The organism is Dokdonella sp. (assembly GCF_041395345.1).
Classification (GTDB): domain Bacteria; phylum Pseudomonadota; class Gammaproteobacteria; order Xanthomonadales; family Rhodanobacteraceae; genus Dokdonella.
In genome coordinates, this window is the sequence record NZ_JAWLAR010000015.1 from 57,672 (window position 1) to 111,195 (window position 53,524).

Consider the following 53,524-nt stretch of genomic DNA (forward strand, 5'->3'; position numbering starts at 1 on the left):
CAAGGCAACGCTGAACAAGTGGCGCAATCGTCACGACGTCTGTCTGCGTGCAGATCGCGGCGCGCTGACGCAGATGGACAGGCCGTCTCGGCAACTGCTCCTGCGTTGCGAAGCACAGGGATGTGCGAGTGTCGCGAGCGCAGGATGCGCTGGAGCGACCTCTACCTCCTGCATCCATGCAGTCGCTTCAAGGCAGCGCGACAAGGAGCTGCGCGCAGACAGGCGTCGTGACGGTTGCGCCACTTGTTCAGCGTTGCCTTGAGGCTCCAGTCATTGCTTCGTACTTCTCCAGGGCAGAACGCAGCCGTGCGCTCGCGTCGCGAACCCAGCCGAGATACAAGAGAACAACGACCAGCAATGTGACATACGCGACCAAGACGGCAGCGAAGTCCTGGTTCCAGACACCATAAGCCGCGAAGAGTACCGATGGCAGTACATAGGCGCCGTAAGCCAGGGCGCGCTCCCACCCGTCCGAGCGCGGCCGAAGAATTGACGCAACAGTGCGCTTCTCTGCTTCAGTCAGTTCGTTTGCCACGATCTCTCCAGAATTGATCCAGCACCAGAGTTGAGCCGCCACGTCGCCCCTGAACGAGCAGGAGAGCAGACGTCCCGCTGCACGGCCCCGTGGGCCATGTTGGGTGCCCTGCACAACTGTCGGCAGACGGGGAAGTCTCCGCGAATACTATAGCCATCGGCGTGGATCTGGCGAAGAACGTGCTCTCGTCGTGTTTCGAGAACGCTTCAGGGCGCGCACCGGACCGGCAAGACCTGCGACGCGGAATGCTGTCCGCCTGGCTTGTGCAGTTGGCAGGCGCTACGTTGGCGGCCATGGAAGCCTGCAGCGGCCCTCGCTGTTGCGGGCGCCACCGCCGGGAATCGACTTTGCAGCCGCGTCCGATGGTCGCCCGGCTCGTCACGCCATTTTGCAAGAGGATCCACAGCAGGGAATTCCCCTTTCGGGACGGATCCGATGCGCCATGCGATCAGTAGACGTCGCGGCGGTAGCGGCCGCTTGCAATCAGCTCGCGGACCAATGTACTGCCAAGGATGTGCGTCAACGTGTCGTCTACAGCAGGGGCCATGCCTTCGAGACTGCCGCAAACGAGGATTTCCGCTCCGTTCGCAATCCAGCCACCCAGCTCACTCGCCGCGGCCTCAAGGCGATGCTGGACGTAGACGCGTTCGGACTGGTCGCGAGAGAAGGCCAGGTCCATTCTTTCCAGAACGCCTTGCTCCGCCCAGGCCAGAATTTCCTCGCGGAAGTGGAAGTCGATGCTGGCGTTGCGCTCACCGAAAATCAGCCAGTTCCGGTGCCGCTTTTCCAGTGCGCGCTGCCTGAGCAGGGCGCGAAGGCTGGCCATCCCGGTGCCGTTTCCAATCAACAGCAATGGACGGTCGTCATTCGGCGCATGGAATCCGCTGTTGGCACGGATGCGAATGCCGATTTCAGTGCCCAGCTTCGCATGCTCGGTCAACCATCCGGTACCAAGACCAAGGCTGCCATCGCTGCGCCTCCATTGGCGTAGCAGCAGTTCGATGTGACCGTCCGCGGGAATCGACGCAATCGAATAGTCGCGATGCGGAAGTCGTTGCAGCGACTCGGCCACCTGCTGCGGATCGCTGCTCGTCGGTGCATCCAGCGATGAACGCGCAGCGACTTCGCGAAGGGATTCCTCCCGGCCGTTGACGAGAATGCGGGCTGCGCCGTCCAGCCGGTGCCGCACAAGCCATGATTCGACATCCGCCGATGCCTGCTGCGGTCCGATCTCGGCAATGTCACCCGCCTGCCAATGCGGCAGCTCCGCGCTGGCGGGCTCCAGCACGATATGGAAACAGGGCCCGCCTGCGCTACCGGGATTCAGGATGCGACGTTCAACCAGCAGCCAGGGTTCATAGTCCGGCACCTGCCAGTCGGGCAGATCGCTGCGACCTGCCAAATGACCAAGATGATACTGCCAGTGACGCAAGGCTCCCGGATCGCCATTGTCGACCAGGATCGGATCGAACAGGGCCTGCGCCCCCGCTTTGCGAAGCCAGCCATCCAGATTTCTCCCGAATGCGCAGAAGTTCGTGTATTCGCTGTCGCCCAGCGCAAGCACGCCGTAGCGGAGCGTTTCGAGTCTTGCTGCGGAGCCCATGACTGCGTCTGCGAATTCCGCGGCCATGTCAGGCGCGTCTCCCTCGCCGGTCGTGCTGATCACAAACAGGATGCGACCGGCAGCTTGCGTTCGTTGCAGATCGAGGTGCCGCAACGAGCACAACTCGACATCGACGCCACCACTGCGAAGGAATTCGGTTGTGCGTGTGGCCAGATGTTCCGCATGGCCCGTCTGGCTGGCGTAAGCCACGACCACGGTCTCCGTGTTCCCGATGTCCCTGCCATTCGGACTTGTTGTGATGTTCGCCGAATTGCGCCGATGGCGAGACCGCAGGAGCAGGGCACAAAGAAGGACGTAGACGGCAACCGCAGCCGCGGCCCAGAGAATTCTGCTCGCGTCCGGCGCCTGAGCTGCAATGGTGTCCGGCTGCCAATGGATCAATGCGGCTGCCAGGCCAGTCAGCGCACCCGTGGCCACGAGATTGCCAGAACGGCGCACCCTGCTCGTCGTCATCGTCGTGCCGCCTTGCCCATCATTGCAGCAGGGCCGCAAACGCCGGGGTCATGCGTTCCTCAAAGCCGTGATCGGTGCGCACGATGAACATGACAGCCAGACCACGCCGATTCGCAAACTCGAGACCCGCTTCCACGCCAAGCACGCTGAGTGCGGTGGCCAGCGGATCGGCGTCGATGCCGAGGGCGGACATTACCGTTACGGATGCTATGGCGTTGTCAACCGGATAGCCTGTGCGCGGATCGATACGGTGGGCGTAGCGACGCCCCTTGTCCTCGAAGAAATGCCGATAGTCGCCAGACGAACCCAACGACGCATCCACGAGATCCAACACGTGCTGCGCCTCGATACTGCCATCGACGCTGTCGTTGTCGACTGGCCGCTGGATCGCCACCCGCCATGCGTTGCCATCGGGTCTTGATCCGCGCCCGCGAAGCTCGCCACCTACTTCCACGAGGTAATCGACAATCCCCTGCGACTCCAGATATTCGCCGATCAGGTCCAGCGCAAAACCCGGCGCAATCGACGACAGGTCGATGTGGGTTCCGCCTTGCTGGTACGCAGAATGCTTGTCGGCGTCGATGCCGAGACGCTGCCAGCCGATGCGTTCGCGCACATTCCGGATGGCGGCTTGCGAGGGCGGCTCGCTTCGCTCGCCATCCGCCCCGAATCCCCACAGATCGACCAGTGGCCCGACCGTCGGATCGTAGGCACCGTCGGTTTCGGCAGCGAGCTTGAGTGCCGATTGAACGACAGTGAAGAGCTCTGGCGGAAGTTCGCACCAGGTGTCCGCTTGCGCGGAATTGAAGCGACTCAGATCCGAATCGGCTTTCCAGGTGCTCATCTGCCTGTCGACGAGATCGAGCCGTTGCTGGACTGCGCTGCGTACATCCTCGACCGAGTCTCGTGTTCCGACGTATCGAAGCGCCCAGATCGAACCCATCGATTCGCCGTCGAGGGATTGGACGCGCATGGCTGGTGAACACGCCGCCAGCATGCCGCCGACGATCAACCCGAGCGTCCAGCGCGCAGCGGATACAGCACCACGCAGCCTTCGTGTCGCGCGCATTACTGGGGCAACACCTCAAGCGTAGCGACGTAGCTGGCGCGACGCTGGCTGGCCTGGGGCAAGGTGGTCTTGTCATCCTGGATGCCCGCTTCCAACCAGTAGCGTCCCGCACCCGGCCATGTCACCGAGAACAGGCCGTCCTTGTCGCTGGTGGCCGACAATGCGTTCTGCTGGTCCCGATAGCGGATGCCGTCGGGAATGATCTCGATAGCCAGATCCGGCGCCGCCTTGCCATCGAGCAACAGCTTGAAGGTCGCCGATTCGCCAGCAAACAGATCGTTTGGATGCGTGACCGGCACCAATTCCAGACCGATTCCGCTGGGCTTCAATGCGGTGTCGTTCGGCCGCCCTGCGGTCACGAAAGTTTCGATGCGACTGGTCGATTGGCTGACCTTGAGATCCTTGGCGTCTTGCGGAACTTCGGTGGCGAAACTCTCCGGGCTTCCGCGCCAGCGCCTGGGCTTCCCGTCGGCATCCCAGCTCGCAAACAGGCCCGCATTGACGACGGCGATGCGATAGGTTCCCGGTTCGGCCAGATGCACATCGAACGTGCTGCGAAATTTCCCGGTCGCGCTGTTCTCCGGCTGGATCGACGTGCCACTCGGTCCAACAATGGCAAGAGCATCCAGTCGCAGTGGCACATGATTGAAATAGAACAGATCATTCGAAACGGCCGCATCCACCGTGATCCACGGGTCCACGCCCGAGAGCACGGTGTCGGAGGGCAACAGCCATGCCTTGTGGGCCTGCGCGGCGAGTGGCAGGGCGATGGCCCATGCGAGGGTCAGGAATGTAATGGCACGGTTCATGGGGCACTCCGGAATCAGGGATTGAGGTCCAGCTTGATCAGGCCGAGTTCGTGCTCGCCCCTGGCATCAAGATGCAGTGTTTCGGTGATGGGCCACTGGAACGGGATGCGCAGCAGTTCGCGGCCACCCACTTCGCGCGCGGCTTCGACGACGAGTCCGTACTTCCCGGGCTTCAGTTGCGACAAGGGTGGCTCGCCTGCATCAAAGCGCAGCTGATGCTGTCCCACCGGGCGCGTGGCGCCACTAACGCCATCGATCGGCATCGACTGGTCACGGCCGCTGCGACGCCACCACTGGCGCAGGTCGGCCAGCCACTTGGTGCCCGCACCTTCCGAGGTTTCCTTTTGCGCATACCAGACGACCAGGTTGGCGGCGACGCTGTTGTCCGGATTTTCTATCCAGACGGCCACATAGGGTCGGTGGTACTCGGACGCATCGATGCGCGGGATATCCACCGTGACATTGATGCCGGCCGCCATCGAATTCGAAGCGAGAAACAGAGCGAGAAGGAGTAGGACGAATCGCATGCGGAACTCCTCAGTGGATGAAAAGGATGGCGATCAACAGCATGACCATGAGGCCAAGCCCGACCATCGGCCAGGTCAGGGGTCGCTGACGGGAATGCAGTTGCAACAGGACAAATCCGGTCAGCGCAAACACGATGCAGGCGATGGCAAAAACGTCGATGAACCAGTTCCAGACTGCTCCGGTATTGCGACCCTTGTGCAAGTCATTGAGCCAGGCGATCCAGCCGCGATCGGTGCGCTCGTATTCAACCTCGCCACTTGCTCGATCAATGCTCATCCATGCATCGCCGCCCGCACGCGGCATCGAGATGTAGACTTCGCTTTCGGACCATTCTCCGGGACGGCTTCCGACACGGACGTCCATCGCTTCGGAAATCCAGTCGCTTACGACGCCGGGAAGAGCGGCCTCGGCCTCGCCGGGTTCAGGCTTGATCCGCGCGATCAGATCGGCCGGCAGAGTTGCTTTCAGCGTCACGACAACCGGTTTCGCCTCGATCTGCGAGGAATGATTGAGGGTAATCCCGGTGACGCTGAACAACAGGACGCCGATCAGGCAGAGTGCCGAACTGATCCAGTGCCACTCATGCATCGTCTTGAGCCAGTACGACCGGCGCTTCAGGTCCACTGGCTGGCTCATCGGAATGCAGTCTGCAAAAACAGGGCAGCGGCAATTAAATCACGAATGCGAATCACTCGCAATCAGTGCCGAGTGCCTGGCAGGGTTCGATCTTCTGTACGCAAGAAATGGCACGCGGGGCGCCTGCAAGACGAGAGGGGTCAGGTCGCTGGATCGCTTTCGCCATCCAGGTAGAACCAGCGGCCGTGCTCGCGGACGAAACGGCTGCGTTCGTGCAGGCGTTTCGCGCTCGCGCCACCTTGCCGGTAGCGTGCGACGAACTCCACTTCGGCGCTGTCGCTGCCGGTGGTGACATGCTCCTTGATCTTCAAGCCCAGCCAGATCGTCCGCGAGTTCGCAGGCGCGGCCAGTTCCAGCTGCGCGGGTCGCGTCGACGCATGCCAGGTCGCCAACACGTAGTCGGCAAGACCGAGGGCATAGGCGCTGTAGCGTGAGCGCATCAGCGATTCGGCCTCGGGCGCGGGTAACCCAGCGTGCCAGCGACCGCAGCACGCCACATAGTCCCGTGTCGGATCGCATGGGCAGACAGATGCGATTTGGCGGTTCATTGGATTCGATTTGGCAGGAAGCAAGTCGCCAGTTGCGGGATCAACATGGACCGCCGGCAGAGACGGGCATTTCGGGTCATCGCTGAATGAGTCTCTTCACGTCATCCCCGCGAGGTCCTGGATGGCGTCGTGTTCAGGGTTGCTGTGGGGCAACGCTCTACAAGTGGCGGTCCGGAATAACGATATCGAATTCTGGTTCTGGATGGTCGGGTCCTGATCACCTAGTGTTGTCGACCAGCTACCTCGACCGAACCCAGGATCAGGGGTGGAGGCACCAGGCCCGATGTCCCGAATTCTTGTCTTCCAGCATGTTGCCGCCGAGCCGCTCGGAACGCTCGACCCGCTGATCCGTCAGCGGGGTCACCGGATGCGTTTCGTCAATTTCGAGCGCCAGCCGGATGCCGTGCCGAACATGGACCGCTATCACGGCCTGATCGTGCTCGGCGGGCCCATGAACGTCGAAGATCAGGCGCGGCGGCCGCATCTGCGCACCGAGCTCGGCGTGATCGAACAGGCCTTGCACCAGGACAAGCCGGTGCTGGGCATCTGCCTTGGCGGGCAATTGCTGGCGCACGCGCTCGGCGCGGCGGTCGTGCGCCACAGTGAGCCCGAGATTGGCTGGTACGAACTCCAGGCCCATGCACGCGGCTTGGCAGACCCGGTGGTTTCGGGCCTGGGCCGCCGCTCAACCGTTTTTCAATGGCACAGCCGCAGCTTCGCTATCCCGCAGGGTGCCGCACACCTGGCGAGTACCGCGACCTGCCCGAACCAGGCTTTTCGCTATGGCCGCAATGCCTATGGATTCCAGTTCCATCTGGAAATGGACCTGGCCTTGATTGAGCGGTGGTTGGGATTGCCGCAGTACCACGCGGAACTGGCCGCCGCAGGATTGGGCCAGGATGCAGCATCCATTCTTGCCCGAACTCCCGTGGCAATGTCGTCGATGCGCAAATCCGCACTTGCCGTATTCAGTCGCTTCCTTGACCGGATCGGCCCTTCACGACGTTCTGCCATCGAGACAAGCGAAGCGATCGCGCTGGCATGAGTCAATTCCGGATGGCTCACGATGACAGGCGAAGTGCATTCGAACGCGTCTGCAATGCCACTGGCACTAGTTGCTCGCCCCTGCGTTCTGCAGTGCCGATTGAGCGAAAGCCAGGTTCGCCTTGACACGCTCGCGTTCCGAGCCAGGCAGAAATGGGCTGGCAAGCAGTTGTCGGCACAGACTACGAGCTCCTTGTGCCAGCGGCGATCGAGATGAGAGCCGACGCTGGCCAGCGCCTCGCCGCGCAGGCGCGTACAAATCCAGGTCACCAGCAGGACGAACGAGAAGCGCAGCGGTTCCAGCCAGGTGGCTGGAACACCGGCATGCTTGAGGCCCTGCGACAACGATGTGTAGAAGGCACGGCTGGGCAGGTACACGGCAGCAAACAGGGGATCCACCACCCATTGCGCAGGCGACGGTTTGAATCGAGAAAGAGGGTTTTCAAGGGGGCATCCGGGCGAGGGAAGGGAAAGCATCGCGCAGATCCGTTGGCGAATCTGCATGACGTCTCCCAGGTCATCTTGACCGCGAACGCCGGCTCGGCGATGTGCCATCAGTCGGTTCAACGCCGCAGCCGAAATCGGCATCGGGGTGGCAGGCGGAGCGGTAGGCGACGGCATTTGCTGGAAGATCGACGCTGCTGCGCAGCGGTTCGGCCCTCGCAATCCGATCGCCACGAGGATGCCCCTGCTGGGCAATCGGCGTATCCTCGGAACGCGCCGGCGGCCACCCCATCGCTGCTGCCTGTGAGTGGATCGACTGATTCGGCTCCGTCGGCGTCGCAATGCGGCAAGTGGGGACACACGGCAGGCACGGTGGGAACCGGCCCCGAGGGCTTCAACGGGGCTTGGGCGCGAGCGATCGGGACTTGCGCGCGCCGGCGGGGCGACCGTCGAACTGGCGGCCTCCTTCGACCTCAACTCTGCGGAGACCGATATGTGCAAAGCGGCAAGTTTCCTGTTTGGTGTGATGGTCGTCGCGGGCAGCGCGGCTGGCAACGAAGAAACGGTCTTTCTCGACGCAGAGTGCCCTCTGACCCCGCAAGTGGTTCTCGACCAGGGCACGTTCTGCAACACGAGCGCAATCAACGTTCCCGGGGCCGGCGTTGCCTCGCAGTACCCGAGCGCCATCACGGTGTCCGGCCTCACCGGCGTCATCAGCGACCTCAAGGTGCGCATGCTCGGCGTCACACATGCCAATACGAGCACGCTGCAGGCACTCGTGCAGCCGCCATCGGGGGCACCGATCGGCCTGACCGGCTCGAGCTTCCTCGTGTCGAGTCCGGAGGCCCCCAACCAGCGGCCGGTCCCGACGGCGTCATCGGCGCAGTGGACCTTCAGCGAGCAGGCCGACGACTATGCGCTGTTCAATCGCGATGGCGTTCCGCAGCTCACTTCAACGGCTCCGGTTTCCGGTTCATACCTGCCGCGGACCTTCGCTCTGTTGGGCCTGCCTGCTCCGGCGCCCAGCGCCGCCGAGTCGCAGCTGCTGGCAAGCCAGATCGGGCAGAATCCGAACGGCAGCTGGCAGCTCTTCGTCAATCAAGCGACGCTGAACACGGCCGCCAACCCCCAGCCGACCGGTACGATCGCCGGCGGATGGTGCGTGGACATCACGACGACGGCGAGCAATACCGGTTGCTACGCGAGCACCCTGCTGAGCGGCGCCATCACGACCAGCGACCTGCTGCAGACCGGACGTACCAATCGCAACGGAATCGTCAGCCTGTGCACATGGCCGAAGACGAATTCGCTGTTCGCCACGACCTCGCTCCACTACGACGCCTACGCCGTCGTCAATCCCGCCGCCCAGGAGACTTGCATTACCCTGACCTCGGATTTTACCGGTTGCGGCGGCAATACGACCCAACCCGTCGTCTACACGACCTACGACCCCGCCAATCCAGGCAACAACATCCTGGCCGACGCCGGCTACAGTTCGATCGGTCGGCTCCAGATGAGCTTCCGGCGCGGCGCGGGCCAACCGTTCACGATCGTCGTGCATGAGATCACCGCAAATGCGGGTTGTCCGGCTTACTCGCTGTTTCTCGAACAGAACCGCTGCCAGGCGTTGCCGATCGGCGACCTCATCTTCCGCAATGGCTTCGATTGACGCGCGGGCGTCTCCGGGCCACGCGCCGCAGCGCCCTGCCCCGACTCACCACTGTCATGCGGAGGACATTGACATGCTGCGCCGACGCACTCCCTCGAGGCGATTCCTTGCTGCGCTGCTGGCGACCGCGGCATGCCTTCCGGGCCCGACGATCGCGGCGGAGTCGTCGGTCAGCGGCGCCTCGGCGGACCTCTCGATCACAATCGGCAATGGCTCGGACGAGATCGAGACAGGCCAGTTGACGACCTACCAGATCGTCGCCGCCAGCAGCGGGCCCGAGCCGATGAGCGCCACGGTCGCGGTCGACTTTCCATTCGGACTCTCCAATTGCAACTGGACTTGCGCGGGCGATGGGGGAGCGAGCTGTGCCGCCGCCGGAAGCGGCGACATCGGGGAAGGCGTCTTCCTGCCCACGGCCCTGTCCCGTGCGAGCTTCAGCGCCACCTGCTTCGTGGCCACCTCCATCCCGATTCCGCCGCCACCCACGCTCGCGGTCACGGCCAGTGTGGTCGGCGTGGTGAGCGATCCCAATCCCCTGAACAACATCGCCACCGACACCGATGCACTGGTGCCCGTGGTCGACGTGAAAGTCAGCATCGACGACGGGCTTTCTACTATTTGGTATGGGCGCAGTCTGACCTACGTGATCAAGGTGAGTTCGCAGGGCTCCGATGCGATCGTGCGCCTGGTCAACAGCGTCCCATCCACCCTGACTGACTGCACCTGGTCTTGCCAGTCGTTTGTCGGGGAGTTCTGCCCGACCCCCGCCAGCGGCAATGGCAACATCGATGTACAACTGGTCTTGCCGGCCAATTCGGGGGGATTCACCGAATTCGCGCGCTTCAGCTCGACCTGCATGCTATCGGGCAGCGCCTTTCTCGACGTGGTCAACACGGCCGAGCTGTTGATCGCGCCGCCGTTCCGTGACCCGGTTCCGTCCAACAACCAGGCCACCGACACCGACCTGCTGCGCCGCAGCGTCGATCTGTCGGCGACGATCGACGACGGTGTCCAGTACGTGCGCATCGGCGACTTCCTCGATTACACGATCCGCATCGACAACGCCGGGCCGGACAGCGGCGAGTTCACCTACATCTTCGACGCGCTGCCGAACGGTCTCTCGAGCGGCGTCTGGTCCTGCACGGCCTCGCCCGGCGCAACCTGCCACGAGGGCGTCGGCAACACGCTCGACGACGTCGTCACGATTCCGGTCGGCGGCCATGTCACCTACCTGTTCAGCGCCATCGTGCAAGGACCGTCGTTCACGGCACCGATCGCGAACACGGTGTCGGCCTTTTCCGACCTCGAAACCTTCGATCCGACTCCGGGCAACAACGTCGTCACCGATCGCGACATCGTGGTCCTGTTCAGGGCCGACTTCGATTTTCCCTAGGCAGGGCCGGACCTCCCGCGCGCAGCGGGGAACCGACCGTCCAGGTACCACCAGCGGCCATTCTCGAGCACGAAACGGCTGCGTTCGTGCAGGCGTCGCGCGCTGCCGCCGCCCTCGCGGTAGCGGGCGACGAACTCGACTTCGGCCCGTTCGGGTCCAGGGCTGGCGTGGTCAAGAACCGTCAGGTCCAGCCAGCTCGGCTGCCCGACGGCAAGTTCAAGCCCTTGCGGTCGCGTCGAAGCATGCCAGGTCGCCAGCAGGTAGCCTTCGAGGCCGAGCACATAGGCGCTGTAGCGCGAACGCATCAGGGCTTCGGCGTCCTTGGCGACGGCACCGGCGTGCAGCGCTGCGCAACACTCGGCGTAGCGACGCGTTGGATCGCAGGGGCACGGTGTTTCGCGATCGGGACGGGTCTTCATCGGCGAACTCTATCAGCTGTCGGGACGGCCGGTCCTGTCGCCGGGCAGACGCGCCTTCGTCGGCGCCCGTTTTGGACGTCTAGACGTCGATACGCTAGTGTGCGGACATCGCCGTCGCCGGACCCAGGCAATCCATGTCGCGCATCCTCGTCTTCCAGCATGTTGCCGCCGAGCCGCTCGTAACGCTCGATCCGCTGATCCGTCAGCGGGGTCACCGGATGCGTTTCGTCAATTTCGAGCGCCAGCCGGATGCCGTGCCGAACATGGACCGCTATCACGGCCTGATCGTGCTCGGCGGGCCCATGAACGTCGAAGATCAGGCGCGGCGGCCGCATCTGCGCACCGAGCTCGGCGTGATCGAACAGGCCTTGCACCAGGACAAGCCGGTGCTGGGCATCTGCCTTGGCGGGCAATTGCTGGCGCACGCGCTCGGCGCGGCGGTCGTGCGCCACAGTGAGCCCGAGATTGGCTGGTACGAACTCCAGGCCCATGCACGCGGCTTGGCAGACCCGGTGGTTTCGGGCCTGGGCCGCCGCTCAACCGTTTTTCAATGGCACAGCCGCAGCTTCGCTATCCCGCAGGGTGCCGCACACCTGGCGAGTACCGCGACCTGCCCGAACCAGGCTTTTCGCTATGGCCGCAATGCCTATGGATTCCAGTTCCATCTGGAAATGGACCTGGCCTTGATTGAGCGGTGGTTGGGATTGCCGCAGTACCACGCGGAACTGGCCGCCGCAGGATTGGGCCAGGATGCAGCATCCATTCTTGCCCGAACTCCCGTGGCAATGTCGTCGATGCGCAAATCCGCACTTGCCGTATTCAGTCGCTTCCTTGACCGGATCGGCCCTTCACGACGTTCTGCCATCGAGACAAGCGAAGCGATCGCGCTGGCATGAGTCAATTCCGGATGGCTCACGATGACAGGCGAAGTGCATTCGAACGCGTCTGCAATGCCACTGGCACTAGTTGCTCGCCCCTGCGTTCTGCAGTGCCGATTGAGCGAAAGCCAGGTTCGCCTTGACACGCTCGCGTTCCGAGCAAGGCAGAAATGGACTGGCAAGCAGTTGTCGGCACAGTTCGGCGCTTTCGGAATAGTCACCACACCAATAGCTGGACACCGCCAGTTCATCGCGGGCACGCCAGGCCTGGATGCTGTGATCGACAAACAGGACATCCTCGGTCGGCGGCTTCGCGAGCGCAATCGCGGCAAAATCGCGGCCCAATGCAAAGCGCTTCTGCAAGCGGCAGTAGCGGGCCAACTCGCAGGGCGCTTCGGCGCGCGACGGGCGGAAATCGTAGGCAAGCAGATAGGCGGAGAGAATGTCCGCATCGGCACAACCACTGCGCTCGCTGAGCAAGCCCACTTGCAGCATGGCCTGGTAGACCTCTTCAGCCCAGCCACCCATGGCAATGCGCTTGCGATATACGATCAGTGCCTCCGCAAGCTGGCCAGAATCTCGCAGACTCTGGGCAAGATAGAAGGTGTAGCGTGCGTTGTCGGGCTCGTCGATCAACGCACGTCTCAGCACCTCGGCATCGGCCGCAAACTTCTCGGTCACCGGGCGCTGACTGCGCGCACCATCGGTGTGCACCTGGATGTGCAGGCCCGGCAGGAATCTGGTTTCGGCAGCATGCCTTGAGACCAGCGCCTCGTGCAGCACGCCTCGCCAGACCCAGTCGGCATCCAGTTTCGGCAGTGCAATGCGTCGGTAGCGTGTATTGCCGAAATGAAACTCGAGTGAGTAGCCGGGCGCATCCAGAGCCGGCCAGGCAAAGCCGGTGTCGGCAACAAGCACTTCATCCGCATCGATAACCAGCGCGTAGTCGCCGTGGCGGGCGGCGAGTTCCAGCGACTCGTTGCGATTGTGGGCGAAATCGACCCAGGGCCGCTCGATCAACTCACCGGGCAGGTCGGCCAGCGCGCGCCGCACCAGATCCTGGGTGCCGTCATTCGAACCGGTATCGGATATCGCCCAGCAATCAATGAACGGTAAAGCTGAACGCAGGCAGCGTTCGATCACGGCGGATTCGTTGCGGACTATCATGGACAGGCAGATGCGCATTGGTGAAATGTAGCGCATGCCGATCAGCAGCCGAAAGCCGATGCGATATGCGCGCCGGCCGCAGGGTTGATCCCCACGGCCGACTCGGCGTTTTCAGCTCGGCATCAACCGCTGTTACGGCTCCTGCTTGGTCGCCCCGGCCGGCTGGGGTGCTGCGTCGAAGCGGACGCTCTGGCCATCAAACCAGATCGGCCTGGCCGCTTTTGTCAGGTCTGCATCATTGAACATGACTTCGCGCATTTGGCTATCGAAGTTGCCGTTGGCCAATTCGGCAGGCAAGGGCTGGACCTTGTCCGCGTCGGAGCGGTTGCCGACCGCAATCCAGCTGAAACGGACATTGGCCGAACCCGATGCGACGGCGACCGTGAAGCCATTGCTTTCGATGCTCGCAATGTAGAGTTGGGCAGGCGACCCAACCGGCGACACGGTTACGTCAGGAACACCGCCCAGCATCCCCCGATACGCCGCTGTAAATGGCACGAATACCGATTCCCCATTCAGCTGCGCCGAACCATTGTCGTAAACCTTGAGGCCGGTTGAGGTATTCGCGAATGCAGCCACGCGCGGTGCACCGAGTTCGCTGCTGCTGACCACCAGATCAGCCGAGTAGCCACTGGTATAGACGTTGCCCAGGTTGTACGAGGCAAACATGGATCCACTGCTGACCGCGCCCATGACCTCACCGTGTGACCACGAGCCGATCATGCCACCGTAAAAGCCGCCGCCAACGCCTTCGTTCGCTCCACCCACCGGGCTTCCACCGCCCGAGGCATAGCCGGCCGAACCGTAGACGCCATAGGTCGCGTTGCCGCTGTTCTTGTAGCCGAGTGAACCCCAATACGTGCCGGCTTGTTGGGCACCCAGCACGCCGCCGGTGCGGGTGTAGTCGTTGTAGCTGTAGCCAGCCACGCCGAATGTGTAAAGGTCGCCCCAATAGTTGTAACCCATCACGGCGCTGTTGCCACCGCTCTGGTTGTAGCTGGTGCCATCGTTTTGCGAATCGCGCGTGCGGTAACCAAAGATGGTTGCTTGGCCGTCGCCAGTGGCTGTCAACTGTGTCCTGGAGACATAGTGTTGGTAGCTGGCGCTTGGCGCGACATTGACTCCGACGCCGGTGCCATCGTCACGAATCAGCGAATTGCCGAGCGTGCTTGGCCCGGTGAACTTGCTCACATAGTTGGTGGTACCCGCTGCCGATCCCGCGCCATCCGCGCCGGTTGCACCCGTTGCGCCGGTGGCTCCATCGGCTCCGGTCGGGCCGATCGGGCCGATCGGGCCGATTGGACCGATCGCTCCCATGGCACCATCGTTGCCAGTGGCGCCAGTCGGGCCAGGGGCTCCGGTCGGGCCGGGTGCGCCCGTAGCGCCGGTTTCACCGGTAACGCCAGTGGCTCCCATGGCTCCATCCGCGCCCGTCGGTCCGGAGGCACCGGTCGGGCCGGGTGCACCGGTTGCTCCCGTGTCCCCGGTTGCGCCTGTTGGCCCGGCAGCTCCGGTAGCGCCTGTGGCTCCGGTCGCACCGGTCGGCCCGGTCGGACCCACCAGGCCGACATTCGAGCAGGGACCGACCGCGCCGGTAGCCACTTCGAAACAGACCGGACTGGTGCGCAGTACTGCGCCGCCAAGGTTGGCAACGGTCAGATTGCCGAGGGCATCGATCGCGAACAGGGGCGACACACCATTGTCGACGACAAAGCCGCCGCCCGCAGGTGGCGTGACAGTTACATTCTGGGCCTGTACAGCGCCGACGCTCAGCGTCTGCAGGATGGCGAAGGCAAGTACGGTGCGTCGGATCATGGTGGTGTCCTATTCAAGACTCAGGATGAAACGAACTGGATCAGCGGCTCTGGGCTGCTCGCTGGCGCCTGGCCATCACAATCAGTAGCAAGCCGAGAATCGCAAGCCAGACCGGTGAAAGCGTGGGCAAGGGAATCCCCTCTACATAGCCGGTATTGCCGAACCAGCCGAGGTCGTTGCCGGTACCGCCCTGGTTGGATTCGTCGGGCGCCAAGGCTTGACCGATTGCGTGCACATCGGAGACACCGACATCGCTGATGTTCTGGCTGCCCGTTGGCAGCAAATCGATATAGGCCACCTGACCGGCTGTCGAACTGGCCATCTGAATCGCCAGGGCCGGTACGCCAAGTATGGTCAGCAAGCCATCGATGCTCTGCGTGGTGCCGACAGAAAAGATGTAGGTCTTGCCGGTTGCGCTGACAAAGCTGAGGTCGTGGAAAAGCGAATTGCCACTGACGCCGGATTGGGCCGGGGCGCCGTCGATGAACCGGACTACGCTGGTTCCAGCCAGAAAATTGCCGAAATTCGACCACGTTCCCGACAGTTCGATGGATCCGCTACCGGCGTCGATCGTGCCGCCAGGGTTGGTCGAGACGGCCTGCACCTGTTCGACCGAACCGGAACCCAGTGCCAATGTCCCGGAAACAAGGAGATCGGTGCCGCCAAGCCCGAGGATCCCGCCTGACAACTGGACATCGGCGCCGGCAGGAATCTGCCAGTCGGCGTGGGCCGCGCAGCCGAATACGGCGAGACATCCGCATAGCAGCCATCCGGAAACAGACGCGCACTGCAGCCGCACGCGCTCAACTCGAGACGGTAGGTTCATTCCAGCCCCCTGTGAATGAAGGCTTGATCCTACACGCGATGACCCGAGAAAAGATACGCTTCGTTTGCTCCTGGCGCAGCGGAAACCCGGAATCAACCGTCCTGGTTGCCTGCTGAAGCCGGCCCGATCAGCGACCTCATCGCCGGCAGGAAAGGCCGCTGCCATGTCCGGAAACGGGGTTCCACCGGATGCCCGGAGCGGAATTGAGCGAAAAGCCCGCAGTTCGTGTAAAATCCGCGCGCCGATTCAGGCTGGACCTGAACGCCCGCGCGAACCGCGGTTTGCGGCGAGGCTGAAGCCATCGGAGCAGTTTCCACGACATCCACCCGACAGCAGCGCGATTCGTCGCGCCGATGCTGCCGGGTTCGGTGTCGCGTTTTTCGTGGTCGGAAGGCTGAAGCGATCCCGTATCGCCGGTCCGCTCGGCCAACCTTTTCAACCTAGTATCAGAGAAAAATCATGGCCAGGCAGAAAGAGCTCAAGCTCTACCGCAACATCGGAATCATCGCCCACATCGACGCGGGCAAGACGACGACCACCGAGCGCGTGCTCTATTACACCGGTCGCAAGCACCAGATCATTGACGTCCATGACACCAAGGACGGCAAGGGATCGACCACGACCGACTACATGGAACAGGAACGCAAGCGCGGCATCACGATCCAGAGCGCGGCCGTTTCAACCGAGTGGAAGGGCTACCAGATCAACGTCATCGACACTCCCGGACACGTCGACTTCACCATCGAAGTGAATCGTTCGCTGCGCGTCCTCGACGGCGCGGTCGTCGTGTTCGACGGCGTTGCCGGCGTCGAGCCGCAGACCGAGACCAACTGGCGCCTGGCCGACCAGTACAACGTGCCGCGCCTGTGCTACATCAACAAGATGGACCGCATCGGTGCCAACTTCGCGCATTGCGTGAAGGGCATCCGCGAGCGCCTCGGTGCCAACGCCCTGCTCTGCCAGGTTCCGCTCGGCAGCAATGACGAGTTCTGCGGCATGGCCGACCTCGTCGCCGGCGTCGGCTACATCTGGCAGTCGCACGACAAGGACAGCACCTGGGAAACGATTCCGCTGGAAGACCTGCGCGCACGCCTCAACTTCGCCTCCACCGCCGACAACGACTGGGTCGACCAGTTGCCGAAGCTGCGCCAGGATCTGCTCGAGTCCGCGCTGGCCATGGACGACGACGCTTTCGAGCGACTGCTCGAGACCGGCGAGTTCGATCCCGACATGCTCAAGAAATGCATCCGCATCGGTTCGGTCAGCGGCAAGCTGGTGCCGGTGTTCTGTGGCTCCTCCTATCGCAACAAGGGCGTGCAGCAGCTGCTCGACGGCGTCATTGACTACCTCCCGTACCCGGGCGAAAACGGCGGCATCTCGATGGTCGATGTCGACGGCAAGGTGATCGGCGAGCAGGAAGTGCGCGACGACGCGCCGGCGCGTGCGCTGGCGTTCAAGGTCATCAACGACCAGTTCGGCACACTGACCTTCTGCCGCGTCTATTCGGGTGTCATCAAGAAGGGCGACACCCTGCTCAACGTGACCCGCGGCAAGAAAGAGCGCGTCGGCCGAATCGTCGAAGTGCAGGCCAATGCAACCAAGGACATCGAGGAAGTGCGTGCAGGCGATATCTGCGCGTTCGTCTCGATGAAGGACACCGAAACGGGCGACTCGCTGTCCGACCCGTCTTCGCCGGTCCTGCTCGAGCGCATGCGCTTCCCGGATCCGGTCATCAGTGTTTCGGTCGAGCCGAAGAACCGCAACGACATCGACAAGATGTCGACCGCTCTCTACAAGATGGCCAAGGCCGATCCATCGCTGCACATGGAAGTCGACAAGGAAACCGGACAGACCGTGCTCAAGGGCATGGGTGAGCTGCATCTGGAAATCACCGTCGACCGCATGCGCACCGAGCTTGGCGTCGAAGCCGTCATGGGCAAGCCCAAGGTCAGCTTCCGCGAAGCCTTCGGCGGTCCGATCGAACTCGTTTTCACGCACAAGAAGCAGTCCGGCGGTTCCGGTCAGTTCGCCGAAGTGAAGATGGTGTTCGAGCCGGGTGAGCCGGGCACGGGCATCGAGTTTGCCGACGAAATCGTCGGTGGTCGCATCCCTCGCGAATACATTCCCGCGGTCGAGCATGCGATCCGCGTCGAGAGCCGCAAGGGCCAGGTCGCCGGCTACGAAGTCGTCGACTTCAAGGCGCGCCTGATCGACGGCAAGTTCCATGACGTCGACTCCTCGGCACTGGCATTCGAGATCGCCGGCAAGGGTGCATTCCGCGAAGCGCATCGCGGCAGCCGTCCAAAACTGCTCGAGCCGATCATGGGCGTGGAAGTGGTGACCGAAGCCGAGTTCCTCGGCGACATCATCGGTGACATCAATCGTCGCCGCGGCACGGTCAGCGAGCAGGGCCAGAAGGGCCTGCAGTCGTTCGTGCAAGGTCAGGTGCCGCTGTCGGAGATGTTCGGCTACATCAACTTCCTGCGTTCCGCCACACGCGGACGCGGCACCTTCACGATGGAGTTCGACAACTACGCCGAAGTGCCGGCCAACATGGTCGAGAAGCTGATGGAGAAGGAAGCCAAGTAATCGGCTGAGCTCCATTCGCGGCCAGGGATCGCCGCCAGCCCAACGCCCGCGTCTCGCTCTGCGACCGCGGGCGTTGTTGTTTGTGGAACCGGCCATTGACGTTCGAAGCGGCATGAAGTCAGCCGAAAATCGCGGAAGACGAACTCGGGAGTGGCTTCGGCCGCGATGCTCCTGCTGCTGATGTCTATCGAAGTCGCATTGCGGGCCGGCGCTTCGTTTGGTGGAGTGGCGGGAAGATCGTCAATAATGCAATTCCTGTCGAAGGAATCGCATCCTGATGACGCACACCGGTGACGCTGCTGCCAGCCCAACCGACAGTCCATCGCGCAACGCCGCCATTGACCTGCTGCGTGGCCTGTCGATCCTGCTTGTGATCGTGCATCACATCGCACTGCGCATTCCGCTCAAGGAAGGCGGGCTGGAAACCTTTCTGCCGCGCAGCCTGCTCAACGCGTTTGTCTACAACGGCTATGAAGCCGTGTTCCTGTTTTTCGTGATCTCGGGCTTCCTGATTGCCGGGAATGCGCTCGAGCGCTGGGGCAGCCTTGAGCGCATCGATCTGCGTACGTTCTATGTTCGTCGCGGCGCCCGCATCCTGCCGTGTCTGGTCTTGCTGGTGGCAGTCCTGAGCGTGCTGCATCTGGCCGGGGTTCCGAACTTCACGATCGATACCGAACGGCAGTCGCTGCCGGGCGCCCTGCTGTCGGTACTCGGCTTGTATCTGAACTGGTACGAGGGATCGACCGGATATCTGCCGGGCAACTGGGACGTGCTCTGGTCCTTGTCCATCGAGGAGGTGTTCTATCTCGGTTTTCCGCTGGTCTGTCTGGTCTTGCACCGACCGAAAATCCTCGTCGCGGCCCTGGCGCTGCTGGCCCTGTCCCTGCCGGTGACGCGTGCCGCAATCGTGGACAACGACATCTGGCGCGAAAAGGCTTACCTGCCCGGCATGGCGGCGATCGCTGCAGGCGTTCTGGCCGCCCTGTTCGCGCAGCGCTTGCCCATACCCGGCATTCGCCTGCAACGCATCTTGTGTGCGGTCGGCTGCGGCGGCATCGCTGCCAATCTGCTGTTCGGCGGCCTGCTATGGCCCGTGATCGGCAATGGCCTGATGCTGGTATTGACGGCTTCTGCCGGCGTCCTGCTGTATGCACTGAAGGACGAACGATGCGGCGCGCCGCGCGGCGTCCGCTGGCTCACTTCAATGGGACGGCTCAGCTACGAGATCTACCTGACCCACATGTTTGTCGTGTTCGGCATTGTCGCCGTCCATACCGCCTGGCAGGGCGACCCGTGGTTCGGATTCCTCTGGTACCTGCCGATCGTCGGCTTGTGCTGGCTGCTCGGCGCGATACTCGCTCACATCTATTCGATTCCGCTGGACAGGGCGCTGCGAGCACGCTTTCTTGCAACGGCGAAACCCGCGCCGGCGCCCGCCGGGTAGTGCCAGGCCGGTAACACGGCCATAACCGGTTTGGCGCTACGATCCGCTCCCCATCCATCGAAAGGTACCGCCATGAGCGCCAAGCCTGCCGTCAATCCGATTCCCGATGGCTATCACACCGTTACTGCCTATCTGACCGTCGACAACGCGGCGAAGGCCATTGATTTCTATCACGATGCGTTCGGAGCGACCGAACTCTATCGCCTGCCGATGGGCGACATGATCGGGCATGCCGAAGTGCAGATCGGCGATACCCGCATCATGCTCTCCGACGAATTCGCCGAGATGAATATTCGCGGTCCGAATGCACGCGGGGGCCCCACCGCAGCCTTCATGATCTACGTGGAAGACGCAGACGCCGCATTCGCGAAGGCCATCAAGGCCGGCGCACGACAGGACCGCGCCGTGGAAACCCAGTTCTGGGGCGACCGCATGGGCTCGGTCTTCGATCCCTTCGGACACAAGTGGTCGCTGGCGACTCATGTCGAGGATGTTCCCGAGGAAGAAATGCAGCAGCGCATGGCCGAGTGGACCAAGTCCCAGGGTGCTTGACCCGCGCGGCGGTCGGATTCGCCTCAAGGTCGGACCCGTCCTGGTGTACGCGATGCTTTGCAGGCTTGCCAATCAATGCGAGCATCGCTTCCCATGAAACTGCGAACCGTCACCGCAACACGCTATGTCACGCCGTTGCGCGAAGGCGGTTCGCTGCCCGCGATCATCGAAGCCGACGATGCCGGCATGTATGTGCTCAAGTTTCGTGGAGCGGGACAGGGACCGAAAGCCCTGATTGCCGAACTCGTCGCTGGAGAGCTGGCGCGCGCTTGCGGTCTGCCGATGCCTGAAGTTGTGCTTGTCGAGGTCGATGGCAATCTCGCGCGTACCGAGCCCGACCCCGAAATCCAGGACCTGATCCGCGCCAGCGAAGGGCTCAATCTTGCGCTCGACTATCTTCCGGGCGCGGTCACGTTCGATCCGGTCGTATGGACGGCGGATGCGGATCTCGCCTCGCGCATCGTCTGGCTGGATGCGCTGGTGACCAATATAGATCGCACACCGCGCAACACCAACATGATGGTGTGGCACGATCAGCTGTGGCTGATCGATCATGGAGCAGCCCTCTATTTTCACCACGCCTGGGATGATGCGCTCGCGCGCAGCCGCGCAGGCTTCGTCCAGATCAGGGATCAGGTGCTGTTGCCGTTCGCCAGTCGCCTGGCAGAAGTCGACGCCGACATGGCGGCACGCCTGGGCGAGTCGGTCGTGCACGACATAGTCGAGAGCATTCCGGACTCCTGGCTGCAGCGCGAGTCGGGTTTCGCCGACGCCGATGCGCTTCGCGGCGCCTACGAGACCTGGCTGCTGAATCGCCTCAAGGCGCCCCGGGAATTCTGCAAGGAGGCCATCCGTGCCCACGCAACACTGGTATGACTACGCCATCGTGCGCGTGGTGCCTCGCCCAGAGCGCGAGGAGTTCCTCAATGCCGGGGTTATCGTGTCCTGCCTGTCGGCAAAGTTCCTCGAGGCGCGCATCGCGCTCGATGAGGGGCGCTTGCTGGCTCTCGATCCGACCGCGGATCTTCATCTCATACGCTCGCACCTGAACGCCATTCTGCGCATCTGTGCCGGCGGCGCTGAGGCAGGAGCGATCGGGTCGATGAGTCAGCGCGAGCGTTTCCACTGGCTGGTTGCGCCGCGCAGCGCCGTCATCCAGACCTCGGCCGTACACAGTGGCCGTTGTTTCGATCCCGCCCAGGCGCTGGAACATCTGATTGCGACCTCGGTGCTGGGCAAGAACGCCGCACAAGCGGACTGAGGCGCGCCTTGCCCGGCCTTTCCAGGGCCGCGGCAGGATTTTTCGCCTGCACTGCAACCGGATTGCCCTGAGCGGGTACTCACCTGGAGTACCGCGATCGAGCGCGTGCCTGGTGCGCCGCGCAAGACCATGCCATTCAGGGAGATCCGAACATGATTCCATGCTGTCAGCGTATCCGCCTTTCGCGCCAGTCCTCCATGCTCGCGCTGGCGTTGCTTGCCGCGACCGGTTTCGCCCATGCGGGTGATCCGCCGATCTCGATGGATGTCGTCAATGTCGGCATGACCGCGTGGTCGATCGATGGCCAGTCCAATCCGCCGCTGACCCTGCTGCGCGGCAAGACCTATGAATTCGTCATGCAGAATGTCAGTGCGGTCCATCCGTTCAACATCAACACGATCGATACGATCGGGTCCGCCAGCCTTTACAACGACGGGGTTACCAACAACGGTGCCACGGGAACCCAGACCCTCACCTTCGTCGTTCCCGGAAACGCACCTGACAACCTGCACTACAACTGCGGCAATCACGCCTCGATGAATGGCCCGATCACGATCCTGACCGATGAGCTGTTCGCGTCGGGCTTTGATCCCGTGGCGGTCGCCGTTCCCTGAATGCAGGAATCTGCCTGAGGTACTGGCGGTACCCGGGCGGGTATCGCATGCCTTGAGACGAGCAGAGGTGTAGGCTGGGCACCCGCTGTCGCCACCGCCTGATCATGTTTGCCAGCTCATTCCATCCGGCCGTCTCTGCCTGGTTCGCGCGCAGCTTCGCTGCGCCCACACCGGCGCAGTCGGATGCCTGGCCGGCGATTCAGAAGAGCCACCACACCCTGATTGCCGCGCCGACCGGTTCAGGCAAGACCCTGGCCGCGTTTCTCGCCGCCATCGACAGCCTGGTTCGCGAAGGAATCGAGTCGGGTCTTCCCGAGCAGACCAGCGTGGTCTATGTCTCACCCTTGAAGGCGCTGTCGAACGATATCGCGATCAATCTCGTTGCGCCGCTGGCAGGCATTCGTGAAGAGCTGGTGCGTCTTGGGCATCCCGAGCTGGAAATCCGCGCAGCCGTCAGAACCGGCGATACGCCGCAGGTCGAACGTCAGCGCATGCTGAAGTCACCGCCGCATATTCTGGTGACCACGCCCGAATCGCTGTACGTACTGCTCGGATCGGAGTCTGGCCGACTGATGCTGGCGAGCACGCGATCCGTCATCGTCGACGAAATACATGCCATCGCCGACGACAAGCGCGGCAGTCACCTGAGCCTGAGCCTGGAGCGCCTCGAAGCGCTTTGCCAGCGACGGCTGACCCGAATCGGCCTGTCCGCAACACAGAAGCCGATCGAGGAGATCGCCCGGTTCCTGGTCGGCGGCAGCCACGTCGATGGTGAGGGCCAGCCGGACTGCGCGATCGTCGACAGCGGCCATGTGCGCGAACGCGATCTCGCCATCGAGATGCCGCCGGCTCCGCTTGAGGCCATCATGTCGAATGAGGCCTGGGAGACGATCTACGACCGCCTGGCCCAGCTTGTCGAGGCGCATCGCACGACCCTCGTGTTCGTCAACACGCGGCGCATGGCCGAGCGCATGGCGCGCCATTTGGGCGAGCGCCTTGGCAAGCAGCAGGTGGCCGCGCATCACGGCAGCCTGGCCAGGGAACTGCGGCTCGACGCCGAACAGCGACTCAAGCGCGGTGAGCTCAAGGTGCTGATTGCCACGGCGTCACTTGAGCTCGGCATCGATATCGGCGAGGTCGACCTGGTCTGCCAGATCGGGTCGCCGCACTCGATTGCCGCCTTGCTGCAGCGCGTCGGCCGCTCCGGCCACGCGGTCGGTGCCACTCCGAAAGGCCGGCTGTTTCCGCAATCGCGCGACGATCTGGTCGAATGCGTCGCCCTGCTCGACTGCGTTCGCCGCGGCGAACTGGATGCGCTGAAGATCCCGCTTGCTCCGCTCGATGTCCTCGCCCAGCAGATCGTCGCCGAAGTGGCCTGCGTCGACTGGGATGAAACGGCATTGTTTGACTGGTTCCGACGCGCCTGGCCCTATCGCGAGCTTGCACGCGCGGATTTCGACGCCGTCGTGCGCATGCTGGCCGAAGGCTACACGACGCGACGCGGTGCACGTGCCGGCTACCTGCACCGCGATGCCGTGCATGGCCGGATCAGGGGGCGGCGCAATGCACGGCTGACCGCGCTGACCTCGGGCGGCACGATTCCCGATACCGCCGACTACGCCGTTGTCGTTGAGCCGCAAGCGATCACGGTCGGCAGCGTGCACGAAGATTTCGCCGTCGAGAGCATGGCCGGCGACATTTTCCAGCTGGGCAACACCAGCTACCGGATTCTGCGAGTCGAACGCAGCCAGCTTCGGGTCGAGGATGCGCACGGCCTGCCACCCAGCATTCCGTTCTGGATCGCCGAAGCGCCCGGGCGCAGCGACGAGTTGTCCGCGGGCGTATCGCGACTGCGCAGTGACGTTGAGGCGCGACTCGGTGGCGAGTCATCCGCGACAGGCGAGAGCCGGAGTCTCCTGGCCACCGCACGCGACTGGCTGACAAACACCGTTGGAATCGATGCAGTGGCGGCGCAGCAACTGGTCGAATACCTGGCCCGCGCACGCAATGCGCTCGGCACATTGCCGACGCAACGACAGATCGTCATGGAGCGCTTCTTCGACGAGTCGGGCGGCACACAGCTGATCCTGCACTCGCCTTTTGGCAGTCGCGTCAACAAGGCCTGGGGCCTTGCCCTGCGCAAGCGCTTCTGTCGTTCGTTCAATTTCGAATTGCAGGCAGCCGCCACCGAGGACGCCATCATTCTGTCGCTGTCGACCAGCCACAGCTTTCCGCTGATCGAAGTGTCGCGCTACCTGCATTCGGCCACGGCCAGGGACATCCTCATCCAGGCGGTGCTTGATGCGCCCCTGTTCGGCGTGCGCTGGCGCTGGGCGGCAACCACCGCGCTTGCCCTGCCGCGTTTCGGTGGCGGACAGAAAATCGCTGCACAGCTGCAACGCATGAAAGCCGAAGACCTGCTCGCCACCGTATTCCCGGATCAGGTCGCCTGTCTCGAAAACATCGTCGGCGAACGGCAGATTCCCGATCATCCACTGGTTGCCCAGACCCTCGCCGATTGCCTGCACGAGGCCATGGATGTCGATGGATGGCTGGAGCTGCTGCGTGGACTCGAGAGCGGCGCCATCGGCATCGTCGCGCGCGACCTGCCCGAGCCGTCACCGCTGGCTGCGGAAATACTCGGCGCCCGACCCTACGCCTTTCTCGATGACGCGCCACTGGAAGAGCGTCGCACCCAGGCCGTGCAGATGCGGCGCTGGAGCGATCCCGAATCAGCCGATGAACTGGGTGCACTCGATCTTGCGGCGATTGAAGCCGTTTGCGCGGAGGCCTGGCCGGATCCGCGCGACGCCGACGAGATGCACGAGACACTGATGGCGATCGGTCATGTCAACGCAGGTGAGGTCGCCGCCAATTCGTCCTGGCAGGCCTGGCTCGATCAGCTCGCCAGCGATTCACGTGCATGCATTCTGGAGACTGGAACAGGCGACTCATTCTGGTGCGCCGCCGAACTCCTGCCGCAGGCGCTGGCGATCTGGCCGGATGCGACACGACAGCCGGTGATCGAAGCACCCGCCGAGTACGCTGCGATGGTCTGGACGCGGGAAGACGCGTTGGTCGAACAGTTGCGTGCACGCCTCGGTGCACTGGGTCCGGCAACACTGCAGACGCTGGCCGCGTCGATGGCGCTTGAAGCCGCTTCCGTTGAGGCCGGCCTGATCGCGCTGCAGACCCAGGGCAACATCATGCGCGGGCGATTCACACCCGGCGGCGAAGGCGAAGAATGGTGCGAGCGCCACTTGCTCGCACGCATTCACCGCTACACGCTGAAGCGTCTGCGCCGCGAGATCGAGCCGGTCGAAGCGCGCGACTTCATGCGCTTCCTGTTCGAATGGCAGCGCGTTGCAGCGGACACGCAGGCACGTGGCCCCGAGGCTCTGCCATCCATTCTTTCGCAACTGGAAGGCTACGAATGCGCGGCCGGCGCCTGGGAAAGCGAGCTGCTGGCCGCACGCGTGGCTGACTATTCAAGCGTGTGGCTGGATGAACTGTGCCGCAGTGGCCGCATCATCTGGTCGCGATTGGCCAGCGCCTCGGCAGCGCAGCGCGAGGGCAGTTCCGGACCTGTCGGCAGCACGCCGATCGTGCTCCTGCCACGACGCGAAGCCAGGCTCTGGGCGAGCCTGGCCAACCATGACGGCAGCGCAGGCGCGCAGACATCGTCGCGGGCACAGGCGGTGCTGGACCACCTGGCCGAATCCGGCGCTTCGTTCTTTGACGAAATCGCTGATTCAACCCGGCTGCTGAAGGTGGAGCTCGAGGATGCGCTGGGCGAGCTGGTTGCGCGCGGCCTGGTCAATGCCGACAGTTTCTCCGGCTTGCGCGCACTGCTCCTGCCGGCGGCGAAGCGCAATTCGAAACGCGGACGACGAGCGCGCCATGCCAGCCTGTCGGATATCGAGGATGCCGGACGCTGGGCCCTGACCGCGACAGGCAGCATTGCCGAATCGCCGCGCGCGGACAGCGCTCGATCGACCCGCGCTGCTGCGTTCGAGGCCAGCAATGAGGCGGTGGAACATGCGGCACGATGCCTGCTGCGCCGCTATGGCGTGGTCTGCTGGCGACTGCTCGCGCGCGAAGCCAGCTGGCTGCCTCCCTGGCGGGACCTGGCAAGGGTCTACCGCAGACTGGAGGCACGCGGCGAGTTGCGCGGGGGGCGCTTCATCGCGGGCCTGTCCGGCGAACAATACGCCCTGCCCGAAGCCATTCCGCTGCTGCGCAAGCTGCGTTCGCGCGAGCCGGACGGCAGCCTGGTCAGTATCGCTGCAACCGATGTGCTCAACCTGGCCGGCATCCTGACGGCGGGATCGCGCGTACCGGCGCTGAAGGGTTCGCGCATCCTTTTCGTGGACGGCATCCCGCGGGCAGCGTTGATGGCCGGAAAATGCGTGCGTCTGGATGGTTCGGACGACGCCATTCCAGCTGCCTGGCGACAAGCCCTGGTCCGCTTGCGCACTGACCGAGACGCACCGGGCGCTACGAATGTCGAGAGGGTCGCTGGCTGGCAGCCGGAGGTCGCCTGATCCCGGGCAATCGGTTTTTCCTGCGCAAACATGCGCAACGGACGACTGGGAGGCGTATCGTTGGTGGGCCGGCTTTCGCGCGGCAAACTGTCCAGACTGGAGCGATCCCGATGCAACCGAAATCCTGCCTGTTGGTCAGCCTGGCCGTGGCCAGCCTTCTTGCCGTCGTTCCAGTGCACGCCGAGTCCACTGCAAACGCCGATTTTCAGGCCGAGCTGAATTCGATACTCACTCGCGGCATCGAGACCAAGCGCGGCATCATCTTCCACATGAATGGCGAAGAAGTGGCCGGCGTGGTCAAGCGCATCCTCAAGGATGCCGTGCTGGTGGCCAACCAGGAACACGCAACGATCCTGATCCGGCTCGACCGTATCGACGCGGTGGAACTGGACTGACCCATACGGGCTTCACGTTCCAGGCGCTGGGCGCTGCCGACCCTCGTATCCCCTAGTCACCTTCGCCGGTCAGCACGACATCGGCGCGCCGAGCCGCAAACAAGCCGACGGTGACGACGCCGACGATCTGGTTGATCTCGGCCTCGAGGCCAACCGGGTCGGTGATGCGCAGGTTGTGCACATCGAGAATCCAGTTGCCGTTGTCGGTGACCACGCCGTCGCGCCAGACCGGCTGACCGCCGAGCAGAACCAGTGCACGCGCGACATGGCTGCGTGCCATCGGAATCACTTCCACCGGCAGCGGAAACTTACCAAGCACCTCGACGCGCTTGCTCGGATCAATGATGCAGACAAACTGGCGCGAAGCAGCGGCGATGATTTTTTCGCGGGTCAGCGCCGCGCCGCCACCCTTTATCAGGCAGCGTTGCGGATCACACTCGTCGGCACCATCCACGTACAGGGCCAGTTCGCCAGTCGAGTTGAGATCGACCACCCGAATGCCGCGCTCCTGAAGCAGTCGGGTTGATTGTTCGGAGCTCGATACGGCCGCTTCGATGTCGTTGCTCACTTCAGCCAGGGCATCGATGAAATGGGCCACCGTGGATCCGGTACCGACACCCACCGTCATGCCAGGCTCGACAAACCGCATCGCCGCGCGCGCGGCGCGACGCTTGCCTTCTTCATTCGCCATGAGGCTTTTCCTTCTCGAGTCCGACGATGAATTTCCATTGTGCCGGCGTCACCGGCATCACTGACAGGCGGTTGCCACGGCGCACGAGGGCGAACTCCTCCAGTTCCTCGCGGCCTTTCAACTCGGCCAGACTGATGGTTCGCTTCAACTTGCGCTTGAAGCGCACATCCACCATCAGCCAGCGGGGTTCTTCAGGCTTGCTTGCTGGATCATGGTAGTCGCTGCGCGGGTCGAACTGGGTCGGATCCGGATAGGCCTCGCTGGCCACTTCGGCGAGTCCGACCACCCCTGGCTCGGCACAGTTGGAGTGGTAGAACAGGATGCCGTCGCCGACCCGCATGCCATCGCGCATGAAGTTGCGTGCCTGATAATTGCGCACACCGCTCCAGGGTTCGGACTCGACCCTGGACAGGGCATCGATGGAAAATTCCTGGGGCTCGCTCTTGATCAACCAGTAGCGCTTGCTCATGGCATGCTCGTCCGACATGGTTCGCTCTTGATCAAGCGGCATCGCCTGCTCATGCTGCATCGACCCAGCAGTCGATCAGCTCTTTCTCGGTGGCAATGTAGTCGAGCTTGACGTCCCACTGCTCGGCCTTGATCGCCTCGAGTTCCTGGGCCGCATACGCAATCCCGACCAGAAGAGGTGACAGGGCCTCGGTGCGCTCGCGCAGAAAGGAAAAGCTCGCGTCGTAGTAGCCTCCACCGTAGCCGATTCGATAACCGTGGCGGTCGAACCCGAGCAGGGGCAGGAGCACGATGTCGACCGCCTGCGGAGCGATGAGATCATCCTCGGTACAAACCGGCTCCGGTATGCCGTAGCGATTCGACTCGAGTTCTTCGCCAGCGCGCCAGGGCACAAAGGAGAGCTGACGCGGTCCGCTGATTCGTGGCAGGCAGTATTGTTGCCCGCGCTGCGCCAGCTGACCGACAACCGCATGCAACGGCAATTCGCCATCGATCGCCCAGTAGCCCGCGATACGCGAGTCGACCAGGAAATCCGGCAGTTGGCCCAGGGTGTTCGCCACGCCTTCGGCGGCGGCGATGCGTTCCGTTGCTGTCAGGGCCTTGCGTCGCGTGCGCAAGCTCGCGCGCAGCATCTTGCGCTCGTCATTGACGGTCATGATTGCCGCGCGGAAAAGAAAGGGGTGGCGTCCTCCGCTGTGGCGATGCGCATAGAACGACCTTGAACCGATTGGTTCAGGTGGGAGAGTCTGGCACCGTCTTCAGGCTTTCCGCTCGAGGCGGACTTGCACACCGACAGGTGCGTAACTGTCCCGGGGTCGCTACAGGAACAAGGCAAAATGTTGAATGCGCTGTCGCACACTACCGAGGACACCGGGGACTATTGTAGTGAGGTCGGCAAACCGGCAGCAAGCTTTGTTTTGATGGCTTGCAGATGCTGTGCCAGGTGCTGGCTGCTTTCGGCTTCCCGCTGCTGGATGTCAAGCAGTTCGTGGGCGATATTGAGCCCTGCAAGCACGGCAATGCGCTCCAGGCCGCCACCCCGGTGGCTGTCGCGCAACTCGCGCAGTTTTCCATCGAGATAGGCCGCTGCCGCGATCAAGCCGGAACGTTCTTCCGGCTTGCAGGCAATCAGGTATTCGCGATCGAGGATGCGTACCGAAACGGGTTCGCTCATGCCTGGTTCTGCTCCAGTGATTTGAGTCGGCCGATCATGGCCTCGACTCTCGAGCGCGCCTGCTCATTACGGGCAATCAGTCCGGCTCGCTCGCTGGAAAGTTGTTCCTGGCTCTGACGCAGGCTCCGGTTTTCTTCGCTCAGGCGCCGGCACAGCTCGACCAGTTCGTCGATGCGGGCGCTGATCTCGGCGAGTTCAGTCTGTGTTTGCTCTTTCTCGGCCATGGCGCGAACTATACACCGGAAGCAGGCAGGCGCCTCAAGGCCCGGACAAGGGACCGTCGCCAAGCACTTCCTGACGCTTGCGGGCACGATCACGCAGGAAGATGAAGCAGGCTTCCGGCGGCAGCGGTATGGACAGCCAGTGGCCCTGGATCTCGTCGCAGCCCTGCTCGCGCAGGTACTCGGCCTGCTCGGCCGTTTCAACGCCTTCCGCAACCACGTTCAGACCCAGCGAATGCGCCATGTTGATCACGGTCGCCGTGATCGCCTCGTCGTCCGGATCCGTCGTGATGTCGCCAACGAATTCCTTGTCGATCTTGAGTGCATCGATGGGCAGGCGACGCAGGTAGCTCAACGAGGAGTAGCCGGTGCCGAAGTCGTCGATCGAAAGTGTCACGCCGACCGCCTTGAGTTGGCGCAGCGTGCTGATCGACTGCTCGGCATTGGCCATGATGACGCTTTCGGTGAGCTCGAGCTCAAGCTGGTTTGGCGCCATGTCGTTGTCGGCGAGTATGTCGCACAGGCGCTGGGTCAGGTCGCCACGCTGCAGCTGCAGGACCGAAAGATTGACCGACATCGAGATGTCACGCAGGCCATCTCGATGCCACTGGGCCAGTTGTTCGCAGGCCTTGACCAGAACCCAGTCGCCAATCTCGACGATAAGCCCGGATTCCTCCGCTACCGGAATGAAGGTGACTGGCGAGATTTCGCCGAGATCCTGGCTGTTCCAGCGCAGCAAGGCCTCGACGCCGGTGATGTGCTCATCCAGCAGCGACAGCTTGGGCTGATACACGAGGCGGAATTCACCGCGCTCCATGGCCTTGCGCAAGGCCCCGACCAGGGTCGCGCGCATGCGCGCGGCAGCGTCCATCGTTTCCGTGTAGACCATGAAGGTCTTGCGCCCGCGATCCTTGGCCTGGTACATCGCGGTATCGGCGAACTTGAGCAGGTCGGTCGGCGTCTGCGCATGGTCGGGGTACAGGCTGATCCCGATCGATGGTGATATCACGACGTCCTGACCGTCGTTCAGCTCAAGTGGCTTCTCGAATGCGCTGATCAGCTTTTGCGCAACGCGTTCGGCTTCCCCCGCGTCAGCCAGTTCCTCGAGGACTACCGTGAACTCATCGCCTCCGATGCGCGCAACGGTATCGCCATCGCGGACATTGTCACGCAGGCGACTGCCGGCAGCCTTGAGCATGCGGTCGCCTGCGGCGTGACCCATTGAATCGTTGACGTGCTTGAAGCGATCCAGATCGAGAAACAGCACCGCAACCTTGCGTCCGCCCCGGCGCGCGCGAATGACCGCGTGGCCCAGTCGCTCGGCCATCAGTGTCCGGTTCGGCAACCCGGTCAGGGTGTCGTAGTTGGCCAGGTAGCGCAGTTCCTGCTCGTTTCGCTTGCGTTCGGTGATGTCGGTCAGCACACCGATGTAATGCGTGCGCTTGCCTTGCGCATCTCGAACTTCCGAACTCTGCAGCCAGGAAAGAAACTCCTCGCCGTCCTTGCGTCGCTGCCACAGTTCGCCGCGCCACAAACCGTCCCGGAAGATCGATTCGCGCATGTTCTGGTAGTACTCGGGCGAATGCTGGGCGCAATTGAGTATCGCCGCCGACTGGCCGATGACCTCGTGTTCCTGCCAGCCGGTGATGCGCGTGAAAGCGGGATTGACCGATACAAACCTGAATTCGAGATCGCAGACGGTGACCGCCTCGCGCATGCTGCTGATCACCTCCTGGACAATACGTCGCTCACGCTCGGCTTCACGCGTTGCGGTGATATTGCGCGCCGTGCCGCAAATGCGCAGAGGGCGTCCTTCGGGCGTGCGTTCGACAATCTTGCCGCGGGCCAGAACCCAGATCCACTTGCCCTTGCCGACGCGCACGCGCTGCTCGGATTCGAACAACGAGGCCTTGTTGCTGATGTGGTCGTCGAGGTGCTGGGCAATGGCACGCTGATCGTCAGGGTGCACGCTTTCGCGAACCCAGTCATAGACGGAATGGCTTGACTCGCGCTGACGCGCAGGCGTCGGTGCCGCGCTGAGCCGGGTCAGCACGCCGCTGTCCATGTTCAGTTCCCAGAACTCGTCGCTCGAACCCCACAATGCCAGTCGCAATCGCGCTTCCCGATCGGCCAGTTCACGGGCATGCCGGCGTTGCTCGGCCCGCTTGCGCCGCATGGCGAGGGCCAGACCCGCCAGGGCCAGCAGGGCCAGTACGACGTAGCCGGCTTGCATGGCCGGGCTGTTCCACCATTGCGGCCTGACCTCCAGGGATATGGCTGCGCCAGGCTGATTCCAGTAGCCATCGTGATTGCTGGCCTGAACCTGGAAACGGTAACGACCGGGATCGAGGTTGGTGTAGGTTGCTTCGTGACGTGTTCCGGCTTCGACCCAGTCGCTATCGAAACCTTCGAGCTTGTAGCGGAAACGATTGCGTTCCGGCGCGGTGTAGTCGAGCGCGGCGAAGGTGAAGTGCACGACCCGATCGGCCTGGTCCATCACGATCGGCTGGCCTGGCGCGATGACCGTGGATTGTTGCTCGCCAACACGGATATTGCTGAACACGACCGGTGCAACGAAACGGCTGGCGACCACGGCCCCCGGCTTGACCAGATTGAGGCCGTTGATGCCTCCGAACGCCAGTTCGCCGCTGCGCAAGGATGCATAGGCACCGCCGTTGAATTCCTGTCCCTGCAAGCCATCTTTCACCGAGAAATGATGGATCGATCGCGAGGCGGGATTGAACGAGACGATGCCGCGGTTCGTGCTCAACCAGAGCCGGCCCATCACGTCTTCGAGAATGCCGTAGATCGTTGCGTCGGGCAGGCCGTCGCGCTTGAGCACGCGCTCGAACCGGGCCGTGCCTTCGTCGAGGCGTGCCAGATGGTTGAGACCGCCATGGGTTCCCACCCAGATTCCGCCGTCGGCGCTTTCGTGGATCGCGCGCACGACGCCGCTCGAGAGCGAATACGGATTGCCTGACTCGTGGCGGAAGGTACGCACCTTTTGGCTGGCAGGATCGATGAGATTCAGGCCATCCGCGGAACCCGCCCAGATGCGGCCACGGCTATCCTCGTAGAGGCTCATCACATGATTGTGGGTCAGACTGTCAGGATCACCATCGCGGTGCTGCCAGTTGCTCCATTGACCGGTTTCAGGGTCGTAGCGCACGACTCCGACGCTGCGTCCGGCGTACCAGATATTGCCGTCGCGGGCGATGATCAAGGCGCGTCGTCGCCGCTCGATACCGTCGGCAATTTCGACCGGACTCTGTCCCAGCGCTCGCGCCTTCCCTGTTTCCGGATCGAGCGAGCCGACACCGAGATTGCTGGCGAACCAGATCGCACCGTCGGCATCCTGGGCCAGCGCCTCAACCTGCAGCGGCGTGGGATACGGTACCTCGAACGCCCCGGCGAGAACGGCGTCGTAATGCGTGAATGTGGCCGTGCTTCGGTCGTATCGGGCCAGACCGTCACCATCGGTGCCCAGCCAGAGGTTCCCGTTGCGGTCTTCGAGGACGGCCCGGATGTTGTTGGTCGTGCTCAGGTCGCGGCTGCGGTCGCGCTCGGCAATGTAGCTGAAGGTGGCACCGGCGGGATCGACCTTGCTCAGGCCAGCCGCATCGGTGCCTACCCAGAGCAGGCCTGATCGATCAACCATCAGCTGGGTGATCGCTGCCTGCGGAAGGCTGCCGCGCACATCACTGTCGGGGCGGACCCAGCGCGTGCTGGCCTGGCGCCTGTCGACGATCAGCAGGCCCTGGCCGCTAACCGCAAGCCAGAGCTGTCCCGACGAGTCCTCGACGATCGCGCTGACCGGTCCCTGCCCTTCGCTGGCCCAGATCCGGCTCGACTTTCCAACAACGGGATCAACGCGGTAGAGACCTTCTGTAGTGCCGGCATAAAGCGTCCGGTCTTCACCTTCGAATACGCTCAGGGCTTCGCCCGGCAAGTCCGCCGCGATTCGCTCGACGTGGTCTGATCCGCGCCCTGCGCGCCACAGCCCACTGCTGCTGGCAGCCCAGAGGCTGCCGTCGGTGGACAGCAACAGGTCGCGGACGACACCCAGGGGCGCATCGGATTGTTCGGCCGTGAAAGACTTGCGTTCACCGGTGCCAGGATCGAGCAGGCCAAGACCACCGCGACTGCCAACCCAGAGTCCGCGAGCGGGATCGAGGCGCAATGCCATGATCGCCTCGCGCGCGTTTCGCGATGGAGCATCCAGCGGCAATGCGAACAGTTCGAACGTGCCCGACACGGTATCGAGCCGGGCGATGCCATTGGCCGAAGTGCCAACCCAGATCTGGTTCCCTTCGCCTCGCGCCAGGGCAGTGATCGCGCTGTCGGGCAAACTGGTCGGGTCATCGCCATCGTGTTCGTAGACCTTGAACCGATAGCCGTCGAACTTGTGCAGGCCGCCCTGTGTGCCGATCCAGATCAGGCCGTCGTCGGTCTGCAGCAGCGAGAGAATCGAGTTCTGCAGCAAGCCACTCTCATTGTCGAGCCGGTCGAAATAGAACTGCCGCTCCACTGCGCCCGCCCCAAGGCAGCTGACAACCAGTGCAATCGCCGCGACCCACTGCACGGCATTTCGCAGCAGGCTGGCACGATGGAGCACTGGCAGAAATCGAGTCATGGCGCGACGTGCAGGTCCCCCGTCTGGTGGACGCAATTGCGCCCGGCATTCAGTTTAGGCAATCCGGCCTCATGGTGCCATGAAAGCGGCACCCTGGCCGGGGGAACCACGGCGGGAGCCTTGAGACCGGTGTGACCCTTGTTCACAGTCGACGCACGCGTCCAGTCGAATGCGCGACATCGGCTCGCGCATTCTGCAATCACGCATGCAGGGTCTGCGCTCGGACGAACGTGGGCCTGCACGGTGAATTCGGGCTAGAATTGGCTGCCTCCGCAGCCTGTGTCGACGATGACAGCATCACGAATAAGCCACCGGGATCTGGCCGACACCCTCGTCAGACTTCGTGCCGGCGTCAGCGCCAGCGATCTCCACGGTTCCCTCACTGGCTTCCTGTGTGCGGGTGGCAAGACAACCGCTGATGCATGGCCGAGTGCGCTCGAACTGGATGCCGGCCATGCGGGCGAGCTTCTCGACGACGCATTTCCACGGCTGTATCGCCATTGCCGCGAGCAACTGGATGACAGCGATTTGGGATTCGAACCCCTGTTGCCGGCAGATGACGTGGGCCTGGCTGAACGCGCCGAGGCACTGGTCGAATGGTGTCGCGGCTTTCTTGGCGGGGTCGGGCTGGCCAGTGCCGGACAGGCGCAGGGAGAACTCTCTGCGGAAGTGCGCGAAATCGTCCAGGACTTCAGCACGATCGCCGCATCAAGCTTCGACTACGACGACGATGAAGAAGACGAGACTGCATTGAACGAAGTACTCGAATTCGTTCGCGTGGGCGTGTTGCTGCTGTACAGCGAATTGGCTCCCGTACCTGTGCGTGCCCGCAGCACCGCCCCGGCCAGCAGGCGCTTGCATTGAAGATCGACCGCAAGGAATTCGCCCGCCGGCGCCGCCAATTGATGCGCATGGCAGGGCGCGACGCCATTGTCATCGTGCCTTCCGCACCCGAGCAACTGCGCAACAACGATGCCCATTACCCATACCGGCAGGACAGCGATTTTCACTATCTGACCGGCTTCGGCGAGCCTGATTCGGTATTGGCCCTGGTTCCGGGACGCAAGCAGGGCGAAACCATCCTGTTCTGCCGCGAGCGCGACCGAACACGCGAGCAGTGGGACGGCTACCGTGCCGGCCAGGAAGGCGCGGTCGACGACTTCGGAATGGATGATGCATTTCCGATCGAGGACATCGACGACATCCTGCCGGGACTGATCGAAGGCCGTTCGCGGGTCTACTATCACTTTGGCCGGGACAGCGACTTCGATCTGGTCCTGATGGGCTGGGTCAACCGGGTGCGCTCGCAGATTCGTCAGGGCGCACGACCACCGCACGAGTTCGTCGCCCTGTCGCATCTGTTGCACGACCTGCGCCTGTACAAGTCACGCTCGGAACTGCGCCTGATGCGCAAGTCCGCCCAGATCGCTGCCGAGGCGCACGTGCGGGCGATGCGCGCCACGCGTCCGGGCATGAACGAGCATGAAGTCGAAGCCGAGCTGCTGCATACGTTTCGAAAGCACGGCGCTGTTCCGAGCTACGAGCCCATCGTCGGCGGCGGCGCCAATGGTTGCGTACTGCACTACAGGGCCAACCATTCGATCCTGCGCGATGGCGACCTGCTCCTGATCGACGCCGGCGCGGAGTATTCCTGCTATGCCTCCGACATCACGCGCACGTTTCCGGTCAACGGCCGCTTCTCGCCCGAACAGCGTGCGCTGTACGATATCGTCCTCGCCGCCCAGCTGGCCGCGATCGACGAGGTGCGCGTCGGCAGGCCGTTCGATGCCTACCATGAAGCCGCAGTGCGCAGCCTGACCAGAGGCTTGATCGATCTTGGCCTGCTCAAGGGCAGTCTGAAATCGAATCTCGAGGAACACGCCTACCGCAAGTTCTACATGCACAAGACCGGCCATTGGCTCGGTCTCGACGTGCACGACGTCGGCGACTACCGTGTCGATGGCGAATTCCGCGAACTCGAACCGGGCATGGTCGTCACGGTCGAGCCGGGTATCTACATCGCACCCGACATGAAAAGCGTTCCGGCACGCTGGCGCGGTATCGGCATCCGCATCGAGGACGACGTGGTCGTTACCAACGGCGATCCGGAAGTCATTTCATCCGGAGTGCCAAAGGATGCTGACGAGATCGAAGCCCTGATGGCTTCGCGCTGATTGGCGCACGGCTTGAAGTGCCGACCTCCAACCGTCTTTCAGGACTGGCCTGGCGAGAGCGCCTGGTCATGGCTTGCCAGCTCGGCCGGCCGGCGCCCGCCAGCGAATCGGCGTGACCAGTAGGGTTCGGACAGGCTGCTGACGCTGACCCGCTTGCCGCTCGAGGGTGCGTGAATGAATCGCCCGTCCTCGATGTAGATGCCGACGTGCGATACGCGATTGCCACGCGTGCGGAAGAAAACCAGATCTCCGCTGCGCAACTGATCGCGGGCGACTTCCTCGCCGGTCTTGTATTGCATTGCCGAGGTATTCGGCAGTTCCACACCCACGCCGAGCTGAAAGACGTAGCGGACGAAGCCGCTGCAATCGAAGCCGGTAGAGGGCTTGCGCCCGCCGCGCTTGTAGCGGATGTCCCTGAACTGGTTGGCCAGTGCAGTCAGCAGCTGACCTGGCGAGAAGCCACGCTGAACCGCCTTGTCCTGATCGGCCTGAGCGGGAATCGGAAGCAGGGGTACGTGTGTATCGGTCGCCGGTATCAGCGCGGCGATTCCAGTCGCACTGATCCAGACCGGCTCGGCGGTAGCGCCGGTCGCATGGACCGGCGCAGGCGCAAGGACGAACAGCCCGGACAGCAGCAGTGCAACCCTGATCAGGTATTGGATCGGCATCGGCGAAGCTCTCGGCTTGATCGCAAAGGGCCGCGCAAGTTCGGAGCGTCCCCAAGGGGCGCGAAGTTAGCAGAGCACCGCGCATCGGGTGTTCAGGATTCGTTAGGAAAGTCGGCCGGCCACAGGCGCAACCTCGGAACTTCCCACATTCCGAATCTTCGGGAGCTGGCTCGCCCGCATGCTTGACGCATGTTTACACTAATGTGCACATGCGACAGATTGGTTACACAACTTAGTTGCAATTGCTCGTGCAGTTTGATGCAATTGTCGGGCGCATATCGGGAGCAGGATGATGAATTCGAATTTCCTGATGGGACTGGTGCTGTGCACCGGCCTGCTGATGACATCCCTGTCGAGCGCCTGCAATGTGCCACCTTTCAATCAGAACTGGATCGTCAGGGGCGCGGCAGATTGGACTCAGACCGGGACCGACTGCGAGCTCCGCGCAAGCGTCTCTGCGGGCAGCCCCGCTGCAGCAACGGCACACTATCGGCGTGCGAATCGCACAGCCCCATTGCGGCTGAGCTTCATTCTTTCTCCTTCGCCTGCGCTGATCTCGATAGATGGTTCCCAGATCGCCAACCTGGCTACAGGCACGGCACTCAGCGTTCCCGCACAGGGTCCGGCTCAAGCTTCACTTTTCAACATCAAGCTGACCGGTGATTCGACCTCTTTCCAGCCTCAGCTGCGATTTGAAGCAGCGTGCGCCCCACCGGCAGGCTTGAACGGTATTTGCAGCGCCCAGGTGCCGGTCGGTTTCGGGGATTTCCCGTTACGCATTACCCTGCAGCTGGAGATGGGTGACGCCGACGCCGGCAGACTCCAGGCCTGGCTTGGCGATGACACCTCAGGCACACCGACGGTGTCAATTGCGGATCTCGACAATAGTCGCTGGCAGGGCATTGACCGGGTCAGCCTTGGCCTCAGCGGCGTCTCTGCATCACTGGCCTCGGTGATCGGCATGCAGCCGTTTTCGTTCAGCGAAATTGAGGTCAACGAAGCGCAACTGTTCTGGAGCGATTTCGAAACCGATCTCGCTGGTAACATTCTTGCCACGGGGCAAGCAATCAGCACTACTGGACCCATACAGGGCAATACCTGCCTGGGCACTCCCCAGTTTCCGACCATCGCGTCGGGAAGCACGCAACTCGACGGTCTAGCCATCGTCCATACCCTGGATCTCGGATCATCTGCCCAGTTGTCGCTGGATCTGATCCCCAGTGTCCCAGGCATGCGCATGTTTGTCTGCCCCGCCGGCAGTGGTCCATCGGGCCCCTGTATCGACGCCTCAGCGGAATTGCTTCCCGTTTACCTTGCGAATCCGACTGCCGGGAGCTACCAGGTAGTCGTCGGCAACGTGGAACAAAGCTGCGGCTCCTACAACATTGCAGTAACAGGCTCGCTCAACTGATATCGACTGTCTTCGAGCGGCCATCATCAGCGCCAGTGTGCTAGTGCGGGCGTGTGTTTTCGTCCGCGATCTCTTTCGAGCTGTCGTCCGCGTTCAACTCGAACCACAGTGCATTGAGGATGGCGAAACTGCAGGCGAGGCCCACGCCGGGGACCCCTCTGAATTGCCCCAGGTGGCGAGTCTCCAACCGGTAAAAGCATGAACGGACCTACTTCATGCGCGCGCCTGTGCTTGGACATTCAGTAGATGTAGACTGGATTGAATTGTTCAGCACAAGGATGGCATGGATGAATGTGGCGATGTTCAAAGCGGGGCTGTTGTTTTTCACAGCGCTGGCTTTTCCGGCCTTGTCAAAAGCCTGCATTACCGCTCCGTTTTCGGAATCCTGGCAAAACGGCGGTAGCGTGACATGGGGCGATGGCCCGGGCGATTGCATCCTGAATGCAAGCGTGGGTGCGCCGCGCCCCAGCGCGGCAACCGTGCATTTCCGTCGTGCGTCGCCGCAGCTTCCATTGCGAATCAGTTTTGTCGTCGATCCTCACCTGACCTCGTTGACGATCAGTCAGTTTGCAACACTGGCCTCCGGAGTAGCCGCCAAGGTGCCGGTTGCGGGCCCCGACAAGGCGAGTCTGTTCGAAGTTTCGCTGCTCTACGGGGGAGGCGGAATTCCAAGAATCGGGATTGCGGGGGCTTGCCACCAGGCCGCGGTTCCGCAGGGCGAGTGCGGTGCCGCCTTGCCGGTGTCGTTTGCGGATTTCCCCTTGCGCATCACCCTCGACGTGCACATGGGAGCGGGTTCTGCCGGTCAGATCCAGGCCTGGCTCGGTGATGATGTGTCGGGGGCGCCGGCACTGTCGCTGGACGATCTGGACAACGAACGCTGGGAAGGGATCGATCGCGTCAGTGTGGGCCTGAGTGGCGTATCCGAGTCGCTGTTTGCGACGATCGGAACGCAGCCGTTCACGTTCTCGGAAATTTCGGTCAGCGACCCTCAGCTTTTCTGGAATGGATTCGAGAGTGATGTCGTCGGAAGCGTTGTGCCGAATGCCAGCAACCTGTTCACCGTCCCTCTCGTCATTGCCGGAACCACATGCGGGGGGAGCGTCGAGTTACCCGTGATCGCATCCGGGAGCACGCGCCTGGGAGGTCCGACTGCCATTCATCCAATAACCGTACCCGCTGGGAATCAGCGGTGGGTCCAGTTGTCCTCTGCCTCGCCATTCATGAGCATTTTCGCCTGCCCGATCGGCAGTGGCCCGTCGGGGCCGTGCATCGACGCGAAGACCAGCTCGGGAACGGTCTACTTGCCGGAGCCCGGAAGCTACCAGGTGGTCGTGGGCAGCCTGCAGCAGGAATGTGGCGCCTACGACCTCATTGTGGGGGGGACATTGGGAGACATGCACTAGGGCAACGCTGAACGAATGGCACGATCGTCATGGCATTCAGAAGGTCTGCCAGTCGTGCTGCGAGGCGAAGTGAAGGCGGGTGGCCCTGGCAAGACTCGCGGTGCGGCTGGCGGGCCCTCTGAAAGCCACCTGTTTCAGTAGAGAATCAATCGGTTGGGCGACGCCTGTCTGCGCGCAGCTCCTTGTTGCGCTGCCTTGAAGCGACTGCATGGATGCAGGAGGTAGAGCAACGCAGGAGCAGTTGCCGAGACGGCCGGTCCATCTGCGTCGGCGCGCCGCGATCTGCACGCTGACAGACGTCGTGACGGTTGCGCCACTTGTTCAGCGTTGCCCCAGATCGGGTCAAGGGCGGGCATCCGAGGCTCGAATCGAACCAGACGCCACACCCTGCATGCGTTTCCTGAAATTCATCCGGGTGGCGGGATCTCGTCAGCCTTCAGCTTTGCCGTGTCATCGGCGTTCAGTTCGAACCACATTGCATTGAGGATGGCGAAACTGCAGGCGAGGCCCACGCCGAGGATCCAGCTGAAATACCACATGCTTGAACTCCCTCCATCAGTACATTGAGTGGGTATCGCGGACATGCTGGAGGCTGATGCGCCCGCGCAGCACGCGATAGACCCAGGTCGTATAGGCGATCACCAGCGGCATGAAGACCAGCACGGCGACCAGCATCAGGCCCAGCGTATACCTGCTCGATGAAGCATCCCACACCGTCAGGCTGCTGTTCGGGTCGAGGCTGGACGGCAGCAGGAATGGAAACAGCGCGAAGCCCGCCGAAAAAAGCGTGCCGACAACCGCGAAAGAACTGACCAGGAAGGCGATGCGATGGCGCTTGCGTCGGGCCAGCATCGGGGCCACGAGCGCGAAGACCAGTACGATGCCGGCGATGACGCAGGCCCAGAGGCCAAGCGGGCTGTCGCTCAGCCAGTTGGAGCCGACTGCCACCGACTTCAGCAGGGGATTGGACGGTGCGTCGCCAACGATCGGGCTGGTGATCGCATAACCCCTGACGGACACCGCCAGGCAGATGCCCGCAGCACCGTAGAGCGCCAAGAACGCGGCCGAAAACCAGCTCATCAGACGCTCCGCCCGTTCCGCTATCGGGTCTTCCGACTTGACCGCCGCCCAGGCGCAACCGTGCATCAGGAGCAGGCTCAGCGAGACCAGTCCGACCAGCAACGGGAATGGCCGCAACAGTCCGATCAGGCCCCCGTCATAGTTCAATCGCATGGAGTCATCCAGCACGAACGGCGCGCCGAGAAACAGGTTGCCGATGGCGACGCCGAAGATCAGGGTCGGCACCGCGCCGGACACAGTCAGCAACCAGTCCCACACATTGCGCCAGCGCGGGTCGGCGACCTTGCTGCGAAAACTGAAACCCACCGGGCGCAGGATCAGGGCGAACAGGACCAGCATCATCGCGAAGTAGAAGCCCGAGAACGCAGCGGCGTAGAGCAGGGGCCAGGCCGCGAAAACGGCGCCGGCGCCGAGTATCAGCCAGACCTGGTTGCCTTCCCATGTGTGCTCGACGGTCTCGAGCAGGGCGCGGCGTTCAGCGTCATCGCGACCCAGGACGCGAACCAGGGCGGCGATGCCGAGATCAAATCCGTCCATCACGGCGAAGCCGGCGAGGAGCACGCCCAGCAGCAGCCACCAGACGATTCTGAGCGATTCGTAGTCGATCATGGTTTCTGCTCCGGCCACATGCCGAGGCCATCGGGGCCTTTGCGGACGTATTTGACCATCAGGAAGGCGTCGACAACGGCCAGGGCCGTGTAGAAGATCACGAAGCCGATCAGGCTGGCCCAGACTTGCGTGGTGGACACCGATGAAACGCCGAGGGCGGTTGGCAGGATGCCTTCGATGGCCCAGGGCTGGCGGCCATGCTCGGCAACGATCCAGCCGAGCTCGGCGGCAATCCAGGGCAGCGGCAGACTCCACAGCGCTGCCTTCAGATACCAGCGATGTCGGTCAAGCTGGCGTCTGGATGCGAGCCAGAACGAGAAGGCAAACAGGGCGATGAAATAAAACCCGCAGGCCACCATGATGCGGAAGGACCAGAACAGCACGGGCACGTTCGGAATCGTGCTGTCGGCGGCACGTTGCACATCGGCAGGGGTCGCCGCTTGCGGGTCGACATCCAGGCGCACAAGCAGGAGTGCGTGGCCGAGATCGTTCTTGTGTTCTTCGAACAGGGCGCGCGCTTCGACATCGTCGCGGTTGGCACGCAACCGCTGCATCGCTGCATAGGCAATGCGACCGTTCTCGATTTTCCCGCGAGCCTCCTCGACCAGCTGGTTGATGCCGGGCAGCACGCCATCCAGCGAACGCGTGCCGATCAGGCCCATGACCCAGGGTATGTGGATCGCGTAGTGCGTCTTGCGCTCGGCCACATCAGGAATGCCGAACAGGGTGAACGAGGCGGGCGGCGGCTCGGTGTTCCACATCGCCTCGATCGAGGCCAGCTTCATCTTCTGGTTTTCCGAAACCGTATAGCCGGATTCGTCACCGAGCACGACGACGCTGAGTGCCGCGGCCAGTCCGAAACTGGCAGCGACCGTCATCGAGCGTTTCGCGAACTCGATATTGCGGCCCTTGAGCAGATACCAGGCACTGATCGACAGCACGAACATCGCGCCAAGCACGTAGCCGGCACTGACCGTGTGCACGAACTTCGACTGGGCGACCGGACTCAGGATCAGCGCACTGAACGAAGTGACTTCCATGCGCATGGTGTCGATGTTGAACTCGGCGCCGACCGGATGCTGCATCCAGGCATTGGCAGCGAGAATCCACAAGGCCGACATGCTGGTGCCGAACGCCAGCAGCCAGGTCACCATCAGGTGCTTGATGCGGCTGAGCTTGTCCCAGCCGAAGAAGAACAGACCGACGAAGGTCGCCTCGAGGAAGAAGGCCATCATGCCTTCGATCGCCAGCGGCGTGCCGAAAACGTCACCGACATAGTGCGAGTAGTACGCCCAGTTGGTGCCGAACTGGAACTCGAGAGTGACGCCCGTGGCCACGCCCATGGCGAAGTTGATGCCGAACAGGATGCCCCAGAACTGGGTCATGCGCTTCCAGATCTCGCGCCCGGTCATCACATAGACCGACTCCATGATCGCGAGCATGAAAACCAGGCCAAGTGTCAGCGGCACGAACAGGAAGTGGTACATCGCGGTCAGCGCGAACTGCAGGCGCGAGAGGTCCACCAGCGTGTGGTCGATCATCGCGATGGCTCCTTCGAGGAGGGTGCGGAAAAATGCTGCTCGATCGCCGTTGGCGAGGTGTCAGCGCGCGGCAGCGGCCGGATGACGACGACCCAGAGCAGGACCAGCAGAACCAGCTTGATGGTGATGATCAGCGCGAACTCGAGCGCAAATCGCTTCCCTCCGCGGCCGCGGAACCAGGAACCAGCCATCTCTGTGCGATCGGGGGGCATCGATTGATCCTCACCGCGAAGGGTAACCTTTCTGGACCGGAGGATTGTGCGGTCCACTGCCACAGCGTGACCGTGCGCCGCACTTGAAAGCTCGTGGGCGGCGCGTTCGGGAAAATTCGCCAAAAAAAACCCCGCACGCGGCGGGGTTTTCTGGAGTGCTGCCTGATCCCTTGGCAGAGCACCGGACTGTTCCAGTCCGTTCCGGTGCGGCGGTCGCATTCCTTGACCTGGTATTGGCAGCCCCGGATGGATTCGAACCACCGAATGCCTGAGTCAGAGTCAGGTGCCTTACCGCTTGGCGACGGGGCTATGTGCTGATTAGCGCTTCGAGTACTGGGTGGCGCGGCGTGCCTTGTGCAGGCCGATCTTCTTGCGCTCGACCTCGCGGGCGTCGCGGGTCATGAATCCGGCCTTGCGCAGCGGCGACTTGAGATTCTCGTCGTATTCGACCAGGGCGCGGGCAATGCCGAGGCGGATCGCGCCGGCCTGTCCGGTAGTGCCACCGCCGCTGACGCTGACGAGCACGTCGAACTTTTCGGTCGCTTCAACGAGCTGCAGCGGCTGACGCACGATCATGCGTGCGGTCTCGCGGCCGAAGAATTCATCGAGTGCCTTGCCGTTGACGGTGATGGCGCCGCTGCCCTTGCGCAGGTAAACGCGTGCTGCGGAGGACTTGCGTCGGCCAGTGCCGTAGTTCTGCTGAATCGCTGCCATGACTATTGATCTGCTTTTGTTGATGAGTCCGCACAAGGATGTGCGGTTCCATGCGAGGGACTACGCGTAACGAATTAGATATCCAGCACTTGTGGCTGCTGGGCGGTATGCGGGTGATTCGGGCCGGCGTAGACCTTGAGCTTGCGATACATCGCACGGCCCAGCGGGTTCTTCGGCAGCATGCCCTTGACGGCGATCTCGATGACGCGCTCCGGATGGGTAGCGAGCATGTCCTTCAGCGAGGTCGTCTTGAGGTTGCCGACATGACCGGTAAAGCGGTGGTAGTTCTTGTCATTCAGCTTGTTGCCGGTGACGGCGATCTTCTCCGCGTTGACGACGACGAGGAAATCGCCGGTGTCGACGTGGGTCGTGAAGATTGGCTTGTGCTTGCCCTTCAAGCGGCGAGCAAGCTCGGTCGACAAGCGGCCCAGCGTCTTGTTGGTCGCGTCGACAATGTACCAGTCGCGCTTTACGCTTTCTGGCTTGGCGCTGATCGTCTTCATATCAAAACCTTGAATGCCCGAGGTCGGGCTGGATGCGGCGAAAGGCGCGGGAGAATATAGGAACCTCCCGAGCCACGCAAGTCCGCGCGCTCTTTTCGGGTGAGCGCAGCGAGCCGTGAATGATAGCATCAAGCCATGGCCGATACGACCCATGGGACAACTGGCAGTTCGATTGCGGCCCTGGCCGACCAGTGCGTCATGTGTGGCCTGTGCCTGCCGCACTGCCCCACCTACCGGCTGGACCGGCACGAAGCCGAGTCCCCGCGCGGTCGCATCAGCCTGGCCCGCCAGCTCGAATCCGGGCAATTGCCGGCCTCTGCAGCCACGATTGCCCATCTGGACCATTGCCTGGGCTGCCTGTCCTGCCAGGCGGTCTGCCCGTCCCAGGTGCGCTACGACGACATCCTGATCCAGACCCGGGCCCTGCTTGCCCCGATGCGTCCCCGACCGGGTCTCCTTGCGCGCTGGCTGAGTCGACCCGGCCTGCTGGGTCGACTCGGGGCATTCAGCGCGGCGGTATCGGCGGATCGCTGGCTGCCAGGGCTTTCGCGCCTGTTCCCCGGGGGCTCGACCCTGCGCCGCCTGGCCGCCGAGACGCCCAGGGCACCCGCACCGATACCCCGCTGGCGGCGAATGCCGAAGCCGGATCCGGTGCGCGGACGCCTGACCCTGTTTCCCGGTTGTGTCGCCAGCGTGTTCGACCGCGATTCGCTGGCCGCGGGCCGGCAGCTGCTGGAGGCACTGGGTTACGAAGTGGCCACCCCGCAAGAGCCGGTCTGCTGTGGTGCGCTGGCCTTGCATGCCGGCGAGAGCCAGCAAGCGCTTGCCACCGCGCAGGCAACGACACGGGCCCTTGAGGCCTGCGGGGCCTCCACCGTGCTGGTCAGCGCTTCGGGCTGCATCGGCAGCCTGCGTGACCACAGCCTGCGCGGATCGGCATTGAAGGTTGCCGATATCCTCGGCTTCCTCGCCGCGGATCCGGCTATCGAAACACTGTCGTTTCGCCCATTGCCGGGGCGCGCGGCATTGCATCTGCCCTGCACACAGATCAGCGCGGCTGACGGAGCCGGACCGATCCGCGCGCTTCTCAATCGCATCCCCGGCCTCGAGCTGCTCGAATTGCCCGCCCAGCCCCGTTGCTGCGGCGCGGCCGGCCGCTACTTCATCGACCAGCCCGAGCGCGCCGACCGTCTGCGCAGCGAAAGGCTTGGACAAATCGTCGAACTGGCGCCGGACTGGACCCTGAGCACGAATGTCGGCTGCCGCATCTTTCTTGGCAACGGCTTGCGCCAGACCGGTTCGAAGGTTCCAATCCTGCATCCGCTGACCCTGCTCGCCCGACAACTGGAGTTCGCCCAACCATGATGCCGCGCCCGCTGTCCCGCCTGGACCGTGTCCTGGTCGAAATCGAACGTGCCCTGGGCACGGCGCTGGATTCGCAGCCGGCCGCAAGTCGGCCCTCGCCTTCGGCCAATCTGGACGAGTCGGACCTTGACGACGCCGAACGCCGGCACGCGGCCGGACTCATGCGCGTCAACCATGTCGGCGAGGTCTGCGCACAGGCCTTGTATTCCGGGCAGGCTGCCGTGGCACGCGATGCGCAGGTCCGGCATCAGCTGCTTGAGGCCGCTTCCGAGGAGACCGACCACCTGGCCTGGTGTGGCGAGCGCCTTGAGCAACTCGGCGATCGACCGAGCCTGCTCAATCCGCTCTGGTATGGCGGTGCCTACGCGATAGGCGCCGCGGCCGGGCTGGTCAGCGATCGCCTCAGCCTCGGTTTCGTCGTCGAGACCGAGCGCCAGGTCGAAGCCCATCTCGAAGGCCACCTGAGCAAGCTGCCGGAATCCGACCGGCGCAGCCGGGCGATTGTCAGCCAGATGAAGGAAGACGAGGCCCGCCATGCCGATCAGGCTCTGGCCGCCGGCGGCGCTGCCCTGCCGGAGCCGGTCAGGCGCGCAATGCGCTTCGCCGCGAATGTGATGCGTGCGGTGGCTTACAGGATCTAGGGATTGGGGATTGGGGATTCGGAAAGGCCCGCCCATGGCTGGCTGGTCGTTCCTCGCACCAGTCCGCGAATTCAGGAGTCGGACTCACGACGGCGCCGGCGAAACGACGACCTGCGTTTCCCAATCCCGAATCCCGAATCACGGCCTTCAGAGCAGATTGCGGCCGTGGAACAGTTCCTCGATTTCGCGGCGCAGCAGGGAGCCGATGCGCTGGCGCTCCTTGTATGAAAGATCGTCGGAGTGCGCTTCGAACAGGTAGTTGTCGAGATTGAAGTCTCGAATGTGCATCTTCGTGTGGAACATGTTTTCCTGATACACGTTGACGTCGAACATGTCGTACTTCTGGCGAATGTGCTTGGCCAGATACTCCTGCACCGAGTTGATGCGGTGATCCATGTAGTGCTTGCGGCCCTTCACGTCGCGCGTGAATCCACGCACGCGGTAGTCGGCGATCACGATGTCCGACTCGAAACTGTCGATCAGGAAGTTCAGCGCCTTGAGCGGCGAAATCACGCCACAGGTAGCGACGTCGATATCGGCACGGAATGTCGCGATTCCGTTGTGTGGGTGAGTTTCCGGATACGTGTGAACGGTAATGTGGCTCTTGTCCAGATGCGCAACCACGGCACCGGAAATCGTGTCGCGGCCGAGCTTCTCGACGACCGGCTCTTCGGAGATCAGGATGGTGACGCTGGCGCCCTGCGGGTCGTAGTCCTGGCGGGCGACGTTGAGGATGTTCGCACCGATGATATCGGCCACGTCGGTCAGGATCGTGGTCAGGCGCTCGGCGTTGTAGGCCTCGTCGATGTATTCGATATAGCGCTGGCGCTGGTCTTCCGACACCGCATAGCAGATGTCGTAGATGTTGAAGCTCAACGCCTTTGTCAGGTTGTTGAAGCCTTGCAGACGCAAACGGGGAATGGGTTTGACCACCGAATAGTTCTCCAGCCCGGACCCCGGGGAAACGGCGCGCATTATGGGCCAATAACCCAGGTGAATAAACCTTCGCCTCCGCGAGCCCGAATTCGACCTCGCATGAATGTCGGTCCCGAGCCCCGGAATCAGGGCGGGTGGGGCGCTTCCGGCGCAGGCGCCCGGCCGCTCCGGACGCTCGCATGCCAGCCCGGTTTCTGTGTCGCCTGTCGCGATCAGGCAGACTGAAGTCGACGCTCGACCGGAATCGCCCCCTTGCGAAGGCGTCAAAAGCGCGTTGCCGACATCTGAAGGCCAAATTGCAATAAGATTGGTGACAAGCTGCGAATCAGGGGCGCAGTCGATGGAATTTTCCAACCGGTTATGCGCTGCGTAATCGGCGCCATGGGAGAAAATTGCGTGAAAATGGCAGATTTTCGATACACCCTGCAACGTAATGTTTCAAAGGTGCAGGCACCACCGTCGCTGATCCCGGATCGGGAGGCGATGGAGAAGTTCCTTGGCATGTGTCATCGCCGACGCTATCCGAACAAGACCGCAATTATCCGGCCTGGTGATTCCGCCAATATCCTCTACTACGTCATCGACGGCTCGCTGACGGTTTCCTCGGAAGACGAGGAAGGTCGCGAGTTGATCCTCACCTATCTCAACCGAGGCGAATTCATCGGTGAAATGGGACTCTTCGTCGAGACACCGCGGCGCGAAGTCATGGTGCGTACGCGCACGCCCTGCGAACTGGCCGAGATCGGCTACGAGCGCATGTTCAACCTGTTCGAAGGCCCGCTCAAGGAGGAGTGCCCGAAGATCCTGTTCGCAATCGGCTCGCAGTTGACCAATCGACTGCTGCACACCAGCCGCAAGGTCAGCCGCCTGGCGTTCATGGATGTCACCGGCCGGGTCGGCAAGACCCTGATCGACCTGACCAACGAGCCCGATGCAATGACCCACCCGCTGGGAACGCAGATCCGCATTTCGCGTCAGGAAATCAGCCGCATCGTGGGATGCTCGCGCGAGATGGTCGGGCGCGTGCTCAAGCAGCTTGAAGAGCAGCGCATGATCGATGTATCGGGCAAGACGATCGTCGTGCTGGGTCGCCGCGCCGAACCGCAATAGCGCGGACTGCAAGCCCGGCTCAGAACCAGTTGACCTGCCTGGCGTCCCGCCCCAGCGCCTGGCGGACGCGCAGGGCCGTATGCGCGTCGGCATTGACCAGCACCGCTTCGCGCGCACGCTTCAGCATCGGGATGTCGCGCGCCGAATCGCTGTAGGCCAGGTCCCATGGCTCCTCGATGCCGCGCAGTGCAATCTGCGCGGGCTTCACCGAGCCAATGTTGTGCACGCGTTTGCGCATGCCGAGCCGGCCAGGGCGCAGTTGCGAAGCGATGATCTCGAGATCCGGCAGGCCGATTGCGTCAAAGATGGCCCGAACCAGACTTTCCTCGCAGCCGGTGACGATGATGACGCGATCACCCTCGACGATGTGACGGCGCATCGCGCTGATTCCTTCGCGAATGAAGATGCGTGGCATGCCGACGAGGTCGCGAGCGAAGTCGCGTGCCAGCGCCTCGAAGCGGGATGCGCCGACCCCGAGCAGGCTGATGCGCACGAAGACGCCAAGGATCGGCATGCGCAACGCGCGAATGGCGTAAAAGGGCAGCAGCAGCGGAAACACGATCAGTGCGATCGACAGCCGCCACCACGATGCTTTCAGGCGCGCGCGGACAAACCGCGAAAACGCGTCACCGCGCATGAGCACGCCGTCGAAGTCGAACAGGACGACACGCGCGCCCTTCTCTGTCGCGAGCGCGCTCGCGATCTCTCCCACTCGCGCGTCCATCAGGCGCTGAAGAACAACTGCTTGAGCGCGGCGCCGGGATCGGCGGCACGCATGAAGGTCTCGCCGACCAGGAACGCATCGATACCGACTCCACGCAACCGCGCTACTTCGGCCGGCGTCGCGATGCCGCTCTCGCTGACCAGCAGGCGGTCCTGTGGCGCGCGTGCGCGCAGATTCACGCTGGTCTCGAGAGAGACCTCGAAGCTTCTGAGATTGCGGTTGTTGATGCCAATCAACGGCGCGGGCACTTCGAGCGCACGACCGAGTTCTTCCTCGTCGTGTACCTCGACAAGCACATCCAGATCCAGCTCGGCAGCGAGAAGGCTCAAGTCGAGAAGGGAGGCGTCGTCCAGCGCCGCCACGATCAGCAGGATGCAGTCGGCACCGATCGCGCGCGCTTCATAGACCTGGTACGGGTCGATCGTGAAGTCCTTGCGCAGGACCGGCAGCGAACACGCCGACCGCGCCTGACGCAGGTAGTCCTCATGCCCCAGGAAAAAGTCGGCATCGGTCAGCACCGACAGGCAGGCGGCACCGCCCTGCTCGTAGCTGCGCGCGATGTCGGCAGGATGAAATGCCTCGCGAATCACGCCCTTGCTCGGACTGGCCTTCTTGATCTCGGCGATCACCGCAGGCTGGCCGGCTTCGATCCTCGACTCGATGGCCGCAGCGAATCCACGCGTGTCGGGCAGCTCGGCGACGCGCGCCATCAACTCGTTCAGACTGAGCCTGGCGTTGCGCTCGGTGATTTCCTCGACCTTGCGGGCAAGAATGCGGTCCAGAATGTCGCTCATCGGTTCCCCTGCTCCAAAATGCATACCTGTAGGAAGCGGCTTCAGCCGCGGTGCTCGTGCCATGTATATCCAACGATGCCCATCGCATCCAAGGTCCGTCCGTGACCCGGTCGAAAAGCCGCGCCCTACATGGATTTTTTCCCGGCCAGTTGCCGCGTCGTGCGCACGAAATTTTCCAGCTTCGCCCGCGCCGCACCGCTTTCGATGGCATTTCGGGCCAGCTCGATGCCCTCGGCGATCGAGCCGGCCGCATTCGCCGCATACAGCGCCGCGCCGGCATTCAGGCTGACAATGTCACGGGCCGCGCCGGGCCGGTTTTCCAGCGCCTCGAGCACGCGCTCGCGCGACTGGTCGGCATTCTCGACGCGCAGCTGCGCGCCGGATGCCGTTGCAAACCCGAACTGTTCGGGATGCACTTCGTACTCGTTGACGACGCCATTGCGCAACTCGCCCACCAGGGTCGCCGCACCCAGAGATATTTCGTCCATGCCGTCCTTGCCCCAGACCACGAGTGCGTGCTTCGCGCCGAGCTGCCTGAGTACTCGCACAAGGATGCCGACCAGATCGGGATGGAAAACGCCGAGCAGGATATTCGGTGCTCCGGCCGGATTGGTCAGCGGCCCGAGTATGTTGAACAGCGTGCGCACGCCCATTTCCCGGCGCACCGGGGCAACCGCCTTCATGGCCGGATGATGGATCGGCGCAAACATGAATCCGATGCCGACCCGCTCGATACATTGCGCCACCTGGGTGGGCTGCAATTCGATCGCCGCACCGAGCGCCTCGAGCACGTCGGCACTGCCGGACTTCGAGGAAACGCTGCGGTTGCCGTGCTTGGCCACGCGTGCGCCCGCTGCCGCGACGACGAACATGCTGGCCGTCGAAATGTTGAAACTGTTGCCGCCATCTCCACCGGTGCCGACGATATCCACGAAATTTTCGCGATCGGCCACGACGACCGGCGCAGCCAGCTCACGCATGACCTCGGCAGCGGCACTGATCTCGCCAATGCTTTCCTTCTTCACGCGTAAACCGGTCAGGATTGCCGCGATCATGGCGTCGGACACCTCCCCACGCATGATCTGACGCATCAGGTCGACCATCTCGTCCGGAAAGATCTCGCGATGTTCGATCGCGCGCTGCAGGGCCTGTTGTGGCGTTATCGACATGTCGGTTTCGTCTCTATCGCTTCCGCAGGAGCGTCTTCAGGCGCGATGCTTTTCCGGAGCGCATCGTCGAAGGGCTTCGCGCCTGACGGCGCTCCTGCGCCGGTGCCGGCGAATGCGTAGATGTTGCGCGCGCTCATCGATTCAGAAAATTCTTCAACAACGCATGCCCATGCTGGGTCAGGATCGACTCGGGGTGGAACTGCACGCCTTCAACGTCGAGATCGCGATGACGGAATCCCATGATCTCGTCGCGGCTGCCGTCGGCGTTTTCGGTCCAGGCGGTGACTTCGAGGCAATCGGGCAGCGAATCCTTCTCGACGACGAGCGAATGATAGCGGGTCGCCTCGAACGGATTGGGAAGATCCCGAAACACACCCTTGCCGGTGTGATGGATCATCGAGGTCTTGCCATGCATGATCTGGCGCGCACGCACGACCTTGCCACCGAAGGCCTGGCCGATCGCCTGGTGGCCCAGGCAGACCCCGAAGATGGGAACCTCCGCGGAAAGCTGCTTCAGCACCTCGAGCGAGACACCTGCTTCATTGGGCGTGCACGGGCCGGGAGAGATGACGATGGTGGTCGGATTCAAAGCCGCAATCTCGGCGGCAGTCAGCTCGTCATTGCGTATGACCTTCACCTCCTCACCGAGCTCGCCGAAGTACTGGACGAGGTTGAAGGTGAAGCTGTCGTAGTTGTCGATCATCAGCAACATGGCAGGGCCCGGAATTTCTGGTGGACTGTAGCGTTTACTTGGGAATTGGATCGCGAAGTGGATCGGGGTGCTGGCCCGAAATGAGATCCATGGTGGCTACATGGATCGATTGAGGGCCAAGTTCAGCGCCGCGAGACCGAGCGAGGCATTCCCGAAGTAAGCGTTGCAGTTCACCAATGACCGTGCGCGCCGCACAATCGCTTGCCGTCGGAAACGGCCGCCGATTGTATAGGTGATGCGGCCGCCACTCCATCTCGACATGCCCGCTAGCCGGGGATCAGGCCTGTAGTGGATCAGCGCAAGAGCCCGGAGCGGATTCGTCCAGGTTGCGGCCGGCTCATTCGTGTCCTCAGTCGCCGGCTGCGGCCTCTTCGCGGCCCTGCTGTCGAATGAGCGCTTCCTGACGCGCATCCTCGATCGACCACAGCACCATGTCGACATCGGCGGTGTGCTCGTCGAACACGAACTTGCCGGTCAATTCGTGATCGGGTCGCAAGTCGCCCTTTTCGAACAGGGCCCACATTTCCTCGCCAAAATGCAGGTCCTTGAGCTCCGGGGCATAGGCGCCCAGACAGCGTCGCAGGTTGTGCACATCGCGCAGCAGCATGGCGCGCGCCGAATTGTTGCCGGTGGCGTTGATCACCTGCGGAAAATCGATCAGCACCGGACCCTCGGCGTCGACCAGAACGTTGTAGCCCGAGAGGTCTCCATGGATCAGGCCCAGGCACAGCATGCGCACCACGTCGCGGATCAGGGCCGCGTGCATGTCGCGCGCCTGTTGGGGCTCGAGGTCGATGTCGTCGAGCCGCGGCGCGCTGCGTCCTTCCGCATCGCAGACCAGTTCCATCAGCAACACGCCGTTGGTGTAGTTGACTGGCCGGGGTACGCGCAGGCCAGCCCCGTACAACTGATAGAGGACATCGACTTCGGTGTTCTTCCAGGCCGCTTCCTGCTCGCGCTTGCCAAACTTGCTGGCCTTGCCGACCGCCCGCGCCTTGCGGCTGCCTCGCAGCTTGCGTCCTTCCTCATACTGCACGCGCGCCTGGAAGCTGCGCTGACCCATGTCCTTGTAGACCTTGGCGCACAACACCTCATCACCGCGTCGGACCACGTAGACCGCGGCCTCCTTGCCACTCTTCAGCGGCCGCAGGACGGCATCGATCACGCCATCATCGATCAGCGGCTGCAAGCCCGCGGGGATTTTCATTTGGCGACGGATCGTCCTTCCAGGAACATGCAGTTTGACTGTGCGGATGCCGATCCGCAATTGACCGGCCTGGCCGTGCAGCAGTGGACCGGGCACGGCTCGACC

General features: G+C 63.0%; 50 protein-coding genes, 1 tRNA gene and 1 other RNA gene. 19 read left to right on the forward strand and 33 right to left on the reverse strand.

Annotated elements, in window-relative coordinates; translation table 11 throughout:
• Window positions 1-247: 247 nt before the first annotated feature.
• The 7 genes from R3F00_RS13870 to R3F00_RS13900 form a co-directional block, all read right to left on the reverse strand.
• The gene (locus tag R3F00_RS13870; RefSeq protein ID WP_371282394.1) at window positions 248-535 is read right to left on the reverse strand and encodes a hypothetical protein; all 288 of its coding nucleotides are present in this window, start codon (window positions 533-535) and stop codon (window positions 248-250) included.
• A 448-nt stretch (window positions 536-983) separates the two neighbouring features.
• On the reverse strand, window positions 984-2,612 hold the full coding sequence (locus R3F00_RS13875; RefSeq protein WP_371282395.1) for a sulfite reductase subunit alpha: 1,629 nt from the start codon (window positions 2,610-2,612) through the stop codon (window positions 984-986).
• A 19-nt stretch (window positions 2,613-2,631) separates the two neighbouring features.
• Entirely contained in the window at window positions 2,632-3,681 is a 1,050-nt protein-coding gene (locus R3F00_RS13880; protein ID WP_371282396.1) for an FAD:protein FMN transferase, read from the reverse strand.
• Window positions 3,681-4,490 carry a DUF4198 domain-containing protein gene (locus tag R3F00_RS13885; protein WP_371282397.1) on the reverse strand — a complete coding sequence of 270 codons (810 nt, stop codon included), beginning with the start codon at window positions 4,488-4,490 and terminating at the stop codon, window positions 3,681-3,683. Before R3F00_RS13885 ends, R3F00_RS13880 begins: the two co-directional genes overlap by 1 nt.
• Before the next feature lie 14 nt (window positions 4,491-4,504).
• Window positions 4,505-5,017, reverse strand: a complete 513-nt coding sequence (locus R3F00_RS13890) for a DUF2271 domain-containing protein (RefSeq protein WP_371282398.1) — start codon at window positions 5,015-5,017, stop codon at window positions 4,505-4,507.
• Between the two features lie 10 nt (window positions 5,018-5,027).
• Entirely contained in the window at window positions 5,028-5,654 is a 627-nt protein-coding gene (locus tag R3F00_RS13895) for a PepSY-associated TM helix domain-containing protein (protein ID WP_371282399.1), read from the reverse strand.
• A 140-nt stretch (window positions 5,655-5,794) separates the two neighbouring features.
• Window positions 5,795-6,202: a YchJ family protein gene (locus R3F00_RS13900; RefSeq protein ID WP_371282400.1), complete on the reverse strand. Its 408-nt coding sequence runs from the start codon at window positions 6,200-6,202 to the stop codon at window positions 5,795-5,797.
• A 283-nt stretch (window positions 6,203-6,485) separates the two neighbouring features.
• Here R3F00_RS13900 and R3F00_RS13905 point away from each other — a divergent pair, with 283 nt between their 5' ends.
• From R3F00_RS13905 to R3F00_RS13915, 3 genes are all read left to right on the forward strand, one after another.
• Window positions 6,486-7,247, forward strand: coding sequence for a type 1 glutamine amidotransferase (locus tag R3F00_RS13905; protein ID WP_371282401.1), 762 nt, complete (start codon window positions 6,486-6,488; stop codon window positions 7,245-7,247).
• Between the two features lie 936 nt (window positions 7,248-8,183).
• Window positions 8,184-9,359, forward strand: a complete 1,176-nt coding sequence (locus R3F00_RS13910) for a hypothetical protein (RefSeq protein WP_371282402.1) — start codon at window positions 8,184-8,186, stop codon at window positions 9,357-9,359.
• 73 nt (window positions 9,360-9,432) lie between these two features.
• On the forward strand, window positions 9,433-10,752 hold the full coding sequence (locus R3F00_RS13915; protein ID WP_371282403.1) for a hypothetical protein: 1,320 nt from the start codon (window positions 9,433-9,435) through the stop codon (window positions 10,750-10,752).
• Here R3F00_RS13915 and R3F00_RS13920 read toward each other — a convergent pair.
• Window positions 10,749-11,171 (reverse strand): YchJ family protein, encoded by a 423-nt coding sequence (locus tag R3F00_RS13920; protein WP_371282404.1) that lies wholly within the window; start codon window positions 11,169-11,171, stop codon window positions 10,749-10,751. The two genes, R3F00_RS13915 and R3F00_RS13920, sit on opposite strands and share 4 nt — an antisense overlap.
• 134 nt (window positions 11,172-11,305) lie before the next feature.
• On the opposite strand from R3F00_RS13920, the gene R3F00_RS13925 reads away from it, so the two are divergent.
• Entirely contained in the window at window positions 11,306-12,067 is a 762-nt protein-coding gene (locus R3F00_RS13925; RefSeq protein WP_371282405.1) for a type 1 glutamine amidotransferase, read from the forward strand.
• A 66-nt stretch (window positions 12,068-12,133) separates the two neighbouring features.
• Here R3F00_RS13925 and R3F00_RS13930 read toward each other — a convergent pair whose 3' ends face one another.
• From R3F00_RS13930 to R3F00_RS13940, 3 genes are all read right to left on the reverse strand, one after another.
• Window positions 12,134-13,252, reverse strand: coding sequence for a glycosyltransferase (locus R3F00_RS13930; RefSeq protein WP_371282406.1), 1,119 nt, complete (start codon window positions 13,250-13,252; stop codon window positions 12,134-12,136).
• 96 nt (window positions 13,253-13,348) lie between these two features.
• Entirely contained in the window at window positions 13,349-15,031 is a 1,683-nt protein-coding gene (locus R3F00_RS13935) for a collagen-like protein (RefSeq protein WP_371282407.1), read from the reverse strand.
• A 40-nt stretch (window positions 15,032-15,071) separates the two neighbouring features.
• Window positions 15,072-15,857: a hypothetical protein gene (locus tag R3F00_RS13940; protein WP_371282408.1), complete on the reverse strand. Its 786-nt coding sequence runs from the start codon at window positions 15,855-15,857 to the stop codon at window positions 15,072-15,074.
• 459 nt (window positions 15,858-16,316) lie between these two features.
• Here R3F00_RS13940 and fusA point away from each other — a divergent pair, with 459 nt between their 5' ends.
• From fusA to R3F00_RS13980, 8 genes are all read left to right on the forward strand, one after another.
• On the forward strand, window positions 16,317-18,446 hold the full coding sequence (fusA, locus tag R3F00_RS13945; RefSeq protein ID WP_371282409.1) for an elongation factor G: 2,130 nt from the start codon (window positions 16,317-16,319) through the stop codon (window positions 18,444-18,446).
• Window positions 18,447-18,723: 277 nt separating this feature from the next.
• Entirely contained in the window at window positions 18,724-19,890 is a 1,167-nt protein-coding gene (locus tag R3F00_RS13950) for an acyltransferase family protein (RefSeq protein WP_371282410.1), read from the forward strand.
• A 72-nt stretch (window positions 19,891-19,962) separates the two neighbouring features.
• Complete coding sequence (locus tag R3F00_RS13955; protein WP_371282411.1) at window positions 19,963-20,442, forward strand: VOC family protein; 480 nt, start codon at window positions 19,963-19,965, stop codon at window positions 20,440-20,442.
• A 99-nt stretch (window positions 20,443-20,541) separates the two neighbouring features.
• Complete coding sequence (locus tag R3F00_RS13960; protein ID WP_371282443.1) at window positions 20,542-21,318, forward strand: HipA family kinase; 777 nt, start codon at window positions 20,542-20,544, stop codon at window positions 21,316-21,318.
• Entirely contained in the window at window positions 21,296-21,703 is a 408-nt protein-coding gene (locus R3F00_RS13965; protein ID WP_371282412.1) for a DUF3037 domain-containing protein, read from the forward strand. The genes R3F00_RS13960 and R3F00_RS13965 overlap by 23 nt, the downstream gene beginning before the upstream one ends.
• 152 nt (window positions 21,704-21,855) lie before the next feature.
• Entirely contained in the window at window positions 21,856-22,317 is a 462-nt protein-coding gene (locus R3F00_RS13970; protein WP_371282413.1) for a hypothetical protein, read from the forward strand.
• Window positions 22,318-22,421: 104 nt separating this feature from the next.
• Window positions 22,422-26,861, forward strand: a complete 4,440-nt coding sequence (locus tag R3F00_RS13975) for a DEAD/DEAH box helicase (protein WP_371282414.1) — start codon at window positions 22,422-22,424, stop codon at window positions 26,859-26,861.
• A gap of 110 nt (window positions 26,862-26,971) precedes the next feature.
• A complete protein-coding gene (locus R3F00_RS13980; RefSeq protein ID WP_371282415.1) occupies window positions 26,972-27,256 on the forward strand; it encodes a hypothetical protein in 285 nt (94 codons plus the stop codon).
• A 52-nt stretch (window positions 27,257-27,308) separates the two neighbouring features.
• Here R3F00_RS13980 and rpiA read toward each other — a convergent pair whose 3' ends face one another.
• From rpiA to R3F00_RS14015, 7 genes are all read right to left on the reverse strand, one after another.
• Window positions 27,309-27,947: a ribose-5-phosphate isomerase RpiA gene (gene rpiA / locus R3F00_RS13985; protein ID WP_371282416.1), complete on the reverse strand. Its 639-nt coding sequence runs from the start codon at window positions 27,945-27,947 to the stop codon at window positions 27,309-27,311.
• Window positions 27,937-28,416: an EVE domain-containing protein gene (locus tag R3F00_RS13990; RefSeq protein ID WP_371282417.1), complete on the reverse strand. Its 480-nt coding sequence runs from the start codon at window positions 28,414-28,416 to the stop codon at window positions 27,937-27,939. Before R3F00_RS13990 ends, rpiA begins: the two co-directional genes overlap by 11 nt.
• A 49-nt stretch (window positions 28,417-28,465) precedes the next feature.
• Window positions 28,466-29,071 (reverse strand): 5-formyltetrahydrofolate cyclo-ligase, encoded by a 606-nt coding sequence (locus R3F00_RS13995; protein ID WP_371282418.1) that lies wholly within the window; start codon window positions 29,069-29,071, stop codon window positions 28,466-28,468.
• A gap of 27 nt (window positions 29,072-29,098) precedes the next feature.
• A non-coding RNA gene (gene ssrS / locus R3F00_RS14000) (6S RNA) lies at window positions 29,099-29,285 on the reverse strand.
• 7 nt (window positions 29,286-29,292) lie between these two features.
• Window positions 29,293-29,589, reverse strand: coding sequence for a cell division protein ZapA (locus R3F00_RS14005; protein ID WP_371282419.1), 297 nt, complete (start codon window positions 29,587-29,589; stop codon window positions 29,293-29,295).
• Entirely contained in the window at window positions 29,586-29,813 is a 228-nt protein-coding gene (locus R3F00_RS14010; RefSeq protein ID WP_371282420.1) for a TIGR02449 family protein, read from the reverse strand. The genes R3F00_RS14005 and R3F00_RS14010 overlap by 4 nt, the downstream gene beginning before the upstream one ends.
• A gap of 34 nt (window positions 29,814-29,847) precedes the next feature.
• Window positions 29,848-34,443 carry an EAL domain-containing protein gene (locus R3F00_RS14015; RefSeq protein WP_371282421.1) on the reverse strand — a complete coding sequence of 1,532 codons (4,596 nt, stop codon included), beginning with the start codon at window positions 34,441-34,443 and terminating at the stop codon, window positions 29,848-29,850.
• A 288-nt stretch (window positions 34,444-34,731) separates the two neighbouring features.
• On the opposite strand from R3F00_RS14015, the gene R3F00_RS14020 reads away from it, so the two are divergent.
• Complete coding sequence (locus R3F00_RS14020) at window positions 34,732-35,307, forward strand: UPF0149 family protein (protein WP_371282422.1); 576 nt, start codon at window positions 34,732-34,734, stop codon at window positions 35,305-35,307.
• Window positions 35,304-36,617, forward strand: coding sequence for a Xaa-Pro aminopeptidase (gene pepP / locus R3F00_RS14025; RefSeq protein ID WP_371282423.1), 1,314 nt, complete (start codon window positions 35,304-35,306; stop codon window positions 36,615-36,617). Before R3F00_RS14020 ends, pepP begins: the two co-directional genes overlap by 4 nt.
• A gap of 38 nt (window positions 36,618-36,655) precedes the next feature.
• Here pepP and R3F00_RS14030 read toward each other — a convergent pair whose 3' ends face one another.
• On the reverse strand, window positions 36,656-37,285 hold the full coding sequence (locus R3F00_RS14030; RefSeq protein ID WP_371282424.1) for a C40 family peptidase: 630 nt from the start codon (window positions 37,283-37,285) through the stop codon (window positions 36,656-36,658).
• Between the two features lie 292 nt (window positions 37,286-37,577).
• Between R3F00_RS14030 and R3F00_RS14035 the strand changes: the two genes are divergently transcribed.
• On the forward strand, window positions 37,578-38,696 hold the full coding sequence (locus R3F00_RS14035; RefSeq protein ID WP_371282425.1) for a hypothetical protein: 1,119 nt from the start codon (window positions 37,578-37,580) through the stop codon (window positions 38,694-38,696).
• Between the two features lie 40 nt (window positions 38,697-38,736).
• On the opposite strand, the gene cydX (R3F00_RS14040) is transcribed toward R3F00_RS14035, so the two are convergent.
• Window positions 38,737-38,883 carry a cytochrome bd-I oxidase subunit CydX gene (gene cydX, locus R3F00_RS14040; protein ID WP_371282426.1) on the reverse strand — a complete coding sequence of 49 codons (147 nt, stop codon included), beginning with the start codon at window positions 38,881-38,883 and terminating at the stop codon, window positions 38,737-38,739.
• Between the two features lie 112 nt (window positions 38,884-38,995).
• Here cydX (R3F00_RS14040) and R3F00_RS14045 point away from each other — a divergent pair, with 112 nt between their 5' ends.
• A complete protein-coding gene (locus tag R3F00_RS14045) occupies window positions 38,996-40,102 on the forward strand; it encodes a hypothetical protein (protein ID WP_371282427.1) in 1,107 nt (368 codons plus the stop codon).
• A gap of 407 nt (window positions 40,103-40,509) precedes the next feature.
• Here R3F00_RS14045 and cydX (R3F00_RS14050) read toward each other — a convergent pair whose 3' ends face one another.
• The 7 genes from cydX (R3F00_RS14050) to rplM form a co-directional block, all read right to left on the reverse strand.
• The gene (gene cydX, locus R3F00_RS14050; protein WP_371282428.1) at window positions 40,510-40,641 is read right to left on the reverse strand and encodes a cytochrome bd-I oxidase subunit CydX; all 132 of its coding nucleotides are present in this window, start codon (window positions 40,639-40,641) and stop codon (window positions 40,510-40,512) included.
• Window positions 40,642-40,657: 16 nt separating this feature from the next.
• A complete protein-coding gene (gene cydB, locus R3F00_RS14055; protein WP_371282429.1) occupies window positions 40,658-41,791 on the reverse strand; it encodes a cytochrome d ubiquinol oxidase subunit II in 1,134 nt (377 codons plus the stop codon).
• Complete coding sequence (locus tag R3F00_RS14060; RefSeq protein ID WP_371282430.1) at window positions 41,788-43,332, reverse strand: cytochrome ubiquinol oxidase subunit I; 1,545 nt, start codon at window positions 43,330-43,332, stop codon at window positions 41,788-41,790. The genes cydB and R3F00_RS14060 overlap by 4 nt, the downstream gene beginning before the upstream one ends.
• Window positions 43,329-43,544: a cytochrome oxidase putative small subunit CydP gene (gene cydP, locus R3F00_RS14065; RefSeq protein WP_371282431.1), complete on the reverse strand. Its 216-nt coding sequence runs from the start codon at window positions 43,542-43,544 to the stop codon at window positions 43,329-43,331. Before cydP ends, R3F00_RS14060 begins: the two co-directional genes overlap by 4 nt.
• Before the next feature lie 234 nt (window positions 43,545-43,778).
• A tRNA-Gln gene (locus R3F00_RS14070) sits at window positions 43,779-43,853 on the reverse strand.
• A 9-nt stretch (window positions 43,854-43,862) separates the two neighbouring features.
• Window positions 43,863-44,258: a 30S ribosomal protein S9 gene (rpsI, locus tag R3F00_RS14075; RefSeq protein WP_371282432.1), complete on the reverse strand. Its 396-nt coding sequence runs from the start codon at window positions 44,256-44,258 to the stop codon at window positions 43,863-43,865.
• Between the two features lie 74 nt (window positions 44,259-44,332).
• Window positions 44,333-44,761, reverse strand: coding sequence for a 50S ribosomal protein L13 (gene rplM, locus R3F00_RS14080; protein WP_371282433.1), 429 nt, complete (start codon window positions 44,759-44,761; stop codon window positions 44,333-44,335).
• Between the two features lie 135 nt (window positions 44,762-44,896).
• On the opposite strand from rplM, the gene R3F00_RS14085 reads away from it, so the two are divergent.
• Window positions 44,897-46,126 (forward strand): (Fe-S)-binding protein, encoded by a 1,230-nt coding sequence (locus R3F00_RS14085; RefSeq protein ID WP_371282434.1) that lies wholly within the window; start codon window positions 44,897-44,899, stop codon window positions 46,124-46,126.
• Window positions 46,123-46,767, forward strand: a complete 645-nt coding sequence (gene coq7, locus R3F00_RS14090; RefSeq protein WP_371282435.1) for a 2-polyprenyl-3-methyl-6-methoxy-1,4-benzoquinone monooxygenase — start codon at window positions 46,123-46,125, stop codon at window positions 46,765-46,767. Before R3F00_RS14085 ends, coq7 begins: the two co-directional genes overlap by 4 nt.
• Before the next feature lie 147 nt (window positions 46,768-46,914).
• Here the strand turns inward: coq7 and speD are convergent, their stop codons facing one another.
• Entirely contained in the window at window positions 46,915-47,700 is a 786-nt protein-coding gene (speD, locus tag R3F00_RS14095) for an adenosylmethionine decarboxylase (RefSeq protein ID WP_371282444.1), read from the reverse strand.
• Between the two features lie 405 nt (window positions 47,701-48,105).
• Here speD and crp point away from each other — a divergent pair, with 405 nt between their 5' ends.
• Window positions 48,106-48,813 carry a cAMP-activated global transcriptional regulator CRP gene (crp, locus tag R3F00_RS14100; protein WP_371282445.1) on the forward strand — a complete coding sequence of 236 codons (708 nt, stop codon included), beginning with the start codon at window positions 48,106-48,108 and terminating at the stop codon, window positions 48,811-48,813.
• A 19-nt stretch (window positions 48,814-48,832) separates the two neighbouring features.
• Here the strand turns inward: crp and R3F00_RS14105 are convergent, their stop codons facing one another.
• The 5 genes from R3F00_RS14105 to R3F00_RS14125 all read right to left on the reverse strand — a co-directional run bounded on the left by R3F00_RS14105 (window position 48,833) and on the right by R3F00_RS14125 (window position 53,419).
• On the reverse strand, window positions 48,833-49,525 hold the full coding sequence (locus R3F00_RS14105) for a haloacid dehalogenase-like hydrolase (RefSeq protein WP_371282436.1): 693 nt from the start codon (window positions 49,523-49,525) through the stop codon (window positions 48,833-48,835).
• Window positions 49,526-49,536: 11 nt separating this feature from the next.
• On the reverse strand, window positions 49,537-50,331 hold the full coding sequence (gene trpC, locus R3F00_RS14110; protein ID WP_371282437.1) for an indole-3-glycerol phosphate synthase TrpC: 795 nt from the start codon (window positions 50,329-50,331) through the stop codon (window positions 49,537-49,539).
• 125 nt (window positions 50,332-50,456) lie between these two features.
• The gene (gene trpD / locus R3F00_RS14115; protein WP_371282438.1) at window positions 50,457-51,500 is read right to left on the reverse strand and encodes an anthranilate phosphoribosyltransferase; all 1,044 of its coding nucleotides are present in this window, start codon (window positions 51,498-51,500) and stop codon (window positions 50,457-50,459) included.
• A gap of 133 nt (window positions 51,501-51,633) precedes the next feature.
• Window positions 51,634-52,212, reverse strand: coding sequence for an aminodeoxychorismate/anthranilate synthase component II (locus R3F00_RS14120; RefSeq protein WP_371282439.1), 579 nt, complete (start codon window positions 52,210-52,212; stop codon window positions 51,634-51,636).
• Window positions 52,213-52,561: 349 nt separating this feature from the next.
• Window positions 52,562-53,419 carry a PA4780 family RIO1-like protein kinase gene (locus R3F00_RS14125; protein WP_371282440.1) on the reverse strand — a complete coding sequence of 286 codons (858 nt, stop codon included), beginning with the start codon at window positions 53,417-53,419 and terminating at the stop codon, window positions 52,562-52,564.
• Between the last annotated feature and the right edge of the window lie 105 nt (window positions 53,420-53,524).

Excerpts from the sequence above, each read along its gene's own strand:
- R3F00_RS13875 (WP_371282395.1), bottom strand. The coding sequence starts at position 2,612 with ATGACGACGAGCAGGGTGCGCCGTTCTGGCAATCTCGTGGCCACGGGT.
- R3F00_RS13880 (WP_371282396.1), bottom strand. The coding sequence starts at position 3,681 with ATGCGCGCGACACGAAGGCTGCGTGGTGCTGTATCCGCTGCGCGCTGG.
- R3F00_RS13885 (WP_371282397.1), bottom strand. The coding sequence starts at position 4,490 with ATGAACCGTGCCATTACATTCCTGACCCTCGCATGGGCCATCGCCCTG.
- R3F00_RS13890 (WP_371282398.1), bottom strand. The coding sequence starts at position 5,017 with ATGCGATTCGTCCTACTCCTTCTCGCTCTGTTTCTCGCTTCGAATTCG.
- R3F00_RS13895 (WP_371282399.1), bottom strand. The coding sequence starts at position 5,654 with ATGAGCCAGCCAGTGGACCTGAAGCGCCGGTCGTACTGGCTCAAGACG.
- R3F00_RS13900 (WP_371282400.1), bottom strand. The coding sequence starts at position 6,202 with ATGAACCGCCAAATCGCATCTGTCTGCCCATGCGATCCGACACGGGAC.
- R3F00_RS13905 (WP_371282401.1), top strand. The coding sequence starts at position 6,486 with ATGTCCCGAATTCTTGTCTTCCAGCATGTTGCCGCCGAGCCGCTCGGA.
- R3F00_RS13910 (WP_371282402.1), top strand. The coding sequence starts at position 8,184 with ATGTGCAAAGCGGCAAGTTTCCTGTTTGGTGTGATGGTCGTCGCGGGC.
- R3F00_RS13915 (WP_371282403.1), top strand. The coding sequence starts at position 9,433 with ATGCTGCGCCGACGCACTCCCTCGAGGCGATTCCTTGCTGCGCTGCTG.
- R3F00_RS13920 (WP_371282404.1), bottom strand. The coding sequence starts at position 11,171 with ATGAAGACCCGTCCCGATCGCGAAACACCGTGCCCCTGCGATCCAACG.
- R3F00_RS13925 (WP_371282405.1), top strand. The coding sequence starts at position 11,306 with ATGTCGCGCATCCTCGTCTTCCAGCATGTTGCCGCCGAGCCGCTCGTA.
- R3F00_RS13930 (WP_371282406.1), bottom strand. The coding sequence starts at position 13,252 with ATGCGCTACATTTCACCAATGCGCATCTGCCTGTCCATGATAGTCCGC.
- R3F00_RS13935 (WP_371282407.1), bottom strand. The coding sequence starts at position 15,031 with ATGATCCGACGCACCGTACTTGCCTTCGCCATCCTGCAGACGCTGAGC.
- R3F00_RS13940 (WP_371282408.1), bottom strand. The coding sequence starts at position 15,857 with ATGAACCTACCGTCTCGAGTTGAGCGCGTGCGGCTGCAGTGCGCGTCT.
- fusA (WP_371282409.1), top strand. The coding sequence starts at position 16,317 with ATGGCCAGGCAGAAAGAGCTCAAGCTCTACCGCAACATCGGAATCATC.
- R3F00_RS13950 (WP_371282410.1), top strand. The coding sequence starts at position 18,724 with ATGACGCACACCGGTGACGCTGCTGCCAGCCCAACCGACAGTCCATCG.
- R3F00_RS13955 (WP_371282411.1), top strand. The coding sequence starts at position 19,963 with ATGAGCGCCAAGCCTGCCGTCAATCCGATTCCCGATGGCTATCACACC.
- R3F00_RS13970 (WP_371282413.1), top strand. The coding sequence starts at position 21,856 with ATGATTCCATGCTGTCAGCGTATCCGCCTTTCGCGCCAGTCCTCCATG.
- R3F00_RS13975 (WP_371282414.1), top strand. The coding sequence starts at position 22,422 with ATGTTTGCCAGCTCATTCCATCCGGCCGTCTCTGCCTGGTTCGCGCGC.
- R3F00_RS13980 (WP_371282415.1), top strand. The coding sequence starts at position 26,972 with ATGCAACCGAAATCCTGCCTGTTGGTCAGCCTGGCCGTGGCCAGCCTT.
- rpiA (WP_371282416.1), bottom strand. The coding sequence starts at position 27,947 with ATGGCGAATGAAGAAGGCAAGCGTCGCGCCGCGCGCGCGGCGATGCGG.
- R3F00_RS13990 (WP_371282417.1), bottom strand. The coding sequence starts at position 28,416 with ATGAGCAAGCGCTACTGGTTGATCAAGAGCGAGCCCCAGGAATTTTCC.
- R3F00_RS13995 (WP_371282418.1), bottom strand. The coding sequence starts at position 29,071 with ATGACCGTCAATGACGAGCGCAAGATGCTGCGCGCGAGCTTGCGCACG.
- R3F00_RS14005 (WP_371282419.1), bottom strand. The coding sequence starts at position 29,589 with ATGAGCGAACCCGTTTCGGTACGCATCCTCGATCGCGAATACCTGATT.
- R3F00_RS14010 (WP_371282420.1), bottom strand. The coding sequence starts at position 29,813 with ATGGCCGAGAAAGAGCAAACACAGACTGAACTCGCCGAGATCAGCGCC.
- R3F00_RS14015 (WP_371282421.1), bottom strand. The coding sequence starts at position 34,443 with ATGACTCGATTTCTGCCAGTGCTCCATCGTGCCAGCCTGCTGCGAAAT.
- R3F00_RS14020 (WP_371282422.1), top strand. The coding sequence starts at position 34,732 with ATGACAGCATCACGAATAAGCCACCGGGATCTGGCCGACACCCTCGTC.
- R3F00_RS14030 (WP_371282424.1), bottom strand. The coding sequence starts at position 37,285 with ATGCCGATCCAATACCTGATCAGGGTTGCACTGCTGCTGTCCGGGCTG.
- R3F00_RS14035 (WP_371282425.1), top strand. The coding sequence starts at position 37,578 with ATGAATTCGAATTTCCTGATGGGACTGGTGCTGTGCACCGGCCTGCTG.
- R3F00_RS14045 (WP_371282427.1), top strand. The coding sequence starts at position 38,996 with ATGTTCAAAGCGGGGCTGTTGTTTTTCACAGCGCTGGCTTTTCCGGCC.
- cydX (WP_371282428.1), bottom strand. The coding sequence starts at position 40,641 with ATGTGGTATTTCAGCTGGATCCTCGGCGTGGGCCTCGCCTGCAGTTTC.
- cydB (WP_371282429.1), bottom strand. The coding sequence starts at position 41,791 with ATGATCGACTACGAATCGCTCAGAATCGTCTGGTGGCTGCTGCTGGGC.
- R3F00_RS14060 (WP_371282430.1), bottom strand. The coding sequence starts at position 43,332 with ATGATCGACCACACGCTGGTGGACCTCTCGCGCCTGCAGTTCGCGCTG.
- cydP (WP_371282431.1), bottom strand. The coding sequence starts at position 43,544 with ATGCCCCCCGATCGCACAGAGATGGCTGGTTCCTGGTTCCGCGGCCGC.
- rpsI (WP_371282432.1), bottom strand. The coding sequence starts at position 44,258 with ATGGCAGCGATTCAGCAGAACTACGGCACTGGCCGACGCAAGTCCTCC.
- rplM (WP_371282433.1), bottom strand. The coding sequence starts at position 44,761 with ATGAAGACGATCAGCGCCAAGCCAGAAAGCGTAAAGCGCGACTGGTAC.
- R3F00_RS14085 (WP_371282434.1), top strand. The coding sequence starts at position 44,897 with ATGGCCGATACGACCCATGGGACAACTGGCAGTTCGATTGCGGCCCTG.
- coq7 (WP_371282435.1), top strand. The coding sequence starts at position 46,123 with ATGATGCCGCGCCCGCTGTCCCGCCTGGACCGTGTCCTGGTCGAAATC.
- crp (WP_371282445.1), top strand. The coding sequence starts at position 48,106 with ATGGCAGATTTTCGATACACCCTGCAACGTAATGTTTCAAAGGTGCAG.
- trpC (WP_371282437.1), bottom strand. The coding sequence starts at position 50,331 with ATGAGCGACATTCTGGACCGCATTCTTGCCCGCAAGGTCGAGGAAATC.
- trpD (WP_371282438.1), bottom strand. The coding sequence starts at position 51,500 with ATGTCGATAACGCCACAACAGGCCCTGCAGCGCGCGATCGAACATCGC.
- R3F00_RS14120 (WP_371282439.1), bottom strand. The coding sequence starts at position 52,212 with ATGTTGCTGATGATCGACAACTACGACAGCTTCACCTTCAACCTCGTC.
- R3F00_RS14125 (WP_371282440.1), bottom strand. The coding sequence starts at position 53,419 with ATGAAAATCCCCGCGGGCTTGCAGCCGCTGATCGATGATGGCGTGATC.